Origin of the sequence: Leclercia sp. 1548 (assembly GCF_050435045.1) — a bacterium.
Lineage (GTDB): Bacteria > Pseudomonadota > Gammaproteobacteria > Enterobacterales > Enterobacteriaceae > Enterobacter > Enterobacter adecarboxylatus.
On the sequence record NZ_JBNDJP010000005.1, the window covers coordinates 284066 to 341736 of the forward strand.

The following is a 57671-nucleotide window of genomic DNA, read 5'->3' on the forward strand; positions in this document are numbered from 1 at the left end:
TGGAGAAAAACGTTCGCCGTCTGGTGCCGTTTGAAGATCTGCCGGATCAGGACGTGGGCAGCCGCGAACTGGATGACGATACCCTCGCCAGCTACCAGAAACAGTTTAACTACAGCGCGGAAGAGCTGGACTCCGTTATCCGCGTGTTGGGTGAAAACGGCCAGGAAGCGGTCGGCTCCATGGGTGATGATACCCCGTTTGCCGTGCTCTCCAGTCAGCCGCGAATCATTTACGACTACTTCCGTCAGCAGTTCGCGCAGGTGACCAACCCGCCGATCGATCCGCTGCGTGAAGCGCACGTGATGTCGCTGGCCACCAGCATCGGTCGTGAGATGAACGTCTTCTGTGAAGCCGAAGGCCAGGCCCACCGCCTGACCTTTAAGTCACCGATCCTGCTGTACTCCGATTTCAAACAGCTCACCACCATGCAAGAGGAGCACTACCGCGCTGACACGCTCGACATCACTTTCGACGTGACCGAAACCACCCTCGAAGAGACGGTGAATGCGCTGTGTGACAAAGCGGAACAGATGGTACGTAACGGTACCGTGCTGCTGGTGCTGTCCGACCGCAATATCGCGAAAAACCGTCTGCCGGTTCCGGCGCCTATGGCCGTCGGGGCTATCCAGACGCGTCTGGTCGATAAGAGCCTGCGCTGCGATGCCAACATCATTGTGGAAACCGCCAGTGCGCGCGATCCGCACCACTTCGCAGTGCTGCTGGGCTTTGGTGCAACGGCGATTTACCCGTACCTCGCCTACGAAACCCTGGCAAAACTAGTTGATAGTCAGGCCATCGAGAAAGATTACCGTACCGTGATGCTGAACTACCGTAACGGCATCAACAAAGGTCTGTACAAGATCATGTCCAAGATGGGCATCTCGACCATCGCCTCTTACCGCTGCTCGAAGCTGTTCGAAGCCGTCGGTCTGCATGACGATGTTGCCGACCTCTGCTTCCAGGGCGTAATCAGCCGTATCGGCGGCGCGGACTTTAGCGACTTCCAGCAGGATCTGCTGAACCTCTCCAAACGCGCCTGGCTGGCACGTAAGCCGCTGGATCAGGGTGGACAGCTGAAGTATGTGCACGGTGGCGAATACCATGCCTATAACCCGGACGTGGTGCGCACCCTGCAACAGGCCGTTCAGAGCGGTGAGTACAGCGATTATCAGCAATATGCTGAGCTGGTGAACAACCGTCCGGCAGCCACGCTGCGCGATCTGCTGGCGCTGAACCCGGACGATACCGCGGTCAGCATCAATGAGGTTGAACCGGCGTCTGAACTGTTCAAACGTTTTGATACCGCCGCGATGTCTATCGGCGCACTCAGCCCGGAAGCCCACGAGGCGCTGGCAGAAGCGATGAACAGCATCGGCGGGAACTCCAACTCCGGTGAAGGCGGTGAAGATCCGGCGCGCTATGGCACGAACAAAGTGTCGCGCATCAAGCAGGTTGCTTCCGGTCGCTTCGGTGTGACCCCGGCGTACCTGGTCAATGCTGACGTAATTCAGATTAAAGTCGCTCAGGGTGCAAAACCGGGCGAAGGCGGTCAATTACCGGGTGACAAAGTGACCCCGTACATCGCCAAACTGCGCTACTCGGTACCGGGCGTGACGCTGATCTCCCCACCGCCGCACCACGATATTTACTCTATCGAGGATCTGGCGCAGCTGATTTTCGACCTGAAACAGGTCAACCCGAAAGCGATGATCTCCGTGAAGCTGGTTTCCGAGCCGGGCGTGGGCACTATCGCCACCGGTGTGGCAAAAGCCTACGCGGACCTGATCACCATCGCCGGTTACGACGGCGGCACCGGGGCCAGCCCGCTCTCCTCAGTGAAATACGCGGGTTGTCCATGGGAGCTTGGCCTGGTGGAAACTCAGCAGGCACTGGTGGCTAACGGTCTGCGTCACAAGATCCGTCTGCAGGTAGATGGCGGCCTGAAAACCGGCCTCGATATCATCAAAGCGGCGATTCTGGGTGCAGAAAGCTTCGGCTTCGGTACTGGCCCGATGGTGGCGCTGGGCTGTAAATATCTGCGTATTTGTCACCTGAACAACTGCGCAACCGGCGTTGCAACTCAGGACGAAAAACTGCGTAAGAACCACTACCACGGCCTGCCGTTCAAAGTGACCAACTACTTTGACTTCATCGCCCGCGAAACACGCGAGCTGATGGCGCAGCTGGGCGTGACGCGTCTGGTGGATCTGATTGGCCGTACCGACCTGCTGACAGAGCTGGAAGGATTCACGGCTAAGCAGCAGAACCTGAAGCTGTCCCGCCTGCTGGAAACGGCTGAACCGCATCCGGGCAAAGCGGTGTACTGCACCGAGAATAACCCGCCGTTCGACAATGGCGTGCTGAACGCTCAGCTGTTGCAACAGGCGAAGCCATTTGTGGATGACAAGCAGAGCAAAACCTTCTGGTTTGATATTCGCAACACCGATCGTTCAGTCGGCGCAACGCTCTCGGGTTACATCGCACAGACGCACGGCGACCAGGGTCTGGCTGCCGATCCGATTACCGCTCACTTCAGCGGTACCGCAGGTCAGAGCTTCGGCGTGTGGAATGCCGGTGGCGTTGAGCTGTACCTGACTGGCGATGCCAACGACTACGTCGGTAAAGGCATGGCGGGCGGTCTGCTGGCGGTGCGTCCTCCGGTCGGCTCTGCCTTCCGCAGCTGCGATGCCAGCATCATCGGCAACACCTGTCTGTACGGTGCTACCGGTGGTCGTCTGTTTGCTGCAGGTCGTGCAGGTGAGCGTTTTGCGGTGCGTAACTCCGGTGCCATCACCGTGGTGGAAGGTATCGGCGATAACGGCTGTGAATACATGACCGGCGGTATTGTCTGCGTGCTGGGCAAAACCGGCGTTAACTTCGGGGCAGGTATGACCGGTGGTTTCGCCTATGTCCTGGACGAAAGCGGTGATTTCCGCAAACGCGTGAACCCGGAGCTGGTGGAAGTGCTGGATGTTGAAACCCTGGCGATCCATGAAGAGCACCTGCGCGGTTTGATCACCGAGCACGTGCATCATACCGGTTCCGTGCGCGGCGAAGAGATTCTGGCGAACTGGCCAGCGTTCTCTGCGAAATTCGCGCTGGTTAAACCGAAGTCCAGCGATGTTAAAGCCCTGTTGGGTCACCGTAGTCGTAGCGCAGCAGAGCTGCGTGTGCAGGCGCAGTAAATCTGGATTTAGCGGGCGTCATTGTCGCAGTGAGTCTGGACACGGACAGCGCGCAAGACCCGCAGCGTACGCGAGGAGTCTGAGCACTGCCCAGGTCCAGAATCACAAGAAAAATAGCCCGATGAATCAGATTTGAGGAATTTAGATGAGCCAGAATGTATACCAGTTTATCGACCTGCAGCGTGTGGATCCGCCGAAGAAGCCGCTGAAGATCCGTAAAATTGAATTTGTTGAAATCTACGAGCCGTTTTCTGAAGGTCAGGCTAAAGCACAGGCAGACCGCTGCCTGTCCTGCGGCAACCCGTACTGCGAGTGGAAGTGTCCGGTGCATAACTACATCCCGAACTGGCTGAAGCTGGCCAACGAAGGGCGTATTTTTGAAGCCGCCGAGTTGTCTCACCAGACCAACACCTTGCCGGAAGTGTGCGGCCGCGTGTGTCCTCAGGATCGTCTGTGTGAAGGCTCCTGTACTCTGAACGACGAGTTCGGTGCGGTAACCATCGGCAACATCGAACGCTACATCAACGATAAAGCGTTTGAGATGGGCTGGCGCCCGGACATGACGGGTGTGCGTCAGACCGACAAACGCGTAGCGATCATCGGTGCCGGTCCGGCAGGCCTGGCCTGCGCTGACGTGCTGACCCGCAACGGGGTGAAAGCAGTGGTGTTCGACCGTCACCCGGAAATCGGCGGTCTGCTGACCTTCGGCATCCCGGCATTCAAGCTGGAAAAAGAGGTCATGACTCGCCGCCGTGAAATCTTCACCGGTATGGGCATTGAGTTCAAACTGAATGTGGAAGTGGGCCGTGATGTGCAGCTCGACGATCTGCTGAAAGATTACGACGCTGTGTTCCTGGGCGTTGGTACCTATCAGTCGATGCGTGGCGGACTGGAAAACGAAGATGCCAACGGCGTATTCGATGCCCTGCCGTTCCTGATTGCCAATACCAAGCAGATGATGGGTTACGGCGAAACCGCCGCTGAGCCATACGTCAGCATGGAAGGCAAACGCGTTGTCGTACTTGGCGGCGGTGATACCGCTATGGACTGCGTGCGTACCTCCATTCGTCAGAATGCCGCACACGTTATCTGTGCCTATCGTCGTGACGAAGAGAACATGCCTGGCTCTAAACGTGAAGTGAAAAACGCGCGTGAAGAGGGTGTGGAGTTCCAGTTCAACATCCAGCCACTGGGTATTGAAGTGAACGCCAACGGCAAAGTCAGCGGCGTGAAGATGGCGCGCACTGAGATGGGTGCGCCGGATGCAAAAGGCCGTCGTCGCGCAGAAATCGTTGCCGGTTCCGAGCACGTGATCCCGGCAGATGCCGTAGTGATGGCGTTTGGTTTCCGTCCTCACAGCATGGAGTGGCTGGCGAAGCACAGCGTCGAGCTGGATTCACAGGGCCGTATCATCGCCCCGGAAGGCAGCGATAATGCGTTCCAGACCAGCAACCCGAAAATCTTTGCCGGTGGTGATATCGTTCGCGGTTCCGACCTGGTGGTAACGGCGATTGCCGAAGGCCGTAAAGCGGCTGACGGGATTATGAATTACCTGGAAGTGTAATGAATATGGCCCGGCAAATGCCGGGCCATTTTTTTGCTTACTTCGAGAGGATTCGCCAGGTCAAATCGCTTTCCAGCGTGGTTTGATCCGAGATTCGTTTAAACGCGTTATCATTCAGCACCGGGAATAGCGTGACGGTAAAATTCATTTGCTGACCGCTGGGCACCTGGCCGTTTTCGACTGCAATTATCGCCTCGTTATTGCGGATAGAGAGCGATGGCGTGTCGTCTTTATCCGGGGTGAAATTTACCTGATCGGTTGTTTTACCCACGCTGTAGCTTTTACCGTCGAGCGTCAGGTTGCTCACTTTGATGGCCACGCCACCATTCTGCCCAAACAGGAAACGCCCTTTCTCACCTGCAGTCCCTTGCAGCAAGATTGCCATCTGCTTTTTATCCGGGCAAAAGACGCTGACACTGATATCTTTCTCCGGCATTTTATTCCAGCTTTGCTGGGTCAGGACGATGTTGTCACGGCGTATCTGGTGATAATCCACCACCTGCTGGGAGAGCGTTATCTGGCAATCATCAGCATAAGAAAGACACGGTAAAGCAAGCAGTAATAACGCTGCCAGACGTTGAACGTTCATCGACATACTCCGTTAACTTCCTCATAAAACGTGTCTTCGTCATGCTTCTCAGGAAGCGTAAAATTCAACTTACACAGACGATTGTTATTATCGTCCATGGCATAAAGCGCGGTAATTTGATCGGCATCGTTCAGGAACACATGCCCATCATCAACAACCGTGACGATATAGTTATTTTTACCATCCACCACGGATAAGCCTTTTTTAAGCGGCTTACCATCGGCCTGCTTAATACGTAACATCACGCGACGGCTGTTCAATACTTTGAAGCTCACTTCGCTGACAGAAGCATGTGCGGCAGCAATGTATTTCGTGCCGTTTGCCAGCGTCATACTCTGCGGCAATTTGTTCGCATCAACTTCTATACGGGAGTTACGCCACTCTATTAACCCTGGCACCACAGCCTGGCCCCAGTGATCGGTCCAGACGGTGCCCTGAGGTGTAGAGATTTCCACGCCCGCTTTCGGTTCGCTGAGTTTGGCAATCGCAAAGGTTTCCCTGATGGAATATGGCGAGAAGGTGACACCATCTTTATGCATGGCAATGCCGCCCGACAGCATCGCATTATAGTTACGCTGATTATCACCACTGGTACCGCCACCTACGCTCAACTGGGTGTAGTGCAGATTGGTGTTGATGTTGCCGTTAAAGCTGTTTTCGTTTGAATCGTTATCCCGGTCTGCTGAGATATAGTAATTGGTGTTTTCGCCCAGCGAACCGCTGTTTGCCAGACCATAACTGGTACTGTCACCCTGCTTGCGCATGTAAGAACTGAGGCTCTGAGTGCCCCCCAGCGGAATGCTCAGGTTTACATATAAGAGGTCTTCGTTCTGGTCATCATCGGTATCCCCTATTGCGCTTTGCCAGTTAACGTTAACCGAAGCGTATTTAAATGTTTTACCCCATGAGAGGAGTAAATAACGGGAATCCTGCCCATCGCCTGTCGCCTGGTTATAGTTAAAGCCCGCGCTAAATGTGCCTGCCAAAGATGTAGACCAGTTGAGGTTGGCAGCATAGCTGTTGTCATACCCGACATAATCATCATCCATCGCATCAGTCAGCTCGCGGTAATTACCGCTATAGTGGGCAACGCTCGCCGACAATCCCATATTTTCTGTTAGCGCGTAATCACTTTGCAGCTCGTTTTTAACGCCGTTATCGCTATCACCAAACTTGGCTTTACTGGCAGCCATACTGGTGGAGACGCCCCACCCTTCAGTGACCATAAATTCCGTTCGCGCACCTGCGGCCTGGTATTTCTCCGCTACGACACCGGATGCAAGGAGGTTCATCCAGGGCAGGATCCGCCAGCCATTGGAAACGTTGAAGACCATGGGATCGCTGTAGTCGCTCTCAATACTGCGCACCTGCCCTGCCGAGATTGTCAGGCCATTCGGGCGCGACAGGCGCTGCGATCTAACAGATGCGGCAGGTACGATGAAATGACTCGTTGACCCGTCTGTTTCAACGACCGTCACGTCAAGATCGACGTTATTGCGCACTATCGGTACATCATCAAGCGTGAAGGGGCCAGCTGGCACCAGGGTGTTAAAAATAAGGCGATTATTCTGTCTGATTTCAACACGCGCCTGTGGCGTACGCGCAATGCCGGATACGCTTATACCGGTGTAATCATGCTGTAAGCCATTGGTTGGCATCAGCTGCACACCCATGATAGGCACGCCGCTCAACACGTCTGACATGGCGTTAATTTCCCCCACCTGCATCGTCAAACGTTGAGGAACAAAGACGTGCTCCGCGTAGGTATAAATGCTCTCCGCGTTTCGATCACCATCATTATCTGTCAGGATATAACGGCTGCGCAGCGACCAGTCCATCGCATTAAAACCCGCTTCAAGACTTGCCTGAGAATACCTGCTACTGTCGCTATCGCTTCCTGTGTACTCACTTTTGGTGCTGAATAATGAGTAATTCAGCATGCCGGCTACACCACCATGCTGAAAGTTTTTGATGTCTGATGTCAGGCTATTAATCGCTTCTGGCGGCAGATATAACTCAACTGCTTCCTGATTGGGTAGCGCATTTATTACCGCCTGGGCGTAATCGCTGCGAATATCATGACAGGCTTCACCCGACTTGATGGAAACAGGCATGATTCCGGCAAACTCAAGAAAGTCGTTATCAACACACATAACGCCATCTTCGTTAAAACGAACCGCAGCCGTTCCACGCTCTTTGCCGTTCACTTTTACAGAAACAGAATGCGTCCCGGGTAAAAAACGGGGCGCTTCGGCAAAGTAGCGGTTAAGATCCGCACCCAGGCCACGCGATTTTAATATCCCCGTGTCAAAGGTAACTTCCCTCGCCTGTAACAAAGGTGAGTCGAGAAGTATCAGAGGTAATGCGCCGTAAATAACTGCGCGCACAAAAATTGCGAGGTGGCTTTTTTTACGCACCGCCATATTCCTTTATTTTTTATTTAGTTCCGATATGAAGCTAGGTACTTCTACGCCATAACGGCTGGCGGGGAAAAACTTGACTTGAGTGTTACCACTGACCGATTTGCCCACCGATGTAGTCATGCTTTCACCAGGCAAAATGTAGGTTTTTGGCAGCGTGCCAGAGATACCCGATGGCTGCAGAAGAACATTCGTAGCAAGGCGCACGACATATTTGCTCGGGTTTTTAACCGTAACGGATGAACCGGCTGTAGACCATTCAAGATCCTTCCAGGCATCGGTCACGACAGGGAGTTTTGCCGGTCGAATAAGTACTGGGAGATCCTGACGAATATTAATGCCAATTTTGATTTTTTTATCGTCACTCTTCGGTGGGATACCTTCGAAGGTGACACGTTTATAATGCTCAACCTCTAACGGTTTGCTCGTTTGCAGTAAAAAACGCAGCTGTTGAGTCTGTCCAGGTTCAAGGCGCACCACCGGCTGGGTAACAACCAGTTTTAAACCAATATCATCGGGAAGATCCACAACATTGGTATATAACAGGGAAGGATGACTATCCGTATTTTTTACGTTGATAGTACCGCTATGGGTCGCTTCATCAATGACCAGCAAACTGGTTTCAGGAACCATTCCTGCGGCATAGAGAGGAAACTGCGCAGAAAACAATGATAAAGCCAGTAAGGTTTTTATTGCCGGTTTATTAAAGCATAACATAGTAAAAATTCCTTAATAGCAAAAACATAACTGTCCGTGTTTAACGTGCTATTAAAAAAGAGTCGATAAAGGATAAGAACTCTTTTATTCAGAGCAAGCTCAATAAAAGAGAGTAATTACGGATAACACAGCTGAATATCAATTGATCACGCCGGTGATTATCAGCGGTGATCGCCTGACCGGTGGTATTATGAATAACCAAAGAGGCCGCTGCCGGGAATACTGCACGACTAAAAGGGTGCGGCTCAGGGCTAACTGCCGTTGCAACCGTAAAATCACGCATGTTGTATACCTGAGCAGAACCTTTTTCATTTGTTAATCCTTAACGTATGAATAAGTTAGATGCAAATATAAAACGATATATCTACTACTGCTGTAACAAGATGCTGGATAGCATGTGACTATAATATCCGCTGAATATATAGATTCAACTTAGCAATATTAACTGCCTGTTTTAGATTAACTCAAATGATAGTCAGCAATAATATTTTTAGAGATAATAAGGGATAAGAGCAAAATATATATTCATTTCACAATTATTTATTAGGTCAATTTTCGCAAATTTTTGAGTTGAATAACGCTAATACATTCATATTGCTGATTAAAAAACGCAACTCCCAAGTATACTATGCAAAAAAAATACCCAGCCGATTGATATCAGGCTGGGTATTTATCTCTTTAACTGCAGACTATTTTACGACCCGGAGTGCCGGTCGGCCACCACGCGGCGGTGGTTCATCATCAGGATCGTCATTATGATCGGGTTTATCGCCATCAATGACCGACATAACGGTTTCGCTTTCGCTCTCCGTTGCGCCGTTTTCATCATTCAGGCTGGTAACCTCTTCATCGTAAGCTGCTTCCGGCTCAAACATGGTGCCAGCACCGTTTTCACGGGCATAGATGGCCAATACAGCAGCCAACGGCACGGACACCTGGCGCGGCACGCCGCCAAAACGGGCATTAAAGCGAACTTCATCGTTCGCCAGCTCCAGGCCACCGACTGCGCGCGGTGCAATGTTCAGTACGATTTGCCCGTCACGTGCATATTCCATAGGAACCTGCACGCCCGGTAACGTCACATCCACAACCAGGTGCGGCGTGAGCTGGTTATCCAGCAACCATTCATAGAAGGCACGCAGCAGATATGGACGGCGCGGAGAAAGCTGTGACATTTCCACAATCATTAACCCCGGCCGAGACGCATTTCACGTTCAGCTTCAGTCAGAGAAGCAAGGAAAGAGTCGCGTTCGAAGACACGCGTCATGTAGCCTTTAAGCTCTTTTGCTCCCGGGCCGCTAAACTCCACGCCCAGAATCGGCAGACGCCACAGCAGCGGAGCCAGGTAGCAATCGACCAGGCTGAACTCGTCGCTCAGGAAGAACGGACGTTGACCGAATACTGGCGCAATCGCCAGCAGTTCTTCACGCAACTGTTTACGCGCAGCATCGGCTTCGGATGAAGAACCGTTCACGATGACGTTCATCAGCGTATACCAGTCTTTCTCGATACGCTGCATGTACAGGCGGCTTTCACCACGCGCAACCGGGTAAACCGGCATCAGCGGCGGATGAGGGAAACGCTCATCCAGATATTCCATAATGATACGGGATTCCCACAGGGTCAGCTCACGATCCACCAGCGTTGGTACGCTCTGGCTTGGATTGAGATCGATCAGATCCTGAGGCGGGTTATCCTTTTCCACATGCTCGATCTCAAAACTGACACCCTTCTCGGCCAGCACGATACGAACCTGATGGCTATAAATGTCAGTAGGACCAGAAAACAGCGTCATTACCGAACGTTTGTTGGCAGCGACAGCCATGAAAACCTCCAGGTATATTCAGAATTTTTACTGCTACCAGCCATACAGGCTAGCCAGATGTTTTGTTGTCCATCCCTGAGAACGTCTCCTCTTGTTCAAAAAGAGAACAAAAATCGAGCATTCACCGTTATTTGGACAGAAAAGTGGATGATAGTTTACCAGATTTTGCGGCCTTTGTGGTGAGGGGATTCTGGAAATGCGGAAAAAGAGCGCAGAAAGGGGGGCGCCGTGTGGATAACCTATGCGGTAGCCATAAAAAAACCCGCCGAAGCGGGTTTTTCGCCAATTGTTGTCTGCCGAAGCAGAAACCAATTAACGCTTGGAGAACTGTGGACGACGACGTGCTTTACGCAGACCGACTTTCTTACGTTCAACCTGACGAGCATCACGAGTAACGAAGCCAGCTTTACGCAGTTCGCCACGCAGGGACTCATCGTACTCCATCAGAGCGCGGGTGATACCGTGACGGATCGCACCAGCCTGACCAGAGATACCACCACCTTTAACGGTGATGTACAGATCCAGTTTCTCAACCATGTCGACCAGTTCCAGCGGCTGACGAACTACCATGCGGGCAGTTTCACGACCGAAGTACTGTTCCAGAGAACGTTGGTTGATAACGATTTTACCACTGCCCGGTTTGATGAACACGCGAGCGGCGGAGCTTTTGCGGCGACCAGTGCCGTAGTATTGATTTTCAGCCATTGCCTATAATCCCGATTAGATGTCAAGAACTTGCGGTTGCTGTGCCGCGTGGTTGTGCTCGTTACCTGCGTAAACTTTCAGTTTACGGTACATAGCACGACCCAGCGGGCCTTTTGGCAGCATGCCTTTAACCGCGATTTCAATCACACGCTCAGGACGGCGGGCAATCATCTCTTCAAAGGTCGCTTGTTTGATACCGCCGATGTGGCCGGTGTGGTGATAGTACACTTTGTCAGTACGCTTGTTGCCGGTTACAGCAACTTTGTCAGCGTTCAGAACGATGATGTAATCACCGGTATCTACGTGCGGAGTGTATTCCGCTTTATGCTTACCGCGCAGGCGACGAGCCAGTTCGGTAGCCAGACGGCCCAGAGTTTTACCGGTCGCGTCAACAACATACCAGTCGCGTTTTACGGTTTCTGGTTTAGCTGTAAAAGTTTTCATTAAAAGCTTACCCAAATAAATAAGTTACACGTTGGTGAACACCCAAACGTTTAGTAGTTGAGGTTCACACGACATTGTCCAGCAAACCTACCCCTTCGAATAGCCTATGCCGGCGCAGAGAAAGTTTTGGGAAAAAAACCTTCTTGTAACGTGGGGTCGCAAGATTATAGAGAAGTCAGGGGTAAAGATCGACCCCTAATTGTGATTTGACGCGGGTTTTTCCGGGGGTAGGGAAAGTCCGGGCTGTCGCCCTCACCCCGGCCCTCTTCCACGAGGAGAGGACCGCAGTCTTAAGGCATATGCTCGCGCTTCAGGTACTCTTCGCTTTGCATTTCCTGCAGGCGTGACAGGCAGCGCTGGAACTCAAACTTCAGCCGCTCCCCCTGATAGATCTCATATAAAGGCACAGCGGCGCTCACCACCAGCTTGACGTGGCGTTCGTAAAACTCATCAACCAGTGCGATAAAACGCCGGGCTTCGCTCTCCATCAGCCTGGTCATCACCGGAACATCGAAAAGCATCACCGTATGGAAAAGGCGCGAGAGCGCAATATAGTCGTGCTGACTGCGGGCATCGACACACAGGGTCGCAAACGATACGGCGAGTGTCTGATTGACGACACCCAGCGTTTGCAGCGGGCGATGGTTCACTTCCAGCACGGGGGCGTTACCCCGCTCGGCCCCTGCCAGCATCAGCCACAGCTTGTCCATCTGCTGCTGCGTGCCGTCGTTTAACGGTGAAATCCACAGATGGGCCTGGGTCAGGGTACGCAGGCGATAATCGACGCCAGCATCAACATTCATAATGTCGCAATGCTCTTTTATAGCATCGATGGCGGGCAGGAAACGGGCGCGTTGCAGGCCGTTACGGTACAACTCATCCGGTGGAATGTTGGAGGTCGCCACCAGCGTAATGCCGCGGGCAAATAGCGCTTTCATCAGCCCGCCCAACAGCATGGCGTCAGTAATATCCGAAACAAAAAACTCATCAAAGCACAGCACGTCGGTTTCGGCTTTGAAGCGCTCGGCAACGATATCCAGCGGATCGCTCTGCCCCTGCAGGGCCGTCAGCTCTTCATGTACCCGCAGCATAAAGCGGTGAAAATGCAGGCGCTGCTTACGTGTTCCCGGCAGGCTTTGGTAAAAAAGATCCATCAGCCAGGTTTTGCCGCGGCCAACACCTCCCCACATATATAGGCCGCGTACCGGCGTGACGCTTTGCGGCGCTTTCTTTCCCAGCAGTCTTCCAAACGCGGCTTTCAGTCCTCCCGCAGGCGCAGCCTCGGTCGGCTGGGTGGTCAGCGCCTGCCAGATGCTATCCAGACGCCTTACGGCTTCACGCTGTACATCATCTGGCTGGTGAGAACCCTCATTCAGGGCCTGTTGGTAACGCGATGTTGGGGAAAGGCTTTGCATAATCTTATTGTTATTCCTTCAATTAATACCCGCCAGCCTGTTCAGTTGGCGAAAAAAAGGCCGTTCTACAGTACGCGATGATGCGGTGGGATTCCACTTCTAAGGAAATAGCGGTTATAGTGGCATAATCAGGCGCAGGCATGAAGCCGAGCCAACACCCTACGGAACCACAAGACAACGGGAGAAGTTCATGACCTGGGAATATGCGCTAATTGGTTTAGTCGTCGGCATCGCTATCGGTGCCGTGGCCATGCGTTTTGGAAATCGCAAATTGCGCCAGCAACAGGCTTTGCAGTACGAACTGGAAAAGAACAAAGCTGAACTGGAAGAGTATCGCGAAGAGCTGGTGAGCCACTTCGCCCAGAGCGCCGAGCTGCTGGACAACATGGCCCATGATTATCGTAAGCTTTATCAGCATATGGCGAAAAGCTCCAGCAACCTGCTGCCGGAAATGAGCGCGGAAAACAATCCGTTCCGCAACCGCCTGGCAGAGTCCGAAGCGGGTAACGATCAGGCGCCCGTACAGATGCCACGTGATTACTCCGAAGGCGCATCCGGCCTGCTGCGTGGTGGCGCAAAGCGCGATTAATCGCACTTCATAAATAAATTTTACGGGCGCAGCCCTTGCGCCCGTCCTTTCTTCCCGTCCCCAGCTATTATTTAGTCAAACACCTCATTGTTCAGCGTTTTAAAATTCAATAACATCAGACTGTTTCAGGATTGTTATTCCTCCATTCCAGGTTGCGAGAGCCAGCATAAATGAACAAAAAAAATCAGCTGTTGAGCGCGTTAGCATTGAGTATCGGATTATCGCTGTCGGCATCGTATCCGGCGGCGGCAGCAATCCCTTCGCAGGTTCCGGGCCAGGCTGCGCTCCCGAGCCTTGCCCCGATGCTGGAAAAAGTCCTGCCCGCGGTGGTTAGCGTGCAGGTGGAAGGCACCGCCGTGCAAAGCCAGCGCATCCCGGAAGAGCTGAAAAAGTATTTCGGCGATGATGCCCCTGATCAAGCACAGCCTTTTGAAGGACTGGGCTCCGGGGTCGTGATCGACGCTGCGAAAGGCTATGTCCTGACCAATAACCATGTCATCAGCCATGCGGATAAAATCAGTGTCCAGATGAATGATGGTCGTGAGTTCGATGCCAAGCTGATTGGCGGGGACGATCAGAGCGATATCGCCCTGCTGCAGTTGCAGAACCCCACCGGCCTGACGCAGATCGCCATCGCGGATTCCGACAAACTGCGCGTCGGGGACTTCGCCGTCGCGGTAGGTAACCCCTTCGGTCTGGGCCAGACGGCCACTTCTGGCATCGTCTCCGCGCTGGGTCGCAGTGGTCTGAACCTCGAAGGGCTGGAAAACTTTATCCAGACCGACGCCTCCATTAACCGCGGTAACTCCGGCGGCGCGCTGTTGAACCTGAATGGAGAGCTGATCGGTATTAACACCGCCATTCTGGCTCCCGGCGGCGGCAGCGTGGGAATTGGTTTCGCCATCCCCAGCAATATGGCCCGTACGCTGGCACAGCAGCTGATTGATTTTGGCGAAGTGAAACGCGGCTTGCTGGGCATCAAAGGCACGGAAATGAGCGCGGATATCGCCAAAGCGTTCAACCTGAACGTGCAGCGCGGCGCCTTCGTCAGTGAAGTGTTACCTAATTCCGGCTCGGCAAAAGCGGGCGTCAAATCCGGGGACGTGATCGTCAGCCTGAATGATAAACCGTTAAGCAGCTTTGCCGAACTGCGCTCGCGCATCGCCACCACGGAACCTGGCGCCACGGTTAAGCTCGGCATTTTACGTGACGGTAAACCGCTGGACCTGCAGGTCACGCTGGACAAAAGCACCTCTTCATCCGCCAGCGCAGAGATGATTGCCCCGGCGCTGCAAGGAGCGACCTTAAGCGACGGGCAGCTGAAAGACGGCACGAAAGGCATCACCCTCGACAGCGTCGAGAAGAGCAGCCCTGCCGCGCAGGCCGGTCTGCATGAGAATGATGTGATCATCGGGGTGAACCGCGTTCGCGTACAGTCCATTGCCGAAATGCGCAAAGTGCTGGCAGGCAAACCTTCCGTTATTGCCCTCCAGATCGTGCGCGGTAACGACACGCTTTATATTCTGCTGCGTTAAGCCTGTACGCATCCGGACATCACCCCGTGTGATGTCCGGATAAGTCATGCTATGCTGCTTGCGATCTTCCCTTAACGACGCCCGTATCATGGTTTTAAAGCTCATTCGTTCGGTCGCCATCGGCCTGGTTGTAGGTGGCCTGTTACTGGTCGCGATGCCCTCTTTACGTCAGTTCAATCAGCTGGCTGCGCCGCAATTCGATAGCGCAGATGAAACGCCTGCCAGCTACAACCAGGCAGTGCGCCGTGCTGCCCCTGCGGTGGTTAACGTCTATAACCGTGGACTTAACAGCACCAGCCATAATCAACTGGAGATCCGCACGCTGGGGTCCGGGGTGATCATGGATGAACGCGGCTACATCATTACCAACAAACATGTGATCAATGATGCCGACCAGATTATCGTTGCCCTCCAGGATGGCCGCGTCTTTGAGGCGCTGCTGGTGGGGTCGGACAGTTTAACCGACCTGGCAGTACTCAAAATTAACGCCACGGGCGGCCTGCCGGTGATCCCTATTAATCGTAAGCGCATTCCGCACATCGGTGACGTGGTGCTGGCTATCGGTAACCCTTATAACCTCGGGCAGACCATTACTCAGGGGATTATTAGCGCGACCGGGCGTATTGGCCTGAACCCTTCCGGGCGACAGAACTTCCTGCAAACGGACGCCTCCATTAACCACGGTAACTCCGGCGGTGCGCTGGTGAACTCAGTGGGTGAGCTGATGGGTATCAATACGCTCTCCTTTGATAAAAGCAACGACGGAGAAACACCTGAAGGCATCGGCTTTGCCATTCCGTTCCAGCTGGCCAACAAGATTATGGATAAGCTCATTCGCGACGGACGCGTGATCCGTGGCTACATTGGTATTGGCGGGCGTGAGATTGCTCCACTGCATACCCAGGGTGGCGGCATCGATCAGATTCAGGGCATTGTGGTGAACGAAGTCACCTCCGGCGGCCCGGCGGCAGAAGCAGGCATTAAGGTCAATGATGTGATTGTCTCGGTGAACGGTAAACCGGCGTTGTCGGCTCTGGAGACCATGGATCAAGTGGCTGAAATCAGGCCTGGCTCCATCATTCCGGTAGAAGTGATGCGGGATGATAAGAAACTGACGCTACAGGTGACCATTCAGGAATACCCCGCCACCAACTGAGTGTGCAGACATAAAAAAACCGGAGCCATCGCTCCGGTTTTTTATTGCCCTGACGGGAAGTGAGTCGCTTACTTGTTAACGAACTCTTCGCCCAGGACGATATCGTTCTTCAGCGTGTCCAGCATACCGGCCATCGCCTGCTGCTCAAACGCGCTCAGGGTGCCGATAGATTTACGCTCTTCGATACCGTTTTTACCCAGCAGCAGCGGCTGAGAGAAGAAGCGTGCATGCTCGCCGTCGCCTTCAACGTACGCACATTCCACCACGCCCTGCTCGCCCTGCAGGGCGCGCACCAGAGACAGACCGAAACGTGCTGCGGCCTGGCCCATAGAGAGGGTTGCAGAGCCGCCACCCGCCTTCGCTTCCACCACTTCGGTGCCCGCGTTCTGAATGCGCTTGGTCAGGTCAGCTACTTCCTGCTCAGTGAAGCTCACGCCTGGGATCTGGGACAGCAGTGGCAGAATGGTCACGCCAGAGTGGCCGCCGATAACCGGAACTTCAAGCTCGGTTGGCTGTTTGCCTTTCAGTTCCGCTACAAAGGTGTTGGAGCGGATGATGTCCAGCGTAGTTACGCCAAACAGTTTGTTCTTGTCATACACGCCCGCTTTTTTCAGCACTTCCGCTGCGATAGCAACGGTGGTGTTAACCGGGTTAGTGATGATCCCGATGCAGGCTTTCGGGCAGGTGGTCGCCACTTGCTGGATCAGGTTTTTAACGATACCGGCATTCACGTTGAACAGGTCGGAACGATCCATACCTGGTTTACGTGCTACGCCTGCGGAGATCAGCACAACGTCTGCGCCTTCGAGCGCAGGGCGGGCATCTTCACCGGAGAAGCCTTTGATTTTGACAGCCGTCGGGATGTGGCTCAGGTCAACCGCCACACCAGGGGTTACCGGGGCAATATCGTACAGAGAGAGTTCTGAGCCTGCAGGCAGCTGAGTTTTCAGTAGTAGGGCAAGCGCCTGGCCGATACCGCCAGCAGCGCCAAGGACTGCGACTTTCATCCTAAACTCCTTATTATGGTGAGCTAACTTTCTGTTACTCCGTCGCGGCGACCTTAATTCAGCAGATCAACAATTACAATCTTCACAGTGTGAGAATTAGCGGTCACGCACTTTTCGCATCTGCCGGAAGGCTATCAGGCGTTATGCGGTAACTAAGCAACGAATCAAGAGGGGGTTACAATACACCCACGCCAGCCACCAAAACAACATCAATTTGATAACATTTAATTTACTTTTAAGGTTATTTGCGAGGCGTGACGCAGGCATGTTCCTCGATAACGAATTTTGATAAAATCACTCCCTTTCATAACATTATTTCAGCCTAAGATTGGGCAGATAGTTTGCATAAAAATTCATCCATGTGCATAATAATGTTGTTTCTACCGCTATATTTCGGGTGATTTATGCGAATCTCTTCTAAACAAGAAGAATTGGTTAAAGCGTTTAAAGCGCTGCTTAAAGAAGAAAAGTTTAGTTCTCAGGGTGAGATCGTCCAGGCCTTACAGGAAGAAGGCTTCGAAAATATCAACCAGTCGAAAGTCTCCCGCATGTTAACCAAGTTTGGCGCGGTGCGTACCCGCAACGCCAAAATGGAGATGGTCTACTGTCTGCCTGCTGAACTGGGTGTACCAACAACCTCCAGCCCACTGAAAAATCTGGTGCTGGATATCGACTATAACGATGCCGTGGTGGTGATCCACACCAGTCCGGGTGCAGCCCAGTTGATTGCGCGTCTGCTCGACTCGCTCGGTAAAGCAGAAGGCATTCTTGGCACCATCGCCGGTGACGATACAATCTTCACGACCCCAGCCAATGGTTTCTCGGTAAAAGACCTCTACGAAGCTATTCTGGTCCTGTTCGAACAGGAACTCTGATCCTCTTCCCTGCTGCACATCGCAGCGGGGAATCTTCGGCTCCCGCCTCGTTTTGCCTTACAATCTGTTATCCACGCTTTAACAAATAGTGCGTTTTTCCACATCAATTCATTCATGCAGTGGATGATTCGTCCTGCGATCGCACGAATAATCAAATTGTAATATCTTTATGATTTTCCTGAATATTAAGCGCTTTAACACGCTTAACACCTGCTTTTTTATTCCCTTCAGTTATAAAAACCCCGATGCTTAATACGTGATTTCATAGGAAACAATTAGCATGGTATTAATTTTTGCCGTTATTAGTGTATACTTGATTTTGTGATGAGGGTCACGAAACGAAGACCCCAGTAAAGAATATGACGAGGAAGATAATCATGAAAATCAAAACTACCGTAGCCACACTAAGCATTCTGTCTGTTCTGTCTTTCGGTGCTTTTGCCGCCGATTCAATTAACGCCGATCAGGCCCAGACCCGTGAATCTATCGGTACTGTCTCTGTCGGTGCAATCGGTACTTCGCCGATGGACATGAATCAGATGCTGAACAAAAAAGCGCAGGAACAGGGTGCCTCCTCCTATCGCGTTATCGAAGCGCGTTCCGGTGACCACTGGCATGCTACTGCTGAGCTGTACAAATAAGTCGTACCGAGCATTAACCGTAATACCCGTTATCTCTGTTCAACGACACCAGGCATAAAAATAGCAGCATAACCCTTCTCGCCGTTGAACGTGCCCTGTAAGGAGTCAAGACTATGAACACGAAATTAATCATCGCCACCCTTGGTTTAGCTTCCGTTCTCTCATTTGGTGCCAGCGCAGCTGTGCATCAGGTCACCGCGGAGCAAGCGCAAGGTCTGCAATCACTGGGTAGCGTAGGCGTTACCGAAGTTGCCGGTTCGCCAATGGATGTCCGTCAGGCTCTGGCAGCAAAAGCAGAAAAAGCAGGCGCCAGCAGCTATCGCATCACCGAACTGAATACAGGTGACCACTGGCATGCCACGGCCGAACTGTACAAATAAACCCTCGTCGTATTGACCTACGACTTGCCCCTGCCTCGCAGGGGCTTTTTTTTTGCCTACGGGCGAACGTTAAAGCGAATCTGACCTTCCAGCTCTTCTTCTGCTTCATCAAACAGCAGGATCAGCGCCCCAAAGCGCCTGCGCAGCTTCTCCGGTAAATGGGTAAACTCGATTTCAAGCGGCAGCGGCAGTTGATTACCGGTGACGATCTCCCAGAGAGAATCCAGGTCCGTCACACTCTCTCGCGCGATGCCAAAGGTACGTGAAAACTCACGGTAAAAGTCTTCCTGACTGTCGATTTCATCAAAATCAAACGTATAAATATTCATTTCCCGCCACCCCGTCCAGGCGGGCGGCTGATGCCGCCCTGTCGATTATAATCCCCCGATATGCAGGGTTTTCACTTCCAGGAACTCCTCCAGTCCCAGTACAGACCCTTCACGACCCAGCCCCGACTCTTTCACTCCGCCAAATGGACCCAGTTCAGTGGAGACCGCGCATTCGTTAATTCCGATCATTCCGCTCTCAATAGCCTGCGAGACGCGGAACACCCGCTGCAGATTCTGGGTGTAGAAATAGGCAGCCAGACCGAACGGCGTATTGTTGGCGCGCTGAATCACCTCCTCTTCTGAGGTAAAACGGAAGCAGGCCGCAACAGGCCCAAAGGTCTCTTCGCTGGCCAGCGCCATCCCTTCATGGCAGTCGCCCAGCACCGTCGGCTGCCAGAAGTTGCCCCCCAGATCGTGCGCTTTGCCGCCTGCCAGAATTGTTGCCCCTTTGGCGACGGCGTCCTCGACATGCTCGCGCACTTTTTTCACTGCGGCAGGCTCAATCAGCGGCCCGACAACGGTGCCCTCCTCCAGACCGTTACCCACTTTTAAGTCGTTCACGGCAGCGGCGAGCTGGCTGACAAAGGCGTCATACACCGACTCCTGAATATAGAAGCGGTTAACGCTGACGCAGACCTGGCCGGCGTTGCGGAATTTATTGGCGATGGCCCCTTTCACCGCGGCATCAATATCGGCATCCTCAAAGACGATATAAGGCGCATTACCGCCCAGCTCCATCGAGACTTTTTTCATGGTCTCGGCGGCATTGCGTACCAGCGTTTTTCCTACCGCCGTCGAGCCGGTAAAGGAGATTTTTCGCACCTCATGGCTGGCCATGATCGCATCGCTTATCTGAGAGGTATTGCCTGCGACCGCGTTGAGTACGCCGTCCGGGACGCCCGCCTTTTTGGCGAGGGTAAGTAATGCAAAGGCGCTGAGCGGCGTGTTGTTGGCCGGTTTGATCACCCCGGTACAGCCTGCGGCCAGCGCCGGGCCGAGCTTGCGGGTCAGCATCGCCATCGGGAAATTCCACGGTGTGATTGCCGCCACCACGCCAACCGGTTCGCGGGTGGCCAGAATGCGGGAGCCAGGTTTAACCGGAGGAATGATTTCACCGTTAGCGCGTTTGGCCTGCTCGGCGAACCACTGTATAAAGCTGGCCGCGTACTCCACCTCGCCTTCCGCCTCTTTCAGCGGCTTGCCCTGCTCGGTGGTCATCAGTTGTCCAAGCCACTGCTTGTTCTCAATGATTAATTCATACCAGCGATAGAGGATGGCCGAGCGCTCTTTGGCGGTTTTCGCACGCCACGCCGGGAAAGCACGGCTGGCGGCGGCGATAGCCTCTTCGGTCTCTTTGGTGCCGGCTTTTGCTACTTTGGCGATCACCTCGCCGGTGGCCGGATTTACGACATCAAATGTGGTATCGAGCGTTTTCCATACACCATCGACCAAATATCCTGTCTGAAATAGCGCACTGTCCTGAAGAGCCTGGGTCGTCATGTATCCTCCCGTCCGGGTTTAAGTACTTGCCAGGATAAGTATAGTCACAAAAAAACCGACGCTTACGGCGTCGGTTTTCAGGAGGATCAGCTGTCGGTGAGCGCATTCTGGTAGCGATGCAGCATTCCCACCAGCCGCTGCACCGGTTCGGTCACCTGTCGCGGTGCCTCCCAGATGCGCAGTTTTTCCTGGTAGATGTCCAGCTCTGCCAGCAGCTGGGTAAAGTAACGTCGCCGCTTATCATCGCTGGAGGCCGAAATGACATGATCGGCGGTGCGTCGCAGCTGGCGGTGGAATGCAGAGAGATCGTCATTGACCGGCACCGGTGCATTGCGCAGGCGCTGATGGGCGATGATCAGGGTCAGCGCCAGCCGGAACTTCGCAATATCGCCCGGGAATTTGTTCAGCAGTAAAAACAGCTGCTGGTAGAGCGCGGGCAGATGATTCTCTTTACGCCGGGCGGTGTTGGTGGTCATCGCTGAAACAGCCGCGGAAACAAACTGGTTCAGCAGCACGCGTCCGGTGCGGGCCTGAGAGTTATCGCGCACCAGCAGAATGACCATCATCGCGAGGAAACAGCCAACAATCTGCCCCAGCGCGCTGTCGAGAAACTGGCTGAAGTGAAACGTCATCGGGTTGTCCAGCACCAGAATATTGATGGTGCTGGCCAGCGCCCCAAGCGAACCCAGACGTCGCTTCTGCACCTCTATACCAATAAAGAAGGCCATCACGGCAAGACTGATACAGAGCAACAGCATGCTTTGCTGGGTCGAGGGCAGAACCACCAGGAAATAGAAGGCGCCAAGCGGCAGTGCCGCCAGGGTTCCGTACAGAAAATCGAGCGCCACCATCCGCGGGTTAGGCAGACGCATGGCCAGCGAGGTGACCACAGCAATCATCACCATGGCACCGCTGCCGGAAGTCCAGCCGGTCCACAGCCAGAACAGCGTCCCCAGCATACAGGCGAGCGTGGTGCGCCAGAAGTTGACCATCGCATGGTGACGTTCTGCCGATTCGGCTTTGACCACCACCTCGCCCTGCAGCACCTCCTCTTCGGTGGCGCTGATTTTGGTATTGCCGATCACACCACGTTTGAGCAGCAGATAACGCGTCGCCGCGCCAACCCAGGTATAGATCGTCACCGGAGTGTCGCGTTCACCGGTCCAGGCGATGACACGCCGCATACGTTTGAGCTGTTTATGCACATCCTGAACGGTGGCGACGGGGGTAGCAAACTGTTCCCGGAAAGTCTCCGTGATCGCCTCGGGACGCGTGTTCTGGATAAGATAAGTTTCGCAGGCCTGGGTGATCAGGGTTAAGGAGACGGTATTGATCGCCTTCAGACGGCGATTCGCCCGCGACCAGCGCGACGACTCCATATTGAGGTTGCTGCGCATCCCTTCCAGCGCGGTGGTACGACGCACCAGCGCGCTCCAGGCGTTATCAACCTCTTCACTGTCGCCATGCTTAATGCACAGTTGCATCAGCTGATACTGGGCGACGATCAGCGCGTCCAGCTCGCGATCCACCTCCTGCTTAATGGAGCGTGGGGAGAAGAGCAGATCCGCCACGATCGCACAGACGATCCCCATGACAATCTCACTGCAGCGCTCCACGGCAAACTGTGGCGTCAGCAGCGGGTTGGCCTCGATGGTGATAATAATGATCAGCGCCGTATAGCCAGAAAGCCCCCAGGCATAGGAGTTTTCCACCCGCACCAGGGAGGAGATCCAGGTGCAGAAACCGGCCCAGATACAACATACCATCAGCATCAGCAGCGGGGTACGGATCATCAGAATAACGATGGTCAGCGCGGCGATACAGCCGATAAAGGTGCCGACGATACGTAGCATCCCGCGATAGCGAATGGCACCTGAGTAAGGTTCACCCCCTGCTGCAAATGCCGGGCCTGCGGCGACAATCGCCGCGGTCAGCACCGCCCAGCGGGGTGTTTCCAGCTGAAAGTGAAAGCCGACGAACAGCGCCAGCACAATGGCGAAGGCCAGCTTAATCGCAAAGCGCAGGTGCTGGTTGGCGATGGAGAAGATGCCCATGGCGATTAACCAAACTCACGCAGGCGGTGGGCAATTTTGCGGAACAGCGAGTCATGGCTGGCATCCCGATCTTTCTCACCGGTGATCACCACGGTGGCGGTGGTCCCCGCAGGCCACAGGTTACCCTGCTGATCGTCTAGACGAATACGTACCGGCACGCGCTGCGCCAGACGCACCCACTCCAGATTGGAATCGACGGTGGCCATCCCTTTGCTGTCACGGGTGGCGCTGGAGTTGGTCACCCCTGCCGCCACGCTATCAACCGTCCCTTTCAGTACACGGTTACTGCCAAGCGGGGTGATCTCTACCCGATAGCCAGGACGGACGTTCTCCAGCTTAGTCTCTTCCATATAGGCGAGGACATAAAAAGAGTGCTGTTTGACCAGAGCCACGGCGGTTGAGCCACGGGTAATAAATTCGCCGGTGTAGACGTTGAGGTTGGTCACCCAGCCGTCAGACGGGGCGCGGATCACGGTACGCTCAAGATCGAGCTTCGCCAGATCGCGCGTGGCTTCGGCCTTCGCCATCTGATGCAGGACCGTTTGCAGCACGTTATTGGACTGGTCGATCTCCTCGCGGGACATCGCCTGAATCCCCAGCTTATTACGGCGCCCTGCCTCACGGCGTTTTTCCGCGGCCAGTGCCTGGTAGTAGGAGACATCCGCTTCCGCTTCTTCAAGAGCTTTCTGATAACGGGGCTGGTCAATGGTGAAGAGCACCTGATCCTTCTTCACCAGCTGGTTATCATGCACATTGACGGCAGTGATCAGTCCCGCCACATCCGGGGCGATCGCGACGATGTCGGCACTAAAGCGTGCGTCACGCGTCCATGGCGACTCAGTGTAGTAAACCCACGCGCGAAAAATAGCGATGAACGCGAGGATGACCAGCGCCACAGTAATGGCGGTACGGGAGATTTTTCTTGTTAGCGTTTTCACATCAACCTCAAACAAACAAGCGCGATACCAGATAGAACAGGCAGCAATACAGCGCAGAATTGAACAATGCAGGGTGCCAGACGAAATCATAGATTCCGGTCGGAGCCAGCACCTTTCGCACCAGCCAAAAAATCGCCAGTGATAAAAGAAGTTCGAAGAATATCGGTGGGAACGACAATCCGAACACCACGATAACGGGAAACAGACTCATGTTGACCTTGATTAGTGCGAGCAGGCGAAAGAATTATTCAGCATACGGCACCGCAGAAGGGGCAAGAGAAGCCGGGCGGCGTGGCGTAGCTATAATGTATAAATAATATATTAGCGTAACTGTTATGCTGTTATCTATCATATGTGATCTAAATCACTTTTAAGCCAGAGTGAACAATGGAACGTCTAAAACGAATGTCAGTTTTTGCCAAAGTCGTTGAGCTGGGTTCTTTTACCGCCGCGGCCAGGCAACTGCAGATGAGCGTCTCGTCAATCAGTCAGACCGTCGCCAAACTGGAAGATGACCTCCAGGTAAAGCTCCTCAACCGCAGCACCCGCAGCCTCGGCCTGACCGAAGCAGGCAAAATTTATTATCAGGGCTGTCGGCGAATGCTGTATGAGGCCCAGGCGGTGCATGAGCAACTCTACGCCTTTAATAACACCCCCATCGGCACCCTGCGTATCGGCTGCTCTTCAACTATGGCACAAAATGTCCTGGCCGAAATGACCGCCGAGATGTTGCAGGAGTATCCGGGTCTGACGGTTAATCTGGTCACCGGCATTCCCGCCCCGGATCTGATTGCCGATGGGCTGGATGTGGTGATTCGCGTCGGGGCGTTGCAGGACTCCAGCCTCTTCTCCCGCCGTCTGGGCAGTATGCCGATGGTGGTGTGCGCGGCGAAAAAGTATCTCGCCAGAGCGGGGATCCCGGAGAAACCGGCCGATCTCAGCAATCACGCCTGGCTGGAGTACAGCGTACGCCCGGATAATGAATTTGAACTGGTCGCGCCGGAAGGGTTATCCACCAAATTGCTGCCGCAGGGGCGTTTTGTCACCAACGATCCGATGACCATCTCCCGCTGGCTGGTGGCCGGGGCCGGGATCGCCTACGTTCCGCTGATGTGGGTGATCAATGAGATCAACAGCGGTGAGCTGGAGATCCTCTTCCCACGCTATCAATCGGATCCACGTCCGGTGTATGCGGTCTATACCGAAAAGGACAAGCTGCCGCTGAAGGTGCAGGTGTGCATTAACTATCTGACCGATTATTTCGTGCAGGTGGCGGCGCTGTTTCAGGAGATGCGGGCAAGGAAGGAGTAGTCTGTTGCCCTCTCCCACAGGGAGAGGGCATGTCGAAAGGAGAAATTACGCGGTACCGCCAACGGTCAGGTTATCTACCTTCAGGGTCGGCTGACCCACGCCCACTGGCAGGCTCTGGCCTTCTTTACCGCAGACACCCACGCCGTTATCCAGCTTCAGATCGTTACCGACCATGGAGATCTGCTGCATCGCTTCGATGCCGGAACCGATTAAGGTCGCGCCTTTCACCGCTTTGGTTACTTTGCCTTTCTCGATCAGATAAGCTTCTGAGGTGGAGAAGACAAATTTGCCCGAGGTGATATCCACCTGGCCGCCGCCGAAGTTCGGGGCGTAGATACCATACTCCACCGACTCGATGATCTCCTGCGGCGTGGATTTACCCGCCAGCATATAGGTGTTGGTCATACGCGGCATCGGCAGGTGCGCGTAGGATTCGCGACGGCCGTTACCGGTTGGGGCCACACCCATCAGGCGCGCATTCAGTTTGTCCTGCATATAGCCTTTCAGGATGCCGTTCTCGATCAGCACGTTGTACTGACCCGGCGTCCCTTCATCGTCGATAGAAATGGAGCCACGACGATCGGTCATGGTGCCATCATCCACCACGGTGCAGAGTTCAGAGGCGACCAGCTCACCCATGTGACCGCTGAATACGGAGGTGCCGCGACGGTTGAAGTCGCCTTCCAGACCGTGACCTACCGCTTCGTGCAGCAGTACGCCAGGCCAGCCCGCGCCCAGTACCACTGGCAGGGTGCCCGCAGGTGCCGCCACGGCAGAGAGGTTAACCAGCGCCATCCGCACGGCCTCTTTTGCCCAGGCGTCGGCGCGCACTTCACCTTCGACCGGGTTAAGGAACCATTCGTAACCAAAACGACCGCCGCCGCCGCTGGAGCCGCGCTCGCGTTTGCCATCCTCTTCCACCAGCACGCTGACGGACAGACGCACCAGTGGACGTACATCGGCGGCCAGCGTGCCGTCCGTCGCCGCTACCAGAATCAGCTCATATACGCCGCTCAGGCTGGCGGAGACTTCCTGGACGCGCTTATCTTCCGCGCGGGCGACTTTATCCACCCGACGCAGGATATCCAGCTTCTCTTCACGGCTCATGCTTTGCAGCGGATCGACGCTGGTGTAGAGCGCAGTATGCTGTACTTCACCCAGGGTTTTCACCCGGCCGTCACCGCTGTCGCGCACGATGGTCCGTGCCGCCTGCGCGCTCTGCTCAAGCGCAGCCAGGCTAATCTGATCTGCATAGGCAAAACCGGTTTTTTCACCGCTGATGGCACGCACACCGACGCCCTGGTCGATGTTGTAAGAGCCATCTTTAATAATGCTGTCTTCTAAAACCCAGGATTCGTGATAGCTCGACTGAAAGTAGAGATCGCCGTAGTCGAGACGGCGTTCGGTCAGTTGACCAAGAATGGAGAACAGGTCCTGATGGCTCAGGCCGTTCGCTGCCAGCAAATGTTCACTTACCAGGTTCAGACTCATCGTTTTGCTACTCGTTCGTTGCCGTCCACAGGACGTATCTAAGATCTTATCTATTGAGAGTGAGGCAATTAATTGCCTGCGTCAAATCATTGCTGTGCATCTTTACGCGGCTGGCGCAGCACTTCATTAATCTGCGGCTTATCGACCGGGCCAGTGATGTGGTAACGCAGAATGGAGACTTTACTCCACAGCGGCCCCAGCACTTTACTGGCGGCAAACACCGCCGCGCCGACGATCGGGTTAACGGCAAAGGCCGCTGCCACGCCAACGGTGGCAGAAATTTCCGGTGCCACTACCGCTTCCATATCCAGCTCGCGGCGCACCAGATTGACGGAGCCTTTCATGGCGATATCCGCTTCCAGTCCATCCACCAGAGTATCATCAGTGTGCAACACCCCATCTTTGATCCACGCGGTACTGCGAATCGAGTCGAAGTAGAACCCTTCGCTGAAGGTATCGTTGAAGTCGAAGCGCAGCTTACGCAGCAGGGCGTCGAAGCTGAGCAGACGCAGCAGTTGGCCCGCATGGCCGGTGCTCAGATCGGCTATTTCACCTTTGCCCAGCCGGGTCTTAAGGATGCCGTTCAGCGAGGCTTCGTCAGGCTTCCACGGCTGGTCGCGCCAGTGCAGATCGTAGTCGAGATCAAACGACGACCCGCGAATCGGAGTAGTGATACCGAAATAATTCGATGCCGCATCCAGCTTGTTGCCTTTGAGTTGCCCTTTCAGTGAGGTGCGCTGCTCCCCGGCACCGTTTACCCATTCACCGTTGGCGGTCAGGCGGCCGAAGCCGGTATCAATCAGCCCGCCCGCCAGAGTCAGGGTGTTGCCCTTGATGGTGAAATCACCATCGATACGACCATATTTCTGTCCCCATAACCAGCACTCGGCACAGCGCAGCTGTAAATCAGGCCAGCCGCTGAAATTGACCTGTGTGGTGCTGGCTAATGGCGAAACCGTGTTGCCTTTCCCGGTGGTGGCGGTGCCCGGGTTGTAATAGAGATAGCGGATCGCCGCCTGCCATGGCGCAGTGTCGCGCATCAGCAGGGTGGCGTTGATTTCCCGTCCCTGCGCCTCAACGCTTGAGCCGTTCAGGGTAGGCTGCGTGACAATGCTCAGGTTATTCCACTGCTGCCCACCCAGCGTCAGCGCGGGAGTGCGCACCGTGATGTGCTGCGGGAACTGCACTGAGTCATCCACATTTTCCCCAACGCCACGCTGGAACAGCGCTAACCACTCGGCACCGTCCATTGGCGGCAGGTTGAGTTCAACACCTGCCTGTTCCGGCAGCGGCGGCAGCGTGCGGCTGTCGGAGGTCCAGATGGCGCGATCGAGCGTCAGCCTGCGGTTCAGCAGCCAGCGGCTGTTAAAGTGGTTTTTGCCGCCCGCATTGCCCGTCAGGGTAAAGCTGTTGAGATCCCCGTCGACGTTCACTTTTACTGGCAGCGGTTCGCCCGCCGGTTTGTCCAGCGGAGATGGCAGATCGCTGCTGACGTTCTTCAGATCGCCGCTGAGATCGACCTTGTAATGGGCATCACCCCGATAAGGCAGCTCAATGGCGACCTTACCGTTCCACGGCAAGCGGCCACCCAGAGACTGACTGAGCGTTTTTGGCAGCACGTCCAACCGAGACGGCTGCCAACTGGCATCCAGATTGATCCCCACCTGATAGGCCTTCTCGCCCTCGGTGGTGGAGAAGTCGATATTCAGCGGCTGATTGAACCAGCTTGCCGTCAGCGGCCCGCTTTTCAGATCGCCATTGACGAAGCTGAACTGGCCGCTCAGATTGTTAATGGTGCTGTTCAGCGGCTTAATAAATAAGCTGTTATTTTTCAGCCTGACGTCGCCTTCGGCGGTGGTCATGGTACCGTCCAGCGGGATATCCAGATGTAAGCGAGCATTCACATCACCATCCAACTGGAGCTGCTTAAGGGTGGCACCCAGTGAATCATCCAGCGGCGTCTCGTCAAAGTACGGCCCAACGGCTTTTCCTGGCCCGTTGATATCGGCGTCGATCAGCAGTTTTTCTTTCGAATAGTCCGGGATCACCGCGGTCAGGTTACTGGCCTTCACCCCGCCCAGCGCGACGCCGTCGGTCTTCATCCATAACCCGTCATTGATAAAGTTAAGCTCAATATCGAGGTTTTTCAGGGCTGGCCAGTCAGGCTGGAAGGCATAGGTGGCGTTGCGTAACGGCACCAGAACCTGGAACTGACCTTCGTTGTGCTTGTAGGGGAAGAGGTGTGGGTTGCCACCATAGGCCAGGGTGGCGTTATCCGCCTGTCCGCCCTGAATAGCACCGCTCAGGTAATCCACCAGCGCTTTGCCCATCAGGTTTTCAGGAAAATAGCGCCAGGCCTGCGACCCGTCGTCGGTGCTTATGCCCGCCAGGATCCCCAGCCAGGGTTCATCACCCGCCGGTTGCAGATAGCGGAAACCACCCCGGGCATGCACCGCTTTGGCTTTGACGTCGATGTTGCGTCCGTCGAGCTGGAATCCTTTCTCGTTTTTCAACCAGTGAAGGGTTGCCGTGCCTTTTTCTACCTCCAGCGGAGCGCGGAAGACGGTTTCGTAAGGCATTTTCGCATCATGGATGTGGGCCACCAGACGGCCATCTTCCACGCTGCCTTCCAGAGTGCCGCTGAAATGCTCGGCACCCGGCAGCAGTTCCCACTGCTTCCAGGCGAGATCGGTCCATGCGATGTTAAAGCGGGTTTTTTCCGTCGCCTGCAGTGGAATATCGAGGGCCAGAGCGTTAATCGCCCCAACCGGTTGGGTGGCCTGCCACACTTCGCCCAGCGAGGGGGAGAGCTTCGCCGCGATAGTTCGCAGCCCTTCAAGGCCCGACAGTTCCAGATTGCTGGCACGAATACGTAGCTCGTCGCTGCGTTTGTTGTTGGCACCGCCAACGTCCTGCGCCGGGATCCAGGCCAGCGACAACGCGCCGCGCGGCCACGCCTTATCGTCCATCGTAATACGGGTATCCGGGATGGCGAACTGCCAGCCCTCTTTCTCGCGGGTAACGTGCGCAGTCAGGTTATCAACCGAAAGCTGATGCTGGCGCGCCTTACCCGGCCAGCTGGCGCCCCCCTGCTTCAGCCAGATATCGCCGCTGGCGAACTCGCCGTTGGAGAGGGTCATCCACCCTTCAATGCTGAAACGCGCGGTTTCCAGCTGCATATTCTGCTGTAACCACTCACCCAGCCAGGGTTTGACGTCTACGTCATCGGCCTGCATCCACACTTTGCCGTTATTCAGCAGGCCATTGTCGTCACGTAGATCCATCCGCACCTGCATCACGCCATGCTGTCCGTTCAGGCTGGAGAGGCTGACCTGGCCTTCCGCCCGATGCCGATCTTTGCCGTTAAGCCAGGTAAGCTGAGGGATTGCCAGTTCGGCGCGCTGCCCGGAAAGCGTGATAAAGCTGATTTCGCTGTCGCGCAGATCGAAGTGATCGAACTGGCGCAGGAACAGATCGCTGATGCGGTTGGCCTCGAAGCCTTCACCCTGGTCGTCGCTGCGTAGCGGAGTGTTGGTCAGAAACTGCAGTTGATAGAAGGTCAGATCGCGAAACTGCCAGCGCAGGTGCAGCAGGCTTTGCCATACGTCCAGCGCCAGGGTGACGCGCTTGATGTTAAGGTGGCCGCCGTCCTTCAGCTGCGCCTTGATGTCGCGCACTTCCAGCGTCGGGCCGAAGTTCTGCCAGCTCGCATTGAGCTGGCTGGCCGCGACGGGCATGCCAGTCGCGGATTCGATTTTCGCCAGCAGCTCAGGGCGCCAGCTGTCCAGATGCGGCAATATGAGACGCAGCCCGCTTACGAGCAGCGCGACAATCACGATCAGCGTTGCCCCTGTAAGCAATAAAATCCCCGGCAATCGCCTCACGCGTCTCTCCTTGTCAGCCGTTCTTGTCTCGCAGCACCCTGCGGATTACATCATTACTACGTCAAACTGCTCCGGGTTATAGAGCGGCTCTATCTGCACTTTTACCTGTTTGCCGACAAAGATTTCCACTTCTGCCAGCGCGTGGGACTCTTCGCCCTTAAGGGCTTCCGCCACCGAAGGAGAAGCATAGACCAGGAAGCGGTCGGAGTCGTAGGCGTGATGGACGCGAACGATCTCACGCATGATCTCGTAACAGACCGTTTCTACCGTCTTTACCGTGCCGCGGCCATGACAGGTCGGGCACTCGCTGCACAGCACATGCTCCACGCTTTCGCGGGTGCGCTTGCGGGTCATTTCAACCAGGCCCAGCTGGGAGAAGCCATTGATGCTGGTTTTGACGCGATCTTTACTCAGCGCCTGCTCCAGGGAATGCAGCACGCGGCGGCGGTGGTCTTCGTTACTCATATCGATAAAGTCGATAATGATAATGCCACCCAGATTGCGCAGACGAAGCTGACGCGCAATGGCCTGCGTCGCTTCAATATTGGTATTGAAAATGGTGTCGTCCAGATTGCGATGGCCGACAAAGGCCCCGGTGTTGATATCCACGGTGGTCATCGCTTCGGTCTGATCGATAATCAGATAGCCGCCGGACTTAAGTTCGACCTTGCGCTCCAGCGCGCGCTGGATCTCGTTCTCGACGTCATAGAGATCAAAAATCGGCTGGCGCCCGGTGTAGTGCTCCAGCAGGCCCGGCATTTCCGGGATGTATTCGGCGGTAAATTCGAGCAGCGCATCGTAAGTCAGACGGGAGTCGACGCGAATGCGGTCAAGCTGGGCATCGGCGAAGTCGCGCAGGACGCGCTGGGCAAGCGCCAGCTCACCGTATAGCTGATAGCGGGTCTGGTTGCGTTTTTTACGCTCCATCACTTTTGTCCAGACACGTTTCAGGTAGGCGGCATCCGAGGCCAGATCGTCTTCGCTTATCCCCTCTGCGGCGGTGCGAATAATGAACCCGCCCTGCTCATCGCAGTACGCGCTCACGACTTTTTTCAGGCGTTCACGCTCGCTTTCGCTCTCGATACGCTGGGAGACGCCAACGTGCGATGCACCCGGCATAAAGACCAGATAACGGGAAGGTAAGGTAATGTCGGTAGTCAGGCGCGCACCTTTAGTGCCTAAGGGATCTTTCACCACCTGCACCATCAGATCCTGGCCCTGACGGACCAGCTCGGAGATATCACGAACGGTGAACTGTTTCTGCTCTTCACCCGCCACGCATTCGGTATGCGGCATGATATCTGAAGCATGTAAGAAGGCCGCTTTATCGAGGCCAATATCTACAAATGCCGCCTGCATACCCGGTAGTACACGACTGACACGACCTTTGTAGATATTGCCTACTATTCCGCGCCGCGCTTCACGCTCGATATGAATTTCCTGAAGAATTCCACCGTCGATATACGCCACACGGGTTTCCGAGGGCGTTACGTTTACCAACAATTCAGCCGTCATAATTATCCCTTCCCTCACGCAGTGAGTTAAAATTGCTCAGCAACTCATACGTTTCCACCAGCGGTAAGCCGACTACGGCGTGATAGCTGCCATTGATCTTCCTGACAAAGCAGCCACCTAACCCTTGAATACCGTATGCACCTGCTTTATCCATTGGTTCACCGCTGGCGATATAACCGGCGATATCCTCTTCGGTGAGTACTCTGAACGTCACATCGGTCACCACCAGGCAATCGAGCACCTGCTGGCGGTCTGCCAGCGCGACGGCGGTCATGACCTGATGCGTTTGGCCGGACAATTTGCTCAGCATCTTAAACGCATGCTCATCGTCGTGCGGTTTCTCGAGGACTTCACCGTTCAGGATCACGATGGTATCTGCCCCCAGCACCGGTAAATCACGCGGCACCTGCGCCACGCCAGCCAGCGCTTTCTCCCGTGCCAGACGGGAAACATACTGTTGTGCGCTTTCGCCCTCAGCACGTTTTTCTTCGATACCGGTCACGATACGTTCGAAGGCGACACCCAATTGGGTGAGCAGCTCCTGGCGACGGGGTGAACCGGAGGCAAGATATAGAGACGTCATAGAAACCTTTTATTGCACGGCAAATTGCTGGCGAACCTTACGCATCAGCAGGAACAACCACGGCCAGAGCACACCGTTTACTACACTACTCCAGAACACTTCCGGACGGAAAGAGACGTTGATCACTAAAAACTCTGCCCAGAAAACAATGATATCCGCGGCCATGGATAACAACATCACCACCAGCGCCTGTTGCCAGAGCGCCAGATTACGAAAGAGCTGGAATTTTAGAGCGACCAGGTATGCGATGATGCTCATGGACAGGGCGCGTACGCCAAGCGTTGAACCGCTAATCAGATCCAGTATGGCACCCATCACAAAACCTGTGCCCACATTTACGCGGTGCGGCAGAGCGAGGATCCAGTAGAGCAGAATAAGCAGCACCCAGTTTGGCCGGAAAACGAGAATGTCGTCCGGCCAGGGCATCACTTGCAGCAACAGCGCGATCAAAAACGAGAGCCAGATAACCCAGCGTCCCTGGCTACGATAGCTTGCCACTATTGCCCTCCCGGGGAGAGTTGCGGTGGCGGTGGCGCATCAGGCAGCGGCTGGGTCAGCCCGGTTGCCGGCGCAGGTACTGGCGCAGGCGGCCCCATTGAGTTTGGCGCAGGCAGAACCTGCGGCATCATCTGCATCAGACGTTCATTCGCAACGCGATGTACATCTTCCGGGGTCATCGGGTTGGTCCCGTTACGATCGGCACCCCACAACAGCAACAGATAGCGCAGACGCTGCAGACCTGCCGTTGGGCGTGCCTGAATCACGGTATAGGCGCGCTGAGTATCCAGCTTCACGGAGGAGACCACCCCAACCGGATAACCTTCCGGGAAGCGCCCGCCCAGACCCGACGTCACCAGCACATCGCCCACGCGAATATCGGTATTCGCAGGCAGATGTTCGAGCTGCAGATCGTCAGTACAGCCGTTACCGGCCGCAATCACGCGGATATCGTTACGCAGTACCTGGATCGGCAGCGCATGGGTGGCATCGCAAATCAGCAGCACACGGCTGGTGAGCTTGGCGACGGCGACCACCTGGCCGACAACGCCTTTATCGCTGATCACCGGCTGGCCTTCGTATACGCCATTGACGCTGCCCTTGTCGATCACCACCTGATCGCTGTACGGATCGTTAACGGTAGAGATCACCTGGGTCACCATCTTCTGCTCATCCTGACGCAGCGGGGAACCCAGCAGTTCACGCAGTCTGGCATTCTCCTGCTTGTACTGGCCCAGCATCAGTAGTTCGCTGTTTTTCAGCAGCAGTTCCTGGCGTAACGCGCGGTTTTCAAGTTCGAGTTGATCGCGTGAGGACAGGGTTTGCGAGACGCTGTCGAGTAGTTCACGGGGACCATTTGATACAAAGTAGAAAGGACTGACGGCGGTATCCATGTACGTTCGGATCTGGCTGAACGTACCGAGGCGGCTATCGGCAATAATGACACCAAGCGCTACTAACACCCCAAGGATCAGGCGAAACTGTAGCGACGGGCCACGGCTAAAAATTGGCTTCATAGGCTATGCGTACTCTCGCGTCAGAGAGAAAGGGTAGCCATCCGCTACCCTTTCACACCTGACTACTCTTCGCTGAACAAGTCGCCGCCGTGCATGTCGATCATCTCCAGCGCCTTGCCGCCGCCACGGGCTACGCAAGTCAGTGGATCTTCAGCAACTACGACAGGAATACCTGTCTCTTCCATCAACAGGCGGTCGAGGTTACGCAGCAGCGCACCACCACCGGTCAGAACCATACCGCGCTCGGAGATATCGGAAGCCAGTTCCGGCGGGCACTGCTCGAGGGCAACCATGACGGCGCTAACAATGCCGGTCAACGGCTCTTGCAGCGCTTCGAGGATTTCGTTGGAGTTCAGGGTAAAGCCACGTGGAACGCCTTCTGCCAGGTTACGGCCGCGCACTTCGATCTCGCGCACTTCGTCACCCGGGTAAGCAGAACCGATTTCGTGCTTAATACGCTCTGCGGTGGCTTCACCGATCAGAGAGCCGTAGTTACGGCGAACGTAATTGATGATGGCTTCGTCGAAGCGGTCACCACCGATACGTACGGAAGAGGAGTAAACCACACCGTTCAGAGAGATAACGGCCACTTCAGTGGTACCGCCACCGATATCCACCACCATGGAGCCGGTCGCTTCGGAAACCGGCAGGCCGGCACCAATAGCCGCAGCCATCGGCTCTTCAATCAGGAAGACTTCACGCGCACCAGCGCCCTGAGCGGATTCACGAATAGCACGACGCTCTACCTGGGTAGCGCCAACCGGCACACACACCAGAACACGCGGGCTTGGACGCATAAAGCTGTTGCTGTGCACCTGTTTGATAAAGTGCTGAAGCATTTTCTCGGTCACGAAGAAATCAGCGATAACGCCGTCTTTCATCGGTCGAATGGCAGCGATATTACCCGGCGTACGACCAAGCATCTGCTTAGCGTCATGGCCGACGGCCGCTACGCTTTTCGGTGAACCAGCACGATCCTGACGAATGGCCACAACTGAAGGCTCATTCAGTACGATGCCTTGTCCTTTTACATAAATGAGGGTATTCGCAGTACCCAGGTCAATGGACAGGTCATTGGAAAACATGCCACGAAATTTTTTCAACATACTAAGGGATAATCCTGAAAGCTGGGGCGGAAAACAAAATCCGCTTACTTTACCAACCACACGCAGCAGCGACAAGGCGCAAAAATCGCCTGCTACGGTGAAAATTTGTGCAGCACGTTTCCTTTGTTACAAATCGTCGCCTGACTCCCTCAGGTCAGAGAAAAAACAGCGTTCCTCACGTTCATTTGTAACCCGTTTAAGGTCGCTCACTGTCATTTTGCTCGTCATACATCACGCTACAGGCGCGATATTCTACGTGAAAACTCACCAAACGGCAGGTTAAACAGAGTATCTTTGCGAATATTTTTTCACATTGCTGTCAAGAGGCTGAGAGGCAGCAAAAAAATCGCCCTGACCCCCTGTAACTCCGCGCTCTGTCAACGTCCGCCATTCGGTTCGAGACCTCACACCTGTGGCAAAAACATGGGTTTGCGTTCCCTTGCAGGCTTCAACCAGACTCTGTACCAGCAGTTGGTTTTCCGTACGTTTTTCAATGTTCCTTACCAGCCCCGGATGCAGCTTCAACAGCTCTACCTCCAGCGCCTTGATCCAGCTGGTGCTGACCAGCGTCAAGCCCGCCTGCGTTACCGCCACACGCGCACCCAGCGCATTGATCAGCCGTACCACCGGCTGTAACCGACTGATGTGTTGACAAACATCCGCCTCTGCAAGTTCAAAAATAATCCGTTTACGCTGCGATTTTTCACATTGCATCAACACATCGCGCAGCCAGCGCTGGAAACGTGGGCGGATTAAAGACTCCACCGTCACCTGCAGCGCCAGGTGTTCTTCGGGCCAGAAGGATAAGAATGGCATCAATCGCGAAATTTGCTGGCGGTCGTACTCCTCCGACAGGCCAAACTGCAGCACCATCGGCAGATATTCCGCTGACACCACCTCTTCGTTGCCGTCAAAGATGCGGCAGAGCAGCTCCCGGTGATGGACCTGGCCATTTGCCAGCACCGCCGGTTTTTGATAAATCCGCGGTCCGCCGCGGGTAAGCATCTGTTCGATCAGAGTACGCCAGCGCACATTGCCGCGCCCTTTCTCTGGCAGGGAGTCATCATAAACCGCCCAGCTGTTAGCCCCCTGCAACACAGCATTGCGGGTGGCGGCTTCGGCGTGCTCCATCACCTGTTCGGTAGTCTGGCCGCCGCGCCAGGCGCAAATGCCAATATGCACCATGTCATCACGATCGAGCATTTTGCTGGGAGGCAGCGTATCCACCGACTTCAACAGCAGGCTGGCAATGCTCTCTGACTCTTTCAGGGTGCGATGCGGCAGCAGCACGGCGTAATCACTGCGGTGATAGCGCGCCAGCAGTGCGCCGGGATAGCGCATCATAAAGGTGGAGAGCATATTGATGAGCATAAACAGATGCTCCTCCGCCACTGCCCGTCCCCAGTTGTCTTTCAGTAGATCGAAGTCCGGCAGGCGAACAATCATCACCACCCCGTGCGACCCAACCTTTTCAGGATCTTCCAGGAGGGTAGCCAGCTGATTATCAAAGAAAAGACGATTATTAAGGCCCGTTTTGTTGTCCTGGGCGGCATAGGAGCGAATCAGCGTGTCCATCCGGCTGCGCTGGTCGCTGGCAAACTGAATTTCGGACAGCAGAACGTCCAGCGCACTGCTGGTGCGTGATGGCCATTCATAGACGGACCCGCGCACAGGGGCGCCACGTTCACCGTTAAGGATGCGCACCGAACGCGCCTCCAGTAACTCCTGCCCGGAGAGCTGGCGACGCAGCCAGCGCACTGCCAGAAAGATCAGCACGACCACGAAGATCACCGCTACCGTCAGCGGTGCGGTGGTCACCAACGAACGAAAATAACTGTTCATCGGGTCCAGATAGGCCAGACTTATGGTCATACCGGGGTTTTTAAGAGAAGGAACGGTCAGTTCGAGATTCTGGAGTGGCGCGCCGGCCGGTCGATAGCCTTTTAACCCGTTGTGGCTGAAAATGGTTTTCCCGCCCTGCTTAATCTCAACACGCGTGATTTCCACCGGTGCCATCAGCTCGTCCAGCTGATGGGAAAGTTCAGGAAAAGGTGTGCTGACAAGACGCGAATCAATGACCGACGCAACGGAGTGTACGCGGTTCGCCAGCTTCCCCTGGATCGCATTATAAAAACTGAGCGAGCAGCCGATCAGGGTGACAAAGATGGTCAAGCCAGTCAGCAAGGAGATGAAAGCGGAGAACTTCGTCGATAATCGCATCCTTGAGATTACTCCGTGAGTTGATGAGGATAGCAAGTGAGCGCTAACTTGCACTACGGCATCGGCATACTACCAAATCCGGTGTATCTGGCAATTTATTGCGTTAAATCGGCATTGCATATCAATGAGCGAGTATAGTCTTCAAAAAATTTTTTCCAATCATCATGCTGAGTAAGGAATTCGTATGCAGGCTTTGATCTTAGAACAGCAGGAAGGCAAAACACTTGCATCAGTGCAATCTATTGAGGAGAGCCGCCTGCCTGAGGGGGCCGTGACCGTTGATATCGACTGGTCCAGTCTGAATTATAAAGACGCGCTCGCCATTACGGGCACTGGCAAAATCATTCGTAATTTCCCAATGGTTCCAGGTATCGACTTTGCGGGCCGCGTACACGCCAGCGAAGATCCACGTTTCCATGCTGGCCAGCAGGTACTGCTGACCGGCTGGGGCGTGGGCGAAAACCACTGGGGCGGCCTGGCCGCGCAGGCACGCGTTAACGGCGACTGGCTGGTGCCTATGCCGAACGGACTCGATGGCCGTAAAGCAATGATCATCGGCACCGCTGGTTTTACCGCCATGCTGTGCGTAATGGCGCTGGAAGAAGCCGGTGTAACACCGCAATCCGGTGAGGTGGTGGTAACGGGTGCCAGCGGCGGCGTCGGCAGTACCGCTGTCGCCCTGCTGCACAAGCTGGGCTATCAGGTGGCGGCAGTTTCCGGGCGTGAAAGTACCCATGACTACCTGCGTAGCCTGGGTGCCAGCCGCATTCTGGGCCGCGATGAGTTCGCGGAGACCCGCCCGCTGGAGAAACAGATCTGGGCTGGTGCCGTCGATACCGTCGGGGATAAAGTGCTGGCGAAAGTGCTGGCGCAGATGAACTACGGCGGTTGCGTGGCGGCGTGTGGCCTGGCGGGCGGTTTTGCCCTCCCGACCACGGTGATGCCGTTTATTCTGCGCAATGTCCGTCTGCAGGGTGTCGATTCCGTGATGACCCCGCCAGCGCGCCGCGCCCAAGCCTGGGAACGACTGGTTCGCGATCTGCCCGCCTCCTTCTACACCCAAAGCGCCACCCAGATTAGCCTTGAGCAGGCGCCGGAATACGCCGCGAAGATCATCAATAACCAAATCCAGGGCCGTACGCTGGTGAAGCTGGCGTAATCTTCAAATTTTCGTGACATATTCGCTTTAACCCGGCTCCTCCGTCATGCTTAAAAAAACGCATGACGGAGGAAGCCATGAAAGTGAAACCCCTGACGGAAGCCGATATCACCGCGGAATCCGTTTTTATGCTTAAGCGACGCCAGATCCTGAAAATGCTGGGGATCGGTGCCGGTGCGCTGACGCTCTCCCCCCTCGCCCAGGCCGACCTGCTGGACTGGTTTAAGGGCAACGATCGCCCAAAAGCGCCTTCCGGGAAACCGCTTAACTTTACCCAACCCGCCCAGTGGCAGAGCACGCTTGCCAAAACCCCCGAAGAGAAAGTGACAGGCTATAACAACTTCTACGAGTTCGGCCTGGATAAAGCCGATCCTGCGGCCAACGCGGGCAGCCTGAAGACCGATCCCTGGACGCTGAAAATCGACGGCGAAGTGGCGAAACCTCTGACTCTCGATTACAACGATTTGACCACCCGCTTCCCGCTGGAGGAACGAATCTACCGCATGCGCTGCGTTGAGGCCTGGTCGATGGTGGTGCCGTGGATTGGTTTTCCGTTGCATAAGCTGCTGGCGATGGTGGAACCCACCAGCAACGCGAAGTATGTCGCCTTCCAGACCCTTTACGCCCCGGAGATCATGCCCGGCCAGAAAGACCGGTTTATTGGCGGTGGCCTGGATTACCCGTACGTAGAAGGATTGCGTATTGATGAAGCCATGCACCCGCTGACGCTGATGACCGTTGGTGTTTACGGCAAAGCCCTGCCGCCGCAAAACGGCGCGCCTATCCGCCTCACCGTGCCGTGGAAATATGGCTTTAAGGGCATTAAATCGATCGTCAGCATCAAGCTGACCCGTGAACGCCCGCCCACTACCTGGAACCTTGCGGCCCCGGATGAGTACGGTTTTTACGCCAACGTGAACCCGCACGTCGATCATCCCCGCTGGTCGCAGGCGAGCGAGCGGTTTATTGGCTCGGGCGGCGCACTGGACGTCAAACGCCAGCCTACGCTGCTATTTAACGGCTATGCTGACCAGGTCGCATCACTCTATCGCGGCCTCGACTTACGGGAGTTTTTCTAAGTGCGTCTGACGGCAAAACAGATTACCTGGCTGAAAGTCGCCCTGCATCTTGCGGGGCTGCTTCCATTTATATGGCTGTTCTGGGCCATCAACCACGGCGGCCTGAGTGCCGATCCGGCAAAAGATATTCAGCACTTCACCGGGCGCACCGCGCTGAAATTTTTACTGGCGACGCTGCTGGTTTCGCCGCTGGCGCGCTACGCAAAACAGCCTTTATTGATCCGTACCCGCCGCCTGCTTGGGCTATGGTGTTTTGCCTGGGCGACGCTGCATCTCACCAGCTATGCGTTCCTGGAGCTGGGCATTAACAATCTGGCCCTGCTGGGGAGCGAACTGATTACCCGGCCTTACTTAACCCTGGGGATTATCAGTTGGGTGATTTTACTGGCGTTGACCCTCACCTCCACCCAATACGCCCAGCGAAAACTGGGAAGGCGCTGGCAACTTCTGCATAATTTTGTCTATCTGGTCGCGATCCTCGCCCCTATCCACTACCTTTGGTCAGTGAAAATTCTCTCGCCGCAGCCGATCATCTATGCTGTGCTGGCCATAGTGCTTCTGGCATGGCGTTATAAGAAGTTTCGCCAGTGGTGGCGATAACGGACGAAAGTGGGCGAATCTCCACAGATCGCTCACCCTTCCTGAGTATTTATCCGAATGCTGTTGATAATCTTCCCTGATAAGACCAGTATTTAGCTGCCAAATGCTACGAAATCGTTATAATGTGCGACTTCGGTTTCCCCGACGGGTTTTTCATAGCCGGAAAGGGTGACAATCGCGCATCGAAGGTATATTTTGTTTTTTACCGGAGAATCGCAGGAGATAGCGGCACAATGGCTGACAAGTTTCACATCTTAGTTTTGAACGGACCGAACCTGAATATGCTCGGCACCCGTGAACCAGAGAAGTACGGCACGCTGACGTTGACCGATATTGTTAACCAATTGGGTAACGAAGCGGCGGCACTTAATGTGGAACTTGACCATTTTCAGTCAAACGCGGAGTACGCACTCATCGACCGCATTCATCAGGCTAAAGACACAACAGACTATATCCTGATTAATCCGGCCGCGTTTACGCACACCAGTGTTGCTATTCGCGACGCGCTGCTGGCCGTGAGTATCCCGTTTATCGAGATCCACCTCAGCAACGTGCATGCGCGGGAACCGTTCCGCCACCACTCCTACCTGTCGGATATCGCCACTGGCGTCATCTGTGGACTGGGGGCTGACGGTTATTCATTCGCTTTACAGACAGCGGTAAAACGCCTGTCACAATCACACTAAACAAAGAGTACGGAACCCACTCATGGATATTCGTAAGATTAAAAAACTGATCGAGCTGGTTGAAGAATCAGGCATCTCCGAACTGGAAATTTCTGAAGGCGAAGAGTCTGTACGCATCAGCCGTGCCGCGCCAAACGCAGGCTTCCCGGTTATGCAACAAGCTTATGCTGCACCAATGATGCAGCAGCCAGCTCTGTCTAACGCTGTCGCTCCGGCGGCTGCTCCAGCAATGGAAGCGCCAGCAGCAGCGGAAATCAGTGGTCACATCGTACGTTCCCCAATGGTTGGTACTTTCTACCGCACCCCGAGCCCGGACGCTAAAGCGTTCATCGAAGTGGGCCAGAAAGTTAACGCGGGCGATACCCTGTGCATCGTTGAAGCCATGAAAATGATGAACCAGATCGAAGCTGACAAGTCAGGTACTGTGAAAGCGATTCTGGTCGAAAGTGGTCAGCCGGTTGAATTTGACGAGCCGCTGGTCGTCATCGAGTAACGAGGCGAACATGCTGGATAAAATTGTTATCGCCAACCGCGGCGAGATCGCACTGCGTATTCTTCGTGCCTGTAAAGAGCTGGGCATCAAGACTGTCGCTGTGCACTCAAGCGCGGACCGCGATCTGAAACACGTATTACTGGCGGATGAGACGGTCTGTATCGGCCCGGCTCCGTCCGTAAAAAGCTATCTGAATATCCCGGCTATCATCAGCGCCGCTGAGATCACTGGCGCGGTGGCCATTCACCCGGGTTATGGCTTCCTCTCTGAGAACGCCAACTTTGCTGAACAGGTAGAACGTTCTGGCTTTATCTTCATCGGCCCGAAAGCTGACACTATCCGCCTGATGGGCGACAAAGTGTCTGCGATCACCGCCATGAAGAAAGCCGGTGTTCCAACCGTTCCTGGCTCCGACGGCCCTCTGACCGACGACATGGATGCTAACCGTGCTCATGCGAAACGCATCGGCTACCCGGTTATCATCAAAGCGTCCGGCGGCGGCGGCGGTCGCGGTATGCGCGTTGTGCGCAGCGACACTGAACTGGCTCAATCCATCTCCATGACCAAAGCTGAAGCGAAAGCCGCTTTCAGTAACGACATGGTGTACATGGAAAAATACCTGGAAAACCCACGTCACATCGAAATTCAGGTGCTGGCTGACGGTCAGGGTAACGCTATCTATCTGGCAGAACGTGACTGCTCCATGCAGCGTCGTCACCAGAAAGTGGTCGAAGAAGCACCAGCACCGGGTATCACCCCGGAACTGCGTCGCTACATCGGCGAGCGTTGCGCGAAAGCCTGTGTCGATATCGGCTATCGCGGGGCGGGTACTTTTGAGTTCCTGTTCGAAAACGGCGAGTTCTACTTCATTGAAATGAACACCCGTATTCAGGTTGAACACCCGGTGACCGAAATGATTACCGGTGTTGACCTGATCAAAGAGCAGCTGCGTATCGCAGCGGGTCAACCGCTGTCCATCAAGCAGGATGAAGTTGTGGTTAAAGGCCATGCGGTGGAATGCCGTATCAACGCCGAAGACCCGAACACCTTCCTGCCAAGCCCGGGTAAAATCACGCGTTTCCACGCGCCGGGTGGCTTTGGTGTGCGCTGGGAGTCCCATATTTACGCCGGTTACACCGTACCGCCGTACTATGACTCCATGATCGGCAAGCTGATCTGCTACGGCGAATCCCGTGACGTGGCGATTGCCCGCATGAAGAACGCCCTGCAGGAGCTGATCATCGACGGCATCAAAACCAACGTTGATCTGCAGATGCGTATTATGAGCGACGAGAACTTCCAGCATGGTGGCACCAACATCCACTATCTGGAGAAGAAACTCGGTCTTCATGAAAAATAAGCATTTATAAGCAGCAAAAGGCCGGTTAATCCGGCCTTTATTATTTCTGGGGATTGCGAAGCCCCATAAGGTACAATCCCCGCTTTCTTTTCCACAAGGGACAAAAAATGGACAAACGTTTTGTTCAGGCCCACAAAGAAGCGCGCTGGGCGCTGTGGTTAACCCTTATCTATCTCGCCGCATGGTTAGTAACTGCTTACATACCTGATTCTGCCATTGGCATTACCGGTCTGCCGCACTGGTTTGAGATGGCCTGCCTGCTGCTCCCGCTGGTGTTTATTCTGCTCTGTTGGGCGATGGTGAAATTTATCTATCGCGATATTCCGCTGGAGGATGACGATAATGCAGCTTGAAGTGATCCTGCCGCTCGTCGCGTATCTGTTTGTTGTTTTTGGCCTGTCCGTTTATGCCATGCGCAAAAGGACGACGGGCACTTTCCTGAATGAATATTTCCTCGGCAGCCGCTCGATGGGTGGTATTGTGCTGGCGATGACCCTGACCGCCACCTATATCAGCGCCAGCTCCTTTATTGGCGGCCCGGGTGCGGCCTATAAATACGGACTGGGCTGGGTGCTGCTGGCGATGATCCAGCTTCCTGCCATCTGGCTCTCGCTGGGTATTCTGGGGAAAAAATTTGCGATTCTCGCGCGCCGCTACAACGCCGTAACGCTTAACGACATGCTGTTTGCCCGCTATCAGAGCCGCCTGCTGGTCTGGCTGGCCAGCCTGAGCCTGCTGGTGGCCTTTATCGGCGCCATGACCGTGCAGTTTATTGGTGGCGCGCGCCTGCTTGAAACCGCCGCCGGGATCCCTTACGAAACCGGGTTGCTGATTTTTGGTATCAGTATTGCGCTCTACACCGCGTTTGGGGGATTCCGCGCCAGCGTGCTCAACGATACCATGCAGGGCATGGTGATGCTGATTGGCACCATTGTGCTGCTGGTGGGCGTGGTACACGCAGCGGGGGGACTAACCCATGCAGTGGAAACGCTGCAGACCATCGATCCGAAGCTGGTTTCGCCGCAGGGCGCGGAAGACATCCTCTCCCCCACCTTTATGACCTCCTTCTGGGTGCTGGTCTGCTTCGGGGTGATTGGCCTGCCGCATACGGCCGTGCGCTGCATCTCCTATAAGGACAGCAAGGCGGTGCACCGAGGGATTATCATCGGCACCATCGTCGTGGCAATCCTGATGCTCGGCATGCACCTTGCCGGGGCGCTGGGCCGGGCGGTGATCCCGGACTTAACCGTGCCGGACCTGGTGATCCCCACCCTGATGGTAAAAGTTCTGCCGCCGTTTGCTGCCGGGATCTTCCTTGCCGCGCCAATGGCTGCGATCATGTCGACAATTAACGCCCAACTGCTGCAAAGTTCCGCTACCATCATTAAAGATCTCTATCTCAATATGCGTCCTGAGCAGATGAACAATGAGCGACTGCTGAAACGGATGTCGGCAGTCATTACTCTGCTGTTAGGTGTATTGCTGCTGCTAGCTGCGTGGAAGCCACCTGAGATGATCATCTGGCTGAACCTGCTGGCCTTTGGCGGTCTGGAAGCGGTGTTCCTCTGGCCACTGGTGCTTGGCCTGTACTGGGAGCGCGCAAATGCGGCGGGCGCCCTGAGCGCGATGATCGTCGGAGGCGTGCTGTATGCCGTTCTCGCCACGTTTAAAATTCAGTATCTGGGCTTCCATCCGATTGTGCCTTCGTTACTGCTAAGTTTACTGGCGTTTGTCGTGGGAAACCGTTTCGGTCAATCCGCCCCGCAACCTGCCGTCATTTCTACTGATAAATAAAGAGTTTTGCCATGCCGTGGATCCAATTAAAACTGAACACAACCGGCGCGAATGCCGAAGAGATGAGTGATGCGCTGATGGAGGCCGGTGCGGTCTCTATCACCTTCCAGGACACGCATGACACCCCGGTGTTTGAACCGCTGCCGGGTGAAACCCGCCTGTGGGGCGACACCGACGTCATCGGCCTGTTTGATGCCGAAACTGATATGGCCGAAGTGGTTGCGATTCTGGAAAATCATCCGCTGCTGGGCGCCGGTTTTGCGCACAAAATCGAACAGCTTGAAGACAAAGACTGGGAACGCGAGTGGATGGACAACTTCCATCCGATGCAGTTTGGCAAGCGTCTGTGGATCTGCCCAAGCTGGCGCGACGTGCCGGATGAAAATGCCGTTAACGTGATGCTCGATCCGGGCCTGGCATTCGGAACAGGCACCCACCCGACGACTTCCCTGTGCCTGCAGTGGCTGGATGGTCTGGATCTGGATGGCAAAACGGTGATCGACTTTGGCTGCGGATCCGGGATCCTCGCCATCGCCGCCCTGAAGTTGGGCGCAGCAAAAGCGATCGGGATCGACATCGATCCGCAGGCGATTCAGGCCAGCCGTGACAACGCCGAGCGCAATGGCGTTTCCGATCGTCTTGAACTCTATTTGCCGGATGCCCAGCCAGCGGCCATGAAAGCCGATGTGGTCGTCGCGAATATCCTGGCTGGCCCGTTACGCGAGCTGGCGCCATTAATCAGCGTACTGCCGGTTGAGGGCGGCCTGCTGGGCCTTTCCGGTATCCTTGCCAGCCAGGCAGACAGCGTCTGCGAAGCCTATGCCGATCTCTTTGACCTCGACCCGGTTGTCGAGAAAGAAGAGTGGTGCCGCATCACTGGCCGTAAAAAATAAGCCTTTGGCGTGGTCCTCTGACCACGCCTTTCCTCGTCTGAATTTTCTCCCTTCCCTCTTATTTGTCCGTTAAAATAACCACACAAATCATAATGTTAATTAATGATTTGAATATAAAAATCTATCGGATAAATATCATGAAAAACATTTCAGGCAAGGCAGCGCTGTTGGCGCTGGGTATGATCTCGACTTCGGCTTTTGCATCACACTGGAGTTATCAGGCGGAAGGCGCACCGGAACATTGGGGCGAGCTGGACGAGGCATACAAGATATGCAAAAGCGGCATGAATCAGTCCCCTGTCAACATCGATACCACCGTTAAGGCCCACCTCTCTCCGCTGGAAACACACTATATCGATGGCCCGGTCACCCTGACGAACAACGGTCACACTATCCAGGCAAGTGAAAAGGCGGATACACGCGACAGCATCACGCTTGATAACCAAAACTGGACGTTACAGCAGTTCCATTTCCATGCGCCAAGCGAAAACACGGTGCACAGTAAAAAATACGCAATGGAAATGCATCTGGTCCACAAAAATGCCGACGGCGAACTGACGGTTGTTGCTGTTATGTTTGATCAGGGTGCCGCAAACCCTGAACTGGATAAACTTTGGGGCGTAATGCCGGATCGGGTTGATCAAAACGTCACGATTACGCCAAATCTCGATATGAACAAATTGCTTCCTACGGATAAAACCTACTGGCGCTTTAGCGGCTCTCTGACCACGCCACCTTGCTCAGAAGGGGTAACGTGGGTAGTGCTCAAGCATCCTCTGACCGTCTCTGCCGCACAGCTGGAAAAATTCACCCACACCATGCATCACGATAACAGCCGCCCGGTACAATCCCTTCATGGCCGTCTGGTTGTTGAATAAGCCCATTTTTTGCTCTGATATCCTGTGCTGAAATGTGACGCAGATTGCAAAGATGCACCATAATCTGCTGCTTATAGCAGCAGATTATCCCGGAGAATTGATTCATTTATCCAGAAATGATGAGAAGTTACGGGAAATTGTAAGCGCCCACAAAATATCCATTCAACACTAACCCAATGATTTAAATAGTGAATAATCCGCACTAAAAAGTCAGAGTTGCGATTCCTTGATCTACAACAGAGGATTGTTCAAAGTTTGGCCTTTCATCTCGTGCAAAAAATGCGTAAGATACGCCGCCTTGCAGTCACAGTATGGTCATTTCTTAACTCATGCGCATCGGAAACCACCAGCTCAGAAATCGCCTGATCGCAGCACCTATGGCAGGTATTACCGACCGGCCCTTCAGGACGCTGTGCTATGAGATGGGAGCAGGTTTAACCGTTTCCGAGATGATGTCGTCTAACCCGCAGGTTTGGGAAAGCGATAAATCCCGTCTTCGGATGGTGCACGTTGATGAACCGGGTATCCGCACCGTGCAAATTGCCGGTAGCGTACCTGAAGAGATGGCAGACGCCGCGCGTATTAACGTGGAAAGTGGTGCCCAGATTATTGATATCAATATGGGGTGCCCGGCCAAAAAAGTGAATCGCAAGCTTGCAGGTTCAGCCCTTCTGCAATACCCCGACCAGGTGAAGTCAATCCTGACGGCGGTTGTCAGCGCAGTGGACGTTCCTGTTACGTTGAAGATTCGCACGGGTTGGTCGCCGGATCACCGTAACTGCGTAGAGATTGCCCAACTGGCCGAAGACTGTGGCATTCAGGCCCTGACCATACATGGACGCACTCGCGCCTGTTTGTTCAACGGCGAAGCTGAATACGACAGCATTCGGGCAGTTAAGCAGAAAGTTTCCATTCCGGTTATCGCGAATGGCGACATTACTGACCCGCTTAAAGCCAGAGCTGTGCTCGACTATACGGGAGCTGATGCTCTGATGATAGGACGTGCGGCTCAGGGAAGACCCTGGATCTTTCGGGAAATCCAGCATTATCTGGACACTGGGGAGCTGCTTGCCCCGCTGCCACTGGCAGAGGTCAAGCGCTTGCTTTGTTCGCACGTTCGGGAATTGCATGACCACTACGGCCAGGCAAAAGGGTACCGAATTGCGCGTAAACACGTATCCTGGTATCTCCAGGAACACGCTCCAAATGACCAGTTTCGGCGCACATTCAACGCCATAGAGGATGCCAGCGTACAGCTGGAGGCGTTGGAGGCATACTTCGAAAATCTTGCGTAATGAAATAAAGAGCTGACAGAACTATGTTCGAACAACGCGTAAATTCTGACGTACTGACCGTTTCCACCGTTAACTCTCAGGATCAAGTAACTCAAAAGCCCCTGCGTGACTCGGTTAAACAGGCACTGAAGAACTATTTTGCTCAACTGAATGGTCAGGATGTTAACGACCTGTATGAGCTGGTACTGGCTGAAGTTGAACAGCCCCTGTTGGACATGGTGATGCAATACACCCGTGGTAACCAGACCCGTGCTGCCCTGATGATGGGTATCAACCGTGGTACGCTGCGTAAGAAATTGAAAAAGTACGGCATGAACTAATTTCGATTAGCTAAATGCTTGTATAAAAAGGCGCAAACCGGCATGGGGACGCGCCTTTTTTTATGCCCTCTTTTCCCCCGTTTTGCTCCCCTCATCACGCGGCTAACAACCGAAACGTAAACATCGGTCTGCCCACTTCTCAGCCGCTATTTTTCGTGTATATTTCCTGCACTCTTTTCCTTTGTACCCGGAAACTCCGAATGATCCGTAAGTATGGGTGGTTAGTCGTCTTCGCGATTAGCGTTTTCATTTTTGATGCACTGTTAATGCAGTGGATTGAGCTGATGTCTACGGAAACGGACAAATGCCGTAATATGGACTCCGTAAATCCACTTAAGCTAATTAACTGCGCCGATCTGGATTAAGCCCTTACTTTCCCTCGAAAAATGTGCGGACTTAAAAGCCTTTGAGGCATCTCCGTTGGATGATAATGTCTCAGCCCGTCTCACCCGGTATCACGTAATACCTCCCTGCGTTTGAGTTGATGAGATCATGCTGGTTAGCCAATACGACCAACTTCTTGTGGTTATCTCTTTTGTTGTCGCCATTCTTGCATCCTACACCGCCCTGAATATGGCAGGCCGGGTAGTGGGAAGTACGGGCATCGCGGCACGTGTCTGGCTGACGGGTGGCGGTATCGCCATGGGCATCGGCATCTGGTCTATGCATTTTATCGGCATGCTGGCGATGGATGTCACCCTGCGGCTGAACTACAGCCTGCTGCCAACGGCACTCTCAATGCTTATTGCCATCGGCGCCTCGCTGTTCGCCATTTGGCTGGTGAGCCGGGATCATTTTCGCAGGCGTCGCCTGTTCACCGGTGCCGTGATTCTGGGTACCGGTATTGTCGCGATGCACTACACCGGGATGGCTGCATTGCAGGTGGAGCCGGCTATCGTATGGGATATGCGCTGGGTTGCGCTGTCGGTAGTGATCGCCCTGCTCGCCTCGCTGGCCGCCCTGTGGCTCACGTTTCGTCTACGCCGCGACGCGGCCCAGGTTGCGCTGATGCGTGCAGGCGCCGCCGTCCTGATGGGCGTTGCCATTGCTGGCATGCACTACACGGGGATGATGGCCGCGCAGTTCCCGGTTCAGGCCCATATGCACCACCAGGGCGTAAACGGCAGCTGGCTGGCGGTGCTGGTGAGCGTCGTTGCGCTCTCCATTCTGGGTATTACGCTGCTGGTCTCGATGTTTGACGCCAGGCTACAGGCTCGCACCGCCCTTCTGGCCTCGTCGCTCGCGGAAGCGAACCGTGAACTGGCGCAGCTGGCGCTGCACGACACGCTGACACGCTTGCCAAACCGTGTGCTGCTGGAGGACCGTCTCGATCAGGCGATCAACAAAGCCGATCGCGAAGGAAAGTTATTCGCGCTGCTGTTTATGGATCTGGACGGCTTCAAAGCCGTTAACGATGCCTACGGGCATGACGCCGGTGACAAGCTGCTGATTGCCGTCACAGAACGCCTTGAGCAGCCGTTGAAAGGTCAATACACCCTCGCCCGTATTGGCGGTGACGAGTTTGTTCTGCTGGCCGAGATCGATACCCCGAACGATGCCGCGTCGCTGGCCAGCGCGCTGGTGCATGTAATCGATCAGCCCTTCAGCTTTGAACTCTACGACCTGGTGGTTACCCTCAGCGTCGGGATTGCTATCTATCCGCACGATGGCAAAAACCAGCGGGAGCTGATGTTTAACGCCGATGCGGCGATGTATCACACCAAGCATATGGGGCGTAACGGCTACCACTTCTTCCAGCCTTCAATGAATACGCTGGCGCAGAAACAGCTCCAGCTGATGAACGATCTGTGGCTGGCGCAGGATCGCCACGAGCTGCATCTGGTTTATCAGCCGAAGTTTCAGGCCCCGGCTGGCCCTATCGTCGGCTTTGAAGCCTTGCTGCGCTGGCAGCACCCTACCCAGGGGCTGTTATCCCCTGACCAGTTCCTGCCGCTGGCGGAAAAGAGCGGGCTGATTATTCCTATTGGCAACTGGGTGATCGATGAGGCCTGCCGCCAGCTCCGTGTATGGCATCTCGAAGGGCATACCGAGTGGTCGATGGCAGTGAACCTCTCCACGCTGCAGTTTGAACAACCCCAGCTGGTTGATACGGTGATGGGTAGTCTGGCACGACATGGCATTCCGCCCCATACGCTGATCCTGGAAGTGACTGAAACGACGGCCATGAATAATCCGGATGAGAGCGTGCGGGTGCTGACCGAACTGACGCAGGCGGGGGTAAAGGCCTCCATCGACGATTTTGGTACCGGCTATTCCAGCCTGCTGTACCTGAAAAAGCTTCCAGCGTGTGAACTGAAAATCGATCGGGCGTTTGTTAAAGATCTCAACGGCGCGGGTGAAGACGCCACTATCGTTGCAGCCATTATTGCGCTGGCGAAGACCCTTAACCTGAAAGTGGTGGCCGAAGGCGTTGAAACCCAGGAGCAGCAGACGTTTTTGACCGAACTCGGATGCACGACGTTACAAGGTTTTCTGCTGGGTAAACCCGTTTCGGCGCAGACTATCAACGCCATGAGCCGGGATCCGCAGGCCTTGCTGACGCAGCAAATCTGACCGGACTGATGCCGTTATGAGGCGGCGTCGTAGAACCGGCCCGGCACCGGGGCAGCCAGTAAGGTCGAGAGAATGTTATCCACCAGCGCGGGGGCCTGTTGATACAGGTCCAGCCTTTCCGGTTTCATTAACCAGTTTTTAATCAGCCCGCAAAAAAAACCATGAAAAACAATTAACGTCGTGTCGATATTGATCCGCGCGGAAATACTGCCTGCCGCAATGCAATTTTGCAGAATCCGACGCACGTTTTCATCGTTGAAGCCGATCCTCTTGCGAATTTCATATTCTGAAACCATGCCCTGTTCAAATTCACATTTGTGATAAAGGATCTGTAATAGTGCGCGCTGGCGGTGGTCCCTGGCAATATATTGTAAAGCGGTAACAAACTGCTCACGTAAATTAAATAAAGGATCACGTTCTGTTACTTTGGATAACTGATCATTAATGATTTCACGGAGTGGGCATTGCTCCTGCCAGATGGCGTTAAAAATTTCCGCTTTACTGCTGAAGTGCCAGTAAATCGCTCCCCGGGTCAGGTTGGCGGCATCAGCAATATCCGTAAGCGTGGTATAAGCCACCCCCCGGGCAGCAAACTGCTCTATCGCCGCCTCAATCAACAACTGGCGTGTCTTCTGCGCCTCGGCCTTCGTTTTGCGTGCCATTGGGAGCCACTCTTTTAACGGATTAATTACATTTATCAAACAATGGGGATAATGATTAGGCCGGGTATTATCCATTACTGCAAAAAATAATTTTGAACAAAAAACGTCAACACGCTTAATTTATAAATTTCAATGATATTTGAGCATCATTTTATTCACTAAATACATGTACACACATAAACCTTATTGCGCAGGAATGCATGGCCAGAAATGCTATTCCGTTGTTTAATCATGTTCAGCGCTAATTTTCTCTCATCCATTCTTTCTCCGCACTTATAAATCAAAAAATCACCCACCCATTCTTTATTATGGCGCCCGCCGTTTTCTCTTTACCTCTCCTTAACGCTTAACCGCTGTCGGTTAATGCGGATTGATGATTTTGAAGGAATAGCCATGCCGCCTAATTTCAGGTTTTTACCCTTATCCGGTTTTATCATCGGTGCCGCATTACTCGTGGGTTGTGATGATCACAGCGCGCAAGCCCAGCAGCCACCTTCACCACAGGTTATGGTTCATGTCGTGAAAAGCGCGCCGCTGGTTGTCACCACCGAACTGCCGGGCCGCACCGATGCGTATCGTGTTGCAGAGGTTCGCCCTCAGGTGAGTGGCATCGTTCTGAAGCGCAACTTTACCGAGGGCAGCGATGTAAAAGCGGGGGAATCGCTGTATCAGATCGATCCGGCCACGTATCAGGCCGCGTTTGACAGCGCTTCGGGCGAACTGGCCAAAGCTCAGGCTGCGGCTAACATTGCCCACCTGACCGTGAAACGCTATTTACCGTTGATGGGCACCCATTACGTCAGCAAGCAGGAGTACGACCAGGCGGTTGCCACAGCTCGTCAGGCTGATGCTTCGGTGATTGCGGCCCGGGCAGCCGTCGAGACCGCGCGCATTAATCTGGCTTATACCAAAGTGACGTCGCCTATCAGCGGGCGCATCGGCAAATCCAGCGTCACCGAGGGGGCGCTGGTATCAAATGGCCAGGCCTCGGCGCTGGCTACGGTACAGCAACTCGATCCGATTTATGTCGATGTGACGCAATCCAGTAACGATTTTATGCGCCTTAAGCAATCCCGCCTGCAAACGGGCGAGAACGCCAGCAGCGTACAGTTGCTGATGGAGAATGGTCAGCCCTATCCCCTGAAAGGTTCGCTGCAATTCTCCGATGTCACCGTAGACGAGAGCACCGGCTCCATTACCCTGCGGGCGATCTTCCCTAACCCGCAACATATTCTGCTGCCCGGCATGTTTGTTCGGGCGCGCATTGATGAGGGAACTCAGCCTCAGGCCATCCTGGTGCCGCAGCAAGGGGTCACTCGTACCCCGCGCGGAGAGGCCAGCGTGATGGTGGTGAATGCGAAGAATCAGGCCGAAGCGCGAAACGTCGTCGCGCCCCAGGCGATTGGCGATCAATGGCTGATCACCCAGGGCCTGCAGGAAGGCGATCGGGTGATTGTCAGCGGGCTGCAAAAAGTGCGCCCTGGCGTCGCGGTTGTCGCTACGCCAGATACCACTGCGCAAAAAGCGGGGTAAGGAACAGAGCATGGCTAACTTCTTTATTCAGCGCCCGGTTTTTGCGTGGGTACTCGCTATTATTTTGATGATTGCGGGCGGGCTGGCGATCCTGAAATTGCCTATCGCCCAGTATCCCACCATTGCCCCTCCTGCCGTGGCGATTTCGGCGACCTACCCCGGTGCCGATGCCCAGACGGTACAGGATACGGTGACTCAGGTTATCGAACAGAACATGAACGGCATCGATAACCTGATGTATATGTCCTCCACCAGCGATTCGTCGGGCAGCGTGACCATCACCCTGACCTTCCAGTCAGGCACCGACCCGGATATTGCGCAGGTGCAGGTGCAGAACAAATTACAGCTGGCGATGCCGCTACTGCCGCAGGAAGTGCAGCAGCAGGGAATCGGCGTGGAGAAGTCGAGCAGTAGCTTCCTGCTGGTGGCTGGCTTTGTCTCAGACAATAAAAACCTTAGCCAGGACGATATCTCTGACTATGTTGCCTCTAACGTCAAGGATGCCATTAGCCGCACCTCCGGGGTGGGTGATGTACAACTCTTTGGTGCCCAGTATGCGATGCGTATCTGGCTGGACGCGAATAAGCTGAATGCCTATCAGCTGACGCCGCTTGACGTCATCAATCAACTCAAAACCCAGAATAACCAGATTGCCGCAGGTCAGTTGGGCGGCACACCGTCGGTGCCGGGCCAGCAGCTCAATGCCTCGATCATCGCCCAGACGCGCCTGAAAACCGTCGAAGAGTTTGGCAACATTACCCTGAAGGTCAATCAGGACGGATCAATGGTCCATCTGAAAGATGTCGCCCGCATTGCGCCTGGCGGTGAAAACTACAACATGGTGACCAAAATCAACGGCCAGGCGGCGACCGGGCTGGGGATCAAACTTGCCACCGGTGCCAACGCGCTGGATACTGCCGCAGCGATTAAAAGCAAACTGGCGCAGCTGCAAACCTTCTTCCCGCAGGGCCTGAAGGTGGTCTATCCCTACGACACCACGCCGTTTGTGAAGATCTCCATCCATGAAGTGGTGAAGACGCTGTTTGAAGCCATCATCCTCGTCTTCCTCGTGATGTATCTGTTCCTGCAAAACCTGCGCGCCACGCTGATCCCGACCATTGCCGTGCCGGTGGTGTTGCTGGGTACTTTTGCGGTTCTGGCGGCGTTTGGCTTCTCCATCAATACCCTGACCATGTTTGGTATGGTGCTGGCGATAGGCTTACTGGTGGATGACGCCATCGTGGTGGTAGAGAACGTCGAGCGCGTGATGGTAGAGGAAAAGCTACCGCCAAAAGAGGCAACACAAAAATCGATGTCGCAGATCCAGGGGGCGCTGGTCGGCATTGCCATGGTGCTGTCGGCAGTATTTATCCCGATGGCCTTTTTCGGCGGTTCCACCGGGGCGATTTATCGCCAGTTCTCCCTGACGATTGTCTCAGCTATGGCGCTTTCCGTACTGGTGGCGCTGATCCTGACTCCTGCGCTGTGCGCCACTCTGCTCAAATCACCCGGCGAGCATCATGAGCCTAAAGGCGGATTCTTCGGCTGGTTCAATGCGCTGTTCGACAGGAGCGTGGCGCACTACAGCAATAGCGTCAGCCATATTCTGCGCAAGACCGGCCGCTATCTGGTGGTCTATGTCCTTATTGTCGGCGGTATGGCGGTGCTGTTCCTGCGCCTGCCGACCTCGTTCCTGCCGGAAGAAGACCAGGGTGTTTTCATGACCATGGTGCAGCTCCCGGCGGGCGCTACACAAACCCGTACCCAGCAGGTGCTGGATCAGGTTGAGCATTATTACCTCACCAAAGAAAAAGCTAACGTGGAGTCGGTGTTTACCGTTAACGGCTTCAGCTTCAGCGGTCAGGGGCAAAATGCCGGGGTGGCATTTATCAGCCTTAAGCCCTGGGAGGAACGCCCTGGCGCCGCCAACGGCGTCGCGGCTATCGTCAGCCGGGCAAGCCGGGCCTTCAGCCAGATTAAAGATGGGCTGGTGTTTCCGTTCAACCTGCCTGCCATTATTGAGCTGGGCACCGCTACCGGGTTCGATTTTGAGCTTATCGACCAGGCCAACCTGGGCCATAACCAGCTTACGCAGGCCCGAAACCAGCTGTTGGGCATGATCAAAGCTCATCCCGATCTTCTGGTTCGCGTGCGGCCTAATGGTCTGGAAGATACCCCGCAGTTCAAGCTGGATATCGATCAGGAGAAAGCGCAGGCGCTGGGCGTTAGCGTGTCGGACATCAACCAGACCATCTCCACCGCCCTGGGGGGCACCTACGTCAATGACTACATAGACCGTGGTCGGGTGAAGAAGGTCTATGTCCAGGCAGACGCGCCTTTCAGGATGCTGCCGGCGGATATCAATCGCCTTTATGTGCGCAGCGCTAACGGTGAAATGGTGCCGCTTTCGGCGTTCAGCGAGTCACACTGGATCTACGGGTCACCGCGTCTCGAACGCTATAACGGCACTCCTTCAATGGAGATCCTCGGGGAGGCCGCGCCAGGCAAAAGTACCGGTGAAGCAATGGCCTTAATGGAGCAACTGGCGGCGAAACTGCCGACGGGTATTGGTTTTGACTGGACCGGCATGTCCTACCAGGAACGGCTGTCAGGCAACCAGGCGCCTGCCCTGTACGCCATCTCGCTGGTGGTGGTGTTCCTCTGTCTGGCAGCGCTGTATGAAAGCTGGTCGATTCCGTTTTCAGTGATGCTGGTGGTGCCGTTGGGGGTAGTCGGTGCCTTGTTGGCCGCCTCCCTGCGCGGGCTGAACAATGATGTCTATTTCCAGGTGGGGCTACTCACCACGATCGGCCTGTCGGCAAAGAACGCGATTCTTATTGTCGAATTTGCTAAGGATCTGATGGAGAAAGAGGGGAAAGGCATTGTTGAAGCCACGCTGGAGGCGTCCCGTATGCGCCTGCGTCCGATCCTGATGACCTCCCTGGCGTTTATTCTTGGCGTGATGCCGCTGGTCATCAGCCATGGCGCTGGCAGTGGTGCGCAAAACGCCGTGGGTACCGGGGTAATGGGCGGCATGCTTTCGGCAACCTTGCTGGCCATCTTTTTTGTGCCGGTCTTCTTTGTCGTGGTACGCAGACGCTTTACGCGTCATCAAGAACAGTAATAGATAAAGGCGCTTCGGCGCCTTTATTGATGATAATAAACAGAAAATTAGTCTTATCCATTTATTTATCTTATTAATTAGCACCCCAATGAATTGTTTGCTTGCGATTTTTAGCTTGCGTACTTAATCAATGCTTCTCCCTAATTCCTCCATTATTGGCTCGCAGTAAGAAGGATTTCTCCATCTTTTTTACAATCCAAATAATTTGAGATTATTCACCCTTTATGGCGATTTTTAAGCGGTGGTAATATAAGCATCAGCTTTGCGGAACACACGACTGACTATATCGCAAAGTTAGATTTCATTTTGAGGTAACACCATGAAAAGACTCATTTCGGTTGCACTCCTTACCGCGCTGCTTGCAGGTTGCGCGCATGACTCTCCGTGCGTACCGGTATACGACGATCAGGGCCGACTGGTTCATACTAATACCTGTATGAAGGGTACCACGCAGGATAACTGGGAAACTGCAGGGGCGATAGCAGGTGGCGCAGCAGCCGTTGCAGGCCTGACGCTGGGCATCATTGCCGTGTCTAAGTAATCCATAAAGCGCGAATTCGTTCGCGCTTTTGCTTTCCCGATTTAGGTTCATAAATAATCCTGCCGCTGCTCACATCTTTTTGCCGTTTTATTTTTATTTCAGTTTGCCGACGTGATGTTATTCACATCCTGTTGGCCTCCAATATTCACGCCATAATTTATCCTTTTACTCCTGCGTTTCTGAATCAACTTTTGCTCTGATTTGTGGCGCAGGTTGTAATTTCGCACCATTTCAGGGCGCTCGATTTAATTATCTCTGTCTACACTCTGCTTTACGCGTTGCGTAATCGTTTATTACGTCAATTGCAAAAACTGGCATCGCGTTTGCTTTATTAACGTCGGCCACAGCCACAGACAGGTTTAAGCGTTTATAAACGCTTCACTATAACGATAATTTTCGACACACAGGATGCATTATGAAAAAGATGATGATGGCCAGCCTCGCCGCTGCAGGTGTGCTTTTTGCGATCTCCGGCCAGGCCCAGGCGGGTGCTACGCTGGATGCCGTTAAGCAGAAAGGATTCGTGCAATGTGGGATCAGCGACGGTTTGCCAGGGTTCTCCTATGCAGATGCCAACGGTAAATTCTCCGGTATTGATGTCGATGTGTGCCGTGGCGTTGCTGCCGCTGTATTCGGCGACGACACTAAAGTGAAATATACCCCGCTGACGGCGAAAGAGCGTTTTACCGCCCTGCAATCTGGTGAAGTGGATATGCTGTCACGCAATACCACCTGGACCTCCTCACGTGATACCGGTATGGGCATGTCCTTTACCGGCGTGACCTATTACGACGGCATTGGTTTCCTGACGCACAATAAAGCAGGCCTGAAGAGCGCTAAAGAGCTTGATGGCGCCACAGTCTGTATTCAGGCGGGTACTGATACTGAACTGAACGTCGCGGATTATTTTAAAGCCAATAACATGAAATATACGCCAGTGACTTTCGACCGCTCTGACGAATCTGCCAAAGCACTGGAATCGGGACGCTGCGACACCCTGGCATCCGACCAGTCCCAACTTTACGCGCTGCGGATCAAGCTGAGCAACCCGGCGGAATGGATCGTCCTGCCGGAAGTGATCTCTAAAGAGCCGCTTGGCCCGGTCGTGCGTCGTGGCGATGATGAATGGAACTCTGTTGTTCGCTGGACGCTGTTCGCCATGCTTAATGCAGAAGAGATGGGCGTCAA

General features: G+C 54.6%; 51 protein-coding genes (2 of these 51 running past the window's edge). 27 read left to right on the forward strand and 24 right to left on the reverse strand.

Annotation, left to right across the window (positions count from 1 at the left end):
- Both gltB and ABIE02_RS15900 read left to right on the forward strand, forming a co-directional pair.
- Window positions 1-3185, forward strand: the 3' portion of a protein-coding gene (gene gltB, locus ABIE02_RS15895) for a glutamate synthase large subunit (RefSeq protein WP_234548603.1). It extends 1276 nt beyond the left edge of the window; the window shows 3185 of its 4461 coding nt (coding positions 1277-4461); its start codon lies off the left edge, out of view; it ends in the stop codon at window positions 3183-3185.
- Between the two features lie 145 nt (window positions 3186-3330).
- Window positions 3331-4749, forward strand: a complete 1419-nt coding sequence (locus ABIE02_RS15900) for a glutamate synthase small subunit (RefSeq protein ID WP_032614517.1) — start codon at window positions 3331-3333, stop codon at window positions 4747-4749.
- 37 nt (window positions 4750-4786) lie between these two features.
- Here ABIE02_RS15900 and ABIE02_RS15905 read toward each other — a convergent pair whose 3' ends face one another.
- The 9 genes from ABIE02_RS15905 to zapE form a co-directional block, all read right to left on the reverse strand.
- Window positions 4787-5338 (reverse strand): hypothetical protein, encoded by a 552-nt coding sequence (locus ABIE02_RS15905; RefSeq protein ID WP_032614519.1) that lies wholly within the window; start codon window positions 5336-5338, stop codon window positions 4787-4789.
- Entirely contained in the window at window positions 5335-7761 is a 2427-nt protein-coding gene (locus tag ABIE02_RS15910; protein WP_191152155.1) for a fimbrial biogenesis outer membrane usher protein, read from the reverse strand. Before ABIE02_RS15910 ends, ABIE02_RS15905 begins: the two co-directional genes overlap by 4 nt.
- Before the next feature lie 6 nt (window positions 7762-7767).
- Window positions 7768-8475: a fimbria/pilus chaperone family protein gene (locus ABIE02_RS15915; protein ID WP_032614524.1), complete on the reverse strand. Its 708-nt coding sequence runs from the start codon at window positions 8473-8475 to the stop codon at window positions 7768-7770.
- A gap of 88 nt (window positions 8476-8563) precedes the next feature.
- Window positions 8564-8758 carry a hypothetical protein gene (locus tag ABIE02_RS15920; RefSeq protein ID WP_127472197.1) on the reverse strand — a complete coding sequence of 65 codons (195 nt, stop codon included), beginning with the start codon at window positions 8756-8758 and terminating at the stop codon, window positions 8564-8566.
- Between the two features lie 406 nt (window positions 8759-9164).
- Entirely contained in the window at window positions 9165-9656 is a 492-nt protein-coding gene (gene sspB, locus ABIE02_RS15925; protein WP_032614637.1) for a ClpXP protease specificity-enhancing factor, read from the reverse strand.
- Window positions 9657-9661: 5 nt separating this feature from the next.
- Window positions 9662-10300 (reverse strand): stringent starvation protein SspA, encoded by a 639-nt coding sequence (sspA, locus tag ABIE02_RS15930; RefSeq protein ID WP_059307097.1) that lies wholly within the window; start codon window positions 10298-10300, stop codon window positions 9662-9664.
- Between the two features lie 312 nt (window positions 10301-10612).
- Window positions 10613-11005: a 30S ribosomal protein S9 gene (gene rpsI / locus ABIE02_RS15935; RefSeq protein WP_003025138.1), complete on the reverse strand. Its 393-nt coding sequence runs from the start codon at window positions 11003-11005 to the stop codon at window positions 10613-10615.
- 15 nt (window positions 11006-11020) lie between these two features.
- Entirely contained in the window at window positions 11021-11449 is a 429-nt protein-coding gene (gene rplM / locus ABIE02_RS15940) for a 50S ribosomal protein L13 (protein WP_024551131.1), read from the reverse strand.
- A 290-nt stretch (window positions 11450-11739) separates the two neighbouring features.
- Window positions 11740-12864, reverse strand: coding sequence for a cell division protein ZapE (zapE, locus tag ABIE02_RS15945; protein WP_032614530.1), 1125 nt, complete (start codon window positions 12862-12864; stop codon window positions 11740-11742).
- A gap of 190 nt (window positions 12865-13054) precedes the next feature.
- Here zapE and zapG point away from each other — a divergent pair, with 190 nt between their 5' ends.
- The 3 genes from zapG (at window position 13055) to degS (ending at window position 16144) form a co-directional block, all read left to right on the forward strand.
- On the forward strand, window positions 13055-13453 hold the full coding sequence (gene zapG, locus ABIE02_RS15950) for a Z-ring associated protein ZapG (RefSeq protein WP_032614532.1): 399 nt from the start codon (window positions 13055-13057) through the stop codon (window positions 13451-13453).
- A gap of 170 nt (window positions 13454-13623) precedes the next feature.
- Complete coding sequence (gene degQ, locus ABIE02_RS15955; protein ID WP_059307095.1) at window positions 13624-14988, forward strand: serine endoprotease DegQ; 1365 nt, start codon at window positions 13624-13626, stop codon at window positions 14986-14988.
- Between the two features lie 88 nt (window positions 14989-15076).
- Window positions 15077-16144 carry an outer membrane-stress sensor serine endopeptidase DegS gene (degS, locus tag ABIE02_RS15960; RefSeq protein ID WP_032614536.1) on the forward strand — a complete coding sequence of 356 codons (1068 nt, stop codon included), beginning with the start codon at window positions 15077-15079 and terminating at the stop codon, window positions 16142-16144.
- A gap of 68 nt (window positions 16145-16212) precedes the next feature.
- On the opposite strand, the gene mdh is transcribed toward degS, so the two are convergent.
- Window positions 16213-17151, reverse strand: coding sequence for a malate dehydrogenase (mdh, locus tag ABIE02_RS15965; protein WP_032614538.1), 939 nt, complete (start codon window positions 17149-17151; stop codon window positions 16213-16215).
- A gap of 404 nt (window positions 17152-17555) precedes the next feature.
- On the opposite strand from mdh, the gene argR reads away from it, so the two are divergent.
- The 3 genes from argR to yhcN (ABIE02_RS15980) all read left to right on the forward strand — a co-directional run bounded on the left by argR (window position 17556) and on the right by yhcN (ABIE02_RS15980) (window position 19047).
- Entirely contained in the window at window positions 17556-18026 is a 471-nt protein-coding gene (gene argR, locus ABIE02_RS15970; RefSeq protein WP_032614540.1) for a transcriptional regulator ArgR, read from the forward strand.
- A gap of 377 nt (window positions 18027-18403) precedes the next feature.
- On the forward strand, window positions 18404-18667 hold the full coding sequence (yhcN, locus tag ABIE02_RS15975; RefSeq protein ID WP_032614542.1) for a peroxide/acid stress response protein YhcN: 264 nt from the start codon (window positions 18404-18406) through the stop codon (window positions 18665-18667).
- A gap of 113 nt (window positions 18668-18780) precedes the next feature.
- Window positions 18781-19047: a peroxide/acid stress response protein YhcN gene (gene yhcN / locus ABIE02_RS15980; protein ID WP_032614544.1), complete on the forward strand. Its 267-nt coding sequence runs from the start codon at window positions 18781-18783 to the stop codon at window positions 19045-19047.
- Between the two features lie 56 nt (window positions 19048-19103).
- Here the strand turns inward: yhcN (ABIE02_RS15980) and ABIE02_RS15985 are convergent, their stop codons facing one another.
- From ABIE02_RS15985 to aaeX, 5 genes are all read right to left on the reverse strand, one after another.
- Window positions 19104-19376 carry a barstar family protein gene (locus ABIE02_RS15985; protein WP_032614547.1) on the reverse strand — a complete coding sequence of 91 codons (273 nt, stop codon included), beginning with the start codon at window positions 19374-19376 and terminating at the stop codon, window positions 19104-19106.
- A gap of 45 nt (window positions 19377-19421) precedes the next feature.
- A complete protein-coding gene (locus ABIE02_RS15990) occupies window positions 19422-20876 on the reverse strand; it encodes an NAD-dependent succinate-semialdehyde dehydrogenase (RefSeq protein WP_032614549.1) in 1455 nt (484 codons plus the stop codon).
- Window positions 20877-20962: 86 nt separating this feature from the next.
- Window positions 20963-22930, reverse strand: coding sequence for a p-hydroxybenzoic acid efflux pump subunit AaeB (gene aaeB, locus ABIE02_RS15995; protein WP_032614551.1), 1968 nt, complete (start codon window positions 22928-22930; stop codon window positions 20963-20965).
- A 5-nt stretch (window positions 22931-22935) separates the two neighbouring features.
- Window positions 22936-23868 (reverse strand): p-hydroxybenzoic acid efflux pump subunit AaeA, encoded by a 933-nt coding sequence (gene aaeA / locus ABIE02_RS16000; RefSeq protein WP_032614642.1) that lies wholly within the window; start codon window positions 23866-23868, stop codon window positions 22936-22938.
- 7 nt (window positions 23869-23875) lie between these two features.
- On the reverse strand, window positions 23876-24079 hold the full coding sequence (gene aaeX / locus ABIE02_RS16005; RefSeq protein WP_032614553.1) for a p-hydroxybenzoic acid efflux pump operon protein AaeX: 204 nt from the start codon (window positions 24077-24079) through the stop codon (window positions 23876-23878).
- 176 nt (window positions 24080-24255) lie between these two features.
- On the opposite strand from aaeX, the gene aaeR reads away from it, so the two are divergent.
- Window positions 24256-25179 (forward strand): HTH-type transcriptional activator AaeR, encoded by a 924-nt coding sequence (aaeR, locus tag ABIE02_RS16010; protein WP_032614555.1) that lies wholly within the window; start codon window positions 24256-24258, stop codon window positions 25177-25179.
- Between the two features lie 45 nt (window positions 25180-25224).
- On the opposite strand, the gene tldD is transcribed toward aaeR, so the two are convergent.
- From tldD to csrD, 8 genes are all read right to left on the reverse strand, one after another.
- A complete protein-coding gene (tldD, locus tag ABIE02_RS16015) occupies window positions 25225-26670 on the reverse strand; it encodes a metalloprotease TldD (protein ID WP_032614557.1) in 1446 nt (481 codons plus the stop codon).
- An 86-nt stretch (window positions 26671-26756) separates the two neighbouring features.
- The gene (gene yhdP, locus ABIE02_RS16020) at window positions 26757-30554 is read right to left on the reverse strand and encodes an AsmA2 domain-containing protein YhdP (protein ID WP_262658761.1); all 3798 of its coding nucleotides are present in this window, start codon (window positions 30552-30554) and stop codon (window positions 26757-26759) included.
- A gap of 45 nt (window positions 30555-30599) precedes the next feature.
- Window positions 30600-32069 (reverse strand): ribonuclease G, encoded by a 1470-nt coding sequence (gene rng, locus ABIE02_RS16025; protein WP_077226299.1) that lies wholly within the window; start codon window positions 32067-32069, stop codon window positions 30600-30602.
- Window positions 32059-32652, reverse strand: coding sequence for a Maf family protein (locus tag ABIE02_RS16030; RefSeq protein ID WP_059307091.1), 594 nt, complete (start codon window positions 32650-32652; stop codon window positions 32059-32061). The genes rng and ABIE02_RS16030 overlap by 11 nt, the downstream gene beginning before the upstream one ends.
- A gap of 9 nt (window positions 32653-32661) precedes the next feature.
- The gene (gene mreD / locus ABIE02_RS16035) at window positions 32662-33150 is read right to left on the reverse strand and encodes a rod shape-determining protein MreD (protein ID WP_032614566.1); all 489 of its coding nucleotides are present in this window, start codon (window positions 33148-33150) and stop codon (window positions 32662-32664) included.
- Window positions 33150-34166 (reverse strand): rod shape-determining protein MreC, encoded by a 1017-nt coding sequence (gene mreC, locus ABIE02_RS16040; RefSeq protein WP_032614569.1) that lies wholly within the window; start codon window positions 34164-34166, stop codon window positions 33150-33152. Before mreC ends, mreD begins: the two co-directional genes overlap by 1 nt.
- 62 nt (window positions 34167-34228) lie before the next feature.
- Entirely contained in the window at window positions 34229-35272 is a 1044-nt protein-coding gene (gene mreB / locus ABIE02_RS16045; protein WP_000913396.1) for a rod shape-determining protein MreB, read from the reverse strand.
- A 279-nt stretch (window positions 35273-35551) separates the two neighbouring features.
- On the reverse strand, window positions 35552-37492 hold the full coding sequence (gene csrD / locus ABIE02_RS16050; protein ID WP_032614571.1) for an RNase E specificity factor CsrD: 1941 nt from the start codon (window positions 37490-37492) through the stop codon (window positions 35552-35554).
- A 184-nt stretch (window positions 37493-37676) separates the two neighbouring features.
- Between csrD and ABIE02_RS16055 the strand changes: the two genes are divergently transcribed.
- The 14 genes from ABIE02_RS16055 (at window position 37677) to ABIE02_RS16120 (ending at window position 50623) form a co-directional block, all read left to right on the forward strand.
- On the forward strand, window positions 37677-38651 hold the full coding sequence (locus ABIE02_RS16055) for an MDR family oxidoreductase (RefSeq protein ID WP_032614573.1): 975 nt from the start codon (window positions 37677-37679) through the stop codon (window positions 38649-38651).
- Window positions 38652-38728: 77 nt separating this feature from the next.
- Window positions 38729-39730, forward strand: coding sequence for a protein-methionine-sulfoxide reductase catalytic subunit MsrP (msrP, locus tag ABIE02_RS16060; protein WP_032614575.1), 1002 nt, complete (start codon window positions 38729-38731; stop codon window positions 39728-39730).
- On the forward strand, window positions 39731-40330 hold the full coding sequence (msrQ, locus tag ABIE02_RS16065; RefSeq protein WP_032614577.1) for a protein-methionine-sulfoxide reductase heme-binding subunit MsrQ: 600 nt from the start codon (window positions 39731-39733) through the stop codon (window positions 40328-40330).
- A 233-nt stretch (window positions 40331-40563) separates the two neighbouring features.
- Window positions 40564-41016 (forward strand): type II 3-dehydroquinate dehydratase, encoded by a 453-nt coding sequence (gene aroQ, locus ABIE02_RS16070; RefSeq protein WP_032614579.1) that lies wholly within the window; start codon window positions 40564-40566, stop codon window positions 41014-41016.
- A 22-nt stretch (window positions 41017-41038) separates the two neighbouring features.
- Entirely contained in the window at window positions 41039-41509 is a 471-nt protein-coding gene (gene accB, locus ABIE02_RS16075) for an acetyl-CoA carboxylase biotin carboxyl carrier protein (RefSeq protein ID WP_032614580.1), read from the forward strand.
- Window positions 41510-41519: 10 nt separating this feature from the next.
- Window positions 41520-42869 (forward strand): acetyl-CoA carboxylase biotin carboxylase subunit, encoded by a 1350-nt coding sequence (gene accC, locus ABIE02_RS16080; RefSeq protein ID WP_032614582.1) that lies wholly within the window; start codon window positions 41520-41522, stop codon window positions 42867-42869.
- Window positions 42870-42976: 107 nt separating this feature from the next.
- Window positions 42977-43222 carry a YhdT family protein gene (locus ABIE02_RS16085; protein WP_032614584.1) on the forward strand — a complete coding sequence of 82 codons (246 nt, stop codon included), beginning with the start codon at window positions 42977-42979 and terminating at the stop codon, window positions 43220-43222.
- Window positions 43212-44663: a sodium/pantothenate symporter gene (gene panF / locus ABIE02_RS16090; RefSeq protein ID WP_077226297.1), complete on the forward strand. Its 1452-nt coding sequence runs from the start codon at window positions 43212-43214 to the stop codon at window positions 44661-44663. The genes ABIE02_RS16085 and panF overlap by 11 nt, the downstream gene beginning before the upstream one ends.
- Window positions 44664-44674: 11 nt before the next feature.
- The gene (prmA, locus tag ABIE02_RS16095; protein ID WP_117386331.1) at window positions 44675-45556 is read left to right on the forward strand and encodes a 50S ribosomal protein L11 methyltransferase; all 882 of its coding nucleotides are present in this window, start codon (window positions 44675-44677) and stop codon (window positions 45554-45556) included.
- Window positions 45557-45693: 137 nt separating this feature from the next.
- Window positions 45694-46434, forward strand: a complete 741-nt coding sequence (locus ABIE02_RS16100) for a carbonic anhydrase (protein ID WP_336994994.1) — start codon at window positions 45694-45696, stop codon at window positions 46432-46434.
- Between the two features lie 329 nt (window positions 46435-46763).
- A complete protein-coding gene (dusB, locus tag ABIE02_RS16105) occupies window positions 46764-47729 on the forward strand; it encodes a tRNA dihydrouridine synthase DusB (RefSeq protein WP_032614590.1) in 966 nt (321 codons plus the stop codon).
- Window positions 47730-47752: 23 nt separating this feature from the next.
- Window positions 47753-48049, forward strand: coding sequence for a DNA-binding transcriptional regulator Fis (gene fis, locus ABIE02_RS16110; protein ID WP_000462905.1), 297 nt, complete (start codon window positions 47753-47755; stop codon window positions 48047-48049).
- A 200-nt stretch (window positions 48050-48249) separates the two neighbouring features.
- Entirely contained in the window at window positions 48250-48414 is a 165-nt protein-coding gene (locus tag ABIE02_RS16115) for a DUF2556 family protein (RefSeq protein WP_032614592.1), read from the forward strand.
- Between the two features lie 127 nt (window positions 48415-48541).
- A complete protein-coding gene (locus tag ABIE02_RS16120; RefSeq protein WP_077226295.1) occupies window positions 48542-50623 on the forward strand; it encodes a putative bifunctional diguanylate cyclase/phosphodiesterase in 2082 nt (693 codons plus the stop codon).
- Window positions 50624-50637: 14 nt separating this feature from the next.
- Here the strand turns inward: ABIE02_RS16120 and envR are convergent, their stop codons facing one another.
- A complete protein-coding gene (gene envR, locus ABIE02_RS16125) occupies window positions 50638-51285 on the reverse strand; it encodes an acrEF/envCD operon transcriptional regulator (RefSeq protein ID WP_336994957.1) in 648 nt (215 codons plus the stop codon).
- Between the two features lie 393 nt (window positions 51286-51678).
- On the opposite strand from envR, the gene ABIE02_RS16130 reads away from it, so the two are divergent.
- The 4 genes from ABIE02_RS16130 to ABIE02_RS16145 all read left to right on the forward strand — a co-directional run.
- The gene (locus tag ABIE02_RS16130; RefSeq protein ID WP_077226293.1) at window positions 51679-52818 is read left to right on the forward strand and encodes an efflux RND transporter periplasmic adaptor subunit; all 1140 of its coding nucleotides are present in this window, start codon (window positions 51679-51681) and stop codon (window positions 52816-52818) included.
- 10 nt (window positions 52819-52828) lie between these two features.
- Window positions 52829-55942, forward strand: coding sequence for an efflux RND transporter permease subunit (locus ABIE02_RS16135; protein ID WP_032614601.1), 3114 nt, complete (start codon window positions 52829-52831; stop codon window positions 55940-55942).
- A 319-nt stretch (window positions 55943-56261) separates the two neighbouring features.
- Window positions 56262-56483, forward strand: a complete 222-nt coding sequence (locus tag ABIE02_RS16140) for a lipoprotein (RefSeq protein WP_032614604.1) — start codon at window positions 56262-56264, stop codon at window positions 56481-56483.
- Window positions 56484-56898: 415 nt separating this feature from the next.
- On the forward strand, window positions 56899-57671 hold the 5' portion of the coding sequence (locus tag ABIE02_RS16145) for an amino acid ABC transporter substrate-binding protein (RefSeq protein WP_059307083.1). It continues 253 nt past the right edge of the window; 773 of the gene's 1026 nt are visible here — the first part of the coding sequence; the start codon lies at window positions 56899-56901; its stop codon lies off the right edge, out of view.

Bases quoted from the DNA above. Each gene is read 5' to 3' on its own strand.
- ABIE02_RS15900 (WP_032614517.1), top strand. From the start codon at position 3,331: ATGAGCCAGAATGTATACCAGTTTATCGACCTGCAGCGTGTGGATCCG.
- ABIE02_RS15905 (WP_032614519.1), bottom strand. From the start codon at position 5,338: ATGAACGTTCAACGTCTGGCAGCGTTATTACTGCTTGCTTTACCGTGT.
- ABIE02_RS15910 (WP_191152155.1), bottom strand. From the start codon at position 7,761: ATGGCGGTGCGTAAAAAAAGCCACCTCGCAATTTTTGTGCGCGCAGTT.
- ABIE02_RS15915 (WP_032614524.1), bottom strand. From the start codon at position 8,475: ATGTTATGCTTTAATAAACCGGCAATAAAAACCTTACTGGCTTTATCA.
- ABIE02_RS15920 (WP_127472197.1), bottom strand. From the start codon at position 8,758: ATGCGTGATTTTACGGTTGCAACGGCAGTTAGCCCTGAGCCGCACCCT.
- sspA (WP_059307097.1), bottom strand. From the start codon at position 10,300: ATGGCTGTCGCTGCCAACAAACGTTCGGTAATGACGCTGTTTTCTGGT.
- rpsI (WP_003025138.1), bottom strand. From the start codon at position 11,005: ATGGCTGAAAATCAATACTACGGCACTGGTCGCCGCAAAAGCTCCGCC.
- rplM (WP_024551131.1), bottom strand. From the start codon at position 11,449: ATGAAAACTTTTACAGCTAAACCAGAAACCGTAAAACGCGACTGGTAT.
- zapE (WP_032614530.1), bottom strand. From the start codon at position 12,864: ATGCAAAGCCTTTCCCCAACATCGCGTTACCAACAGGCCCTGAATGAG.
- zapG (WP_032614532.1), top strand. From the start codon at position 13,055: ATGACCTGGGAATATGCGCTAATTGGTTTAGTCGTCGGCATCGCTATC.
- degQ (WP_059307095.1), top strand. From the start codon at position 13,624: ATGAACAAAAAAAATCAGCTGTTGAGCGCGTTAGCATTGAGTATCGGA.
- degS (WP_032614536.1), top strand. From the start codon at position 15,077: ATGGTTTTAAAGCTCATTCGTTCGGTCGCCATCGGCCTGGTTGTAGGT.
- mdh (WP_032614538.1), bottom strand. From the start codon at position 17,151: ATGAAAGTCGCAGTCCTTGGCGCTGCTGGCGGTATCGGCCAGGCGCTT.
- argR (WP_032614540.1), top strand. From the start codon at position 17,556: ATGCGAATCTCTTCTAAACAAGAAGAATTGGTTAAAGCGTTTAAAGCG.
- yhcN (WP_032614542.1), top strand. From the start codon at position 18,404: ATGAAAATCAAAACTACCGTAGCCACACTAAGCATTCTGTCTGTTCTG.
- yhcN (WP_032614544.1), top strand. From the start codon at position 18,781: ATGAACACGAAATTAATCATCGCCACCCTTGGTTTAGCTTCCGTTCTC.
- ABIE02_RS15985 (WP_032614547.1), bottom strand. From the start codon at position 19,376: ATGAATATTTATACGTTTGATTTTGATGAAATCGACAGTCAGGAAGAC.
- ABIE02_RS15990 (WP_032614549.1), bottom strand. From the start codon at position 20,876: ATGACGACCCAGGCTCTTCAGGACAGTGCGCTATTTCAGACAGGATAT.
- aaeB (WP_032614551.1), bottom strand. From the start codon at position 22,930: ATGGGCATCTTCTCCATCGCCAACCAGCACCTGCGCTTTGCGATTAAG.
- aaeX (WP_032614553.1), bottom strand. From the start codon at position 24,079: ATGAGTCTGTTTCCCGTTATCGTGGTGTTCGGATTGTCGTTCCCACCG.
- aaeR (WP_032614555.1), top strand. From the start codon at position 24,256: ATGGAACGTCTAAAACGAATGTCAGTTTTTGCCAAAGTCGTTGAGCTG.
- tldD (WP_032614557.1), bottom strand. From the start codon at position 26,670: ATGAGTCTGAACCTGGTAAGTGAACATTTGCTGGCAGCGAACGGCCTG.
- rng (WP_077226299.1), bottom strand. From the start codon at position 32,069: ATGACGGCTGAATTGTTGGTAAACGTAACGCCCTCGGAAACCCGTGTG.
- ABIE02_RS16030 (WP_059307091.1), bottom strand. From the start codon at position 32,652: ATGACGTCTCTATATCTTGCCTCCGGTTCACCCCGTCGCCAGGAGCTG.
- mreC (WP_032614569.1), bottom strand. From the start codon at position 34,166: ATGAAGCCAATTTTTAGCCGTGGCCCGTCGCTACAGTTTCGCCTGATC.
- mreB (WP_000913396.1), bottom strand. From the start codon at position 35,272: ATGTTGAAAAAATTTCGTGGCATGTTTTCCAATGACCTGTCCATTGAC.
- csrD (WP_032614571.1), bottom strand. From the start codon at position 37,492: ATGCGATTATCGACGAAGTTCTCCGCTTTCATCTCCTTGCTGACTGGC.
- ABIE02_RS16055 (WP_032614573.1), top strand. From the start codon at position 37,677: ATGCAGGCTTTGATCTTAGAACAGCAGGAAGGCAAAACACTTGCATCA.
- msrP (WP_032614575.1), top strand. From the start codon at position 38,729: ATGAAAGTGAAACCCCTGACGGAAGCCGATATCACCGCGGAATCCGTT.
- aroQ (WP_032614579.1), top strand. From the start codon at position 40,564: ATGGCTGACAAGTTTCACATCTTAGTTTTGAACGGACCGAACCTGAAT.
- accB (WP_032614580.1), top strand. From the start codon at position 41,039: ATGGATATTCGTAAGATTAAAAAACTGATCGAGCTGGTTGAAGAATCA.
- accC (WP_032614582.1), top strand. From the start codon at position 41,520: ATGCTGGATAAAATTGTTATCGCCAACCGCGGCGAGATCGCACTGCGT.
- ABIE02_RS16085 (WP_032614584.1), top strand. From the start codon at position 42,977: ATGGACAAACGTTTTGTTCAGGCCCACAAAGAAGCGCGCTGGGCGCTG.
- panF (WP_077226297.1), top strand. From the start codon at position 43,212: ATGCAGCTTGAAGTGATCCTGCCGCTCGTCGCGTATCTGTTTGTTGTT.
- prmA (WP_117386331.1), top strand. From the start codon at position 44,675: ATGCCGTGGATCCAATTAAAACTGAACACAACCGGCGCGAATGCCGAA.
- ABIE02_RS16100 (WP_336994994.1), top strand. From the start codon at position 45,694: ATGAAAAACATTTCAGGCAAGGCAGCGCTGTTGGCGCTGGGTATGATC.
- dusB (WP_032614590.1), top strand. From the start codon at position 46,764: ATGCGCATCGGAAACCACCAGCTCAGAAATCGCCTGATCGCAGCACCT.
- fis (WP_000462905.1), top strand. From the start codon at position 47,753: ATGTTCGAACAACGCGTAAATTCTGACGTACTGACCGTTTCCACCGTT.
- ABIE02_RS16115 (WP_032614592.1), top strand. From the start codon at position 48,250: ATGATCCGTAAGTATGGGTGGTTAGTCGTCTTCGCGATTAGCGTTTTC.
- ABIE02_RS16120 (WP_077226295.1), top strand. From the start codon at position 48,542: ATGCTGGTTAGCCAATACGACCAACTTCTTGTGGTTATCTCTTTTGTT.
- envR (WP_336994957.1), bottom strand. From the start codon at position 51,285: ATGGCACGCAAAACGAAGGCCGAGGCGCAGAAGACACGCCAGTTGTTG.
- ABIE02_RS16130 (WP_077226293.1), top strand. From the start codon at position 51,679: ATGCCGCCTAATTTCAGGTTTTTACCCTTATCCGGTTTTATCATCGGT.
- ABIE02_RS16135 (WP_032614601.1), top strand. From the start codon at position 52,829: ATGGCTAACTTCTTTATTCAGCGCCCGGTTTTTGCGTGGGTACTCGCT.
- ABIE02_RS16140 (WP_032614604.1), top strand. From the start codon at position 56,262: ATGAAAAGACTCATTTCGGTTGCACTCCTTACCGCGCTGCTTGCAGGT.